This is a genomic window from Bacteroides sp. PHL 2737 (assembly GCF_004115325.2).
Classification (GTDB): domain Bacteria; phylum Bacteroidota; class Bacteroidia; order Bacteroidales; family Bacteroidaceae; genus Bacteroides; species Bacteroides hominis.
Genome location: NZ_CP040630.1, coordinates 1,787,817 through 1,845,487, shown reverse-complemented (window position 1 = coordinate 1,845,487; position 57,671 = coordinate 1,787,817). Strand labels below are relative to the sequence as shown.

The window sequence follows — 57,671 nt, the reverse complement described above, 5'->3', positions numbered from 1 at the left end:
CTTAACCGCAGAAAGTCAGGCAATTCAGTATGGCGTGTGATAAACCCCTCAATGAATCCGGCCATAACAAAGACAGGAACCGTACCCACTATAATCTTTAGTCCTTTCTTGGCTCCGCGCATAAAAGACTCTTTGCGGGAGTAAGTCCCGGGAAACAGCCATCCGTTTCCCAATGCCAATCCCGCGGCACCGGCTACGATAATAGCCCAGATTTCCAAAGTTCCATGCAGCCAGACAGCAAGCATCGATTCTCCCAACAGGCCATGCTTAAAAAAGAAGGTCTGAAAGGCCCCGAGCATTACTCCGTTATTAAAAAGTAACCATCCTGTCCCAAAGCTGGTGAGCAACCCCATTGCAAAGACATTGAAAGAAACCATGATATTATTCAAAGTAATGCCCAAAAACATAGGAACTTCATCCGAACCGTTGTATACAGCCATCGGTTCACCACGCGCTATGTTATCGAGCGTCATATCCACATAACCATTCCCCAGAATCAGACGGACGAAGTTATCATCATTCGCTGCTGAAACAATACCCACCAATACACTGGCCAAAAAGATCAGAGCCGAAATCAACAGCTCTTTACGAGCATGGTACATCGTTTGTGGAACCTCTTGTGTCCAGAAAGTAAAAATGCGGGTCCATTTCTCCTTCTTATTGCGATAAAGCACATTATGGAGGGCCGAAGCCAGGTTATTCAGATAAATAGTAATGCGGGAAGACGGATAATGAGTTTGCGCAAATGCCAGATCGGCAGTAAGTTCCGTATAAGCATCGGCAAGACGGTCGGGAGTCAGTTTATCTGCCTGCTCCACCACCTTCTCTGTCTCTTTCCATTTTTCAATGTTCCGACGTATAAACGTTACCTCTTTCATTTAACTCGTTGAATTCCGGATAAGTTTTGTCCGAAACCGGAAGCAAAAGTAAGAGAATTATGATATATTTGCAACCGAAACCAAAAAATGTTTAACCAGAAATGGCAGAATCGACTATCATCACAGGACAATTCGTACGCATCAGTCAGGTACCCGCCAGCCTTGGCGAACGGATATTGGCTCGTATCATCGATTATTTTCTGCTGTTTATCTACATTCTTGCCACTTCTTATGTATTGGGGAAACTCAATATACACGCTTTTTCCGGAAGTACTTTTTTCTTGTTGTTCCTGTTTATCTATCTGCCCGTACTATGTTACTCGTTACTTTGCGAAGTTTTTAACCAAGGACAAAGTATCGGAAAAAAGGTCATGAATATCCGTGTGGTAAAAGCAGACGGTACGACACCCAGCCTGAGTGCATATCTGCTAAGGTGGTTGCTCTATGGGATAGACGTAACTATTACCGGAGGATTGGGGGTACTGGTCATACTATTAACCAAAAACAGCCAACGTTTGGGCGATCTTGCGGCAGGAACAATGGTAATTAAAGAGAAAAATTACCGCAAAATACAAGTAAGCCTTGATGAGTTCGATTATCTGACCAAAGGATATCACCCCAGTTTTCCATTAGCCGCCGATCTGTCCTTGGAGCAAATAAATGTGATCAGTAAAGCGTTAGAACTGCATCATAAGGACCGGGCAAGGCATATCTCACAACTGGCACCCAAAGTTCGTGCACTGCTTTCTGTAGACCAAACAGACGTAAATGATGAAAAGTTTCTTCAAACCGTTGTAAGAGACTACCAATACTATGCGTTAGAAGAAATTTAGTAGATCTTATTTCGTAAAAACAGAGTAAGCCGGACTTTTATTCATCCTATTTTCAGGCAGATATCCGGACTCCTATACACATCCGATACTTCCGAGGGCCAAAAACAAAATGTATTTTTAGCAGGAGGAGAAGAATCAAGACAAAGTAAACTATCACACATACATGCAACAAAAAAGCGTGCAGAAGTGTTTCTGCACGCTCTTTATCTTTTGGTTTACGAAGACTGGCTTATTCCACCTGTCCCAGAGAATTTCCGTATTCCATTTCTCCCTGCACCACAAACAAGATTTCTTCCGGGTCGTATTCACCCACTTCATCTTTCTTGGCTTCTTGCACGATATATTCCACTACCTGCTCCAGATCGATGTCTACATAACCGTCAGCATCGGGCTGAGCATCAAGGATTCCGCTTTCAGAGTAATACTCATCGATCAGATCGAGGAAATAATATAACTCGTCTTCTGAGAATTTATCCTTCAACTCCTGAGGCAAATAGTTCCGGATGAACTCGATGGTCTTTTCATCATCGGCATCACTTAACAAAAAATCGTCTTCCAGTCCCATAAACAAATATTTTTAATGAAAGTATATTATAATAATTTCTCAACTTTCTCTACGAATGCAGGTTTAGCTACGGCACCGACTTGTTTATCCACTAATGCTCCGTCTTTGAAGAAAAGAACCGTAGGAATGTTACGAATACCGAATTCTGCAGGAAGATCAGAGTTTTCATCTACATCACACTTACCCATAATCACTCTTCCTTCATATTCTTTAGCTAACTCGTCGATGATAGGACCTACCATCTTACAAGGCCCGCACCAGGGAGCCCAAAAGTCAATAACAACCGGTGTTCCTTTTGCAAGGATTTCCTTAAAGTTGTTGTCAGTAATCTCTAAAGCCATTTCTTTAATTATTAATTGTTAGTTATTAAGTATCCATCACTGTTATGGGGCAAAGATAATCAATTTATATGAAACGCAAGTTCGGGACGTTCCTTTAAATAGGAAATTAATTCTCTACCTACCGAAAGTTTAACGGGACGAGAAATCAAGTCTACATACATCTTTCCATCCGTATCTGTTACCTTAAAATAAAGTTCTGTATTTCCCGGAGACTCTTTCGTCAAAGTGGCAAGTTCCGTAACCAAGTTCGAATTAAGTTCGGCAAGCGGAATCAGAATTGTGATCTTCTCTACCAGTTGTTCCTTGACGTCGGGCAGCAATTCCATCGAAGTAATCTTAATATCAAGTTCATCGGGACGCCATTGTTTAGGCTGGCAACGAGCTTTGATAAACAGAAAAGTCCCTTCACCTAAATAGCCTTGAAAAGTAACCCAATCGTTTCCGAAGAAAGGTATCTCGGCAGAACCGGAGTAATCTTCTATTTTGGCTATGCCATAAGGATTACCATTCTTACTTATACCTCGACGCACGCTGGTAACAATACCTCCCATCGTTATTTCTCTTCCTGCCAAAGCAGCTTTATCATCAAGTTCGATCATACGGGTATTGCATACATGTTCCAACACAATGGCATATTCATCAAGCGGATGAGCCGACAAGTAGATACCGACCAATTCTCTTTCTTTATTTAACCTCTCCAAATCATTCCAACGTTCTGCCGGAAGAATTTCGGGAGTCGCTATGTCAATCACATTGTCTCCTCCGAATAATGAATTAACGGCAGCAGCTTTATCCGCCTGATAACGGTTACCATAACGCATCAATGTTTCAAGAAAAGTTTCGCCTTTGGCATTCACCGCAAAATACTGTTCACGTTTCAGCTCAGGAAAACTATCGAATCCGCCCGCAAGAGCCAGACACTCCATGTTCTTCTTATTACAAGCATTCAAATTGACACGCTGAACGAAGTCGAAAATACCTTTAAAAGGACCATTTTCCCTTCGTTCCTCCATGATGCTTTGCACAGCAGCTTCACCTACTCCCTTTACAGCCCCCAGCCCGAAGCGGATATTTCCATTCCGGTTTGCCGTAAACTTCAGGTTACTTTCGTTCACATCCGGACCAAGCGTCTGCACTCCCATTGCTTTGCACTCGTCCATCAGTTTGGTGATATCAGTAATATTCGACAAACTTCGGCTCATGACAGCTGCCATATATTCAGCCGGATAGTTAGCCTTCAGGTATGCTGTCTGGTATGCAACCCAGGAATAACAGGTAGCATGTGATTTATTGAACGCATACGAAGCAAACTTCTCCCAGTCCGCCCAGATTTTCTCAAGTACCTTCGGATCATGGCCGTTTTTCCTTCCACCTTCAACAAACTTAGGTTTCATGTGATCCAACTTATCACGCAGTTTCTTACCCATCGCTTTACGGAGGGCATCCGACTCCCCACGGGTAAAATCGGCTAAAAGGCGTGACAGAAGCATGACCTGTTCCTGATAAACCGTAATTCCATACGTATCCTTCAGGTATTTCTCCATGACAGGAATGTCATATTCAATAGGCTTACGTCCATGTTTACGGTCGATAAAGTCAGGAATATAGTCCATTGGGCCCGGACGATAAAGGGCATTCATCGCGATCAGATCCTCAAAAGTAGACGGCTGCAACTCACGTAAGTATTTCTGCATACCGGCAGATTCAAACTGGAATGTACCGATAGTCCGTCCATCACTATAAAGTTTATAAGTTGCAGGATCCTCAATTGAAATAGAATCAATATCCAGTTCCATGCCTTTACTCAGACGGATGTTTTCGACGGCTTCTTTGATAATAGACAAAGTCTTCAGCCCCAGAAAGTCCATCTTAATCAGTCCGGTATCTTCAATCACCGAACCTTCATATTGGGTAACCAGCATCTTCTCGCCGGTCTCCTTATCATCAGCCGTACTGACCGGCACCCAGTCCGTAATATCATCACGGCAAATAATGGTACCACAGGCATGTACACCGGTTCCCCGCACGTTTCCCTCAAGCATTTTGGCATATTTCATCGTATCCCTTACCAATGGATCAGGTGACGCTTCGGCAGCCTGCAATTCGGGCACATATTCTATGGCATTCTTTAAGTTCAGTTTTTTATCAGGAATTTTATCAGGAACCAGTTTGGCCAAACGATCCGATTCGGCAAGCGGAAGCTTTTGTACACGTGCAACATCTTTGATAGCCAGCTTTGTTGCCATAGTACCATATGTAATGATATGTGCTACCTTCTCCTGCCCATACTTCTCCGTCACCCAACGAAGCACTTCGCCACGACCATCGTCATCGAAGTCAATATCAATATCCGGCAATGAAATACGGTCGGGATTCAGAAAACGCTCAAACAGCAAATCGTATTTAATAGGGTCTATTTTGGTGATCTGCAAACAATAGGCCACGGCTGACCCAGCAGCCGAACCACGTCCCGGTCCAATGGATACCCCCATATTACGTCCGGCAGCAATGAAGTCCTGCACAATGAGGAAGTAGCCCGGAAAACCCATCGTCTTCATAATATGTAACTCAAAGACCAAGCGTTCCTTTACTTCCGGTGACAACGGATCGCCATAAAACTTCTTGGCTCCGTCGAAAGTCAACTTCTTCAGGTAATCGGCCTCCAGCTTGATACGATACAGTTTATCATATCCTCCCAAACGTTTTATTTTATCTTTAGCTGCTTCTTCACTCAACACCACGTTGCCATTTTCGTCTTGGGTGAATTCATCAAAAAGATCCTTTTCCGTATATTTTTGCCGATACCCTTCTTCTGTTCCGAAATCCTCCGGAATAGCAAAAGTAGGCATAATCGGTGCATGATCGATCGAATAATATTCTACCTTATCCAGAATTTCTAAAGTATTACTTAATGCTTCAGGCACGTCGGCAAAGAGCTCGTTCATCTCTGCTTTCGTTTTCATCCATTCCTGCTTAGTGTAATACATCCGGTTGGGATCATCAAGGTCTTTTCCCGTACTCAGACAGATTAGCCGGTCATGGGCTTCAGCATGCTCTTCGTTGACAAAATGAACGTCATTTGTACAAATCAACTTGACATTATACTTTTTGGCGTATTCTATCAAATGCTTATTTACATTCACCTGCAATGGATATGCTTCATGATTAGCTTTCGGCACCGTTGCTTTATGACGCTGCATTTCCAGATAATAATCGTCCCCAAACAGATTCTTATACCATTGAATAGCTTCCTCTGCCTCCGCCAACAATCCCTGAGTTATCTTTTTGGGAACTTCACCACCCAAACATGCCGAACAGATAATCAAGCCCTCATGATATTTCTCCAATTCATTCCTGTCTGTACGGGGGCGCATATAATAGCCTTTGGTCCATGCACGTGAAACCAATTTGATCAGGTTATGATACCCCTTCTCGTTTTTGGCGAGCACAATCAGGTGGTACCCGCTTTGATCGGGTTTTCCTTCCTTTTTATCCATAGTCCGGCGGGCCACGTACATTTCGCAACCGATAATGGGCTTGAACAACCGCCCCTCCGCCTCCACTATTTTAGCTTTACAATCAGCAATCTCAGCCTCTTTATCCGCACAGTCCACTTCACCGGCCTCAATGGCTGCAATCCGTTTCTTCAGGTCCTTGATTTCTCCTTTCGGACCCCCGTTTTTCTTATTCACATAGTTCGTAAACTCTTTGATGGCGAACATGTTTCCATGGTCCGTAACGGCAATACCTTTCATTCCATCCTTTATGGCCTTATCGACAAGCGCACTGACACTGGCTTGGCCATCCAGAAGAGAATATTGCGTATGGACGTGTAAATGAACGAAATCCTGCATAGTTATAGGTTGATAATTTGAAGCCATAAAATTACAATGTCTGTAGCTACTAACAAAGATAAACTCCAAAAAGTTATCAACATAAGTCATTTCTATCTGCAAATGCTTGCTGGATTTTTAAAATAAGTATACTTTTGCGGATAATTATCATTAAATAGCGCAAATGGGTCGACTTAAAAAATTAAAAAAGATAAGAATTCACCGTGAAGGAACACATATTTTATGGGGTAGCTTTTTTCTGCTACTAATTATAAATGCAGCCCTTTACTGGGGAATTGATTGTAAAATACCATTCTACCTGATGGCTCTGGTCAGTGTTGTAGTCTATCTGTTGATGGTTAACTTTTTCCGTTGCCCGATCCGCCTGTTCGGACAAGATACTGAAAGGATCGTAGTTGCACCGGCCGATGGGAAAATCGTAGTTATTGAAGAGGTAGACGAACATGAATACTTTCATGACCGCCGGATCATGGTATCCATTTTCATGAGCATTCTAAACGTACATGCCAATTGGTACCCGGTGGATGGAGTCGTCAAAAAAGTCTCTCACGAAAACGGCAAGTTCATGAAAGCATGGCTTCCGAAAGCCAGCACAGAGAACGAGCGTTCAATGGTTGTTATTGAAACTCCCGAGGGTGTAGAGGTCATGGCACGGCAAATAGCCGGTGCAATGGCACGCCGCATCGTAACATATGCCGAACCGGGTGAGGAATGTTATATTGACGAACATCTGGGCTTTATTAAATTTGGTTCCCGTGTAGATGTATATCTGCCATTGGGCACTGAGATTTGTGTTAGTATGGGACAATTGACAACCGGTAACCAAACCGTTATCGCCAAATTAAAATAAAAAACGAACAATGCCAAATGCTATTATCCGCCATATACCCAACACAGTGACCTGCCTGAATCTCTTTTCAGGATGCATTGCTTGTGTTATGGCCTTTGAAGCCAAATACGAATTGGCTGTCACTTTTATCATCTTGAGTGCTGTCTTCGATTTTTTCGATGGTATGTTGGCACGTTTGCTTCATGCCTACTCTCCTATTGGTAAAGAATTGGACTCTTTGGCCGATGATGTCAGCTTCGGCGTAGCTCCGGCTATACTTGTTTTTTCATTCATGAAAGAACCCGGACTTGTGTATCCCGACTTTCTGGCAGGCGTAAAAGAGTATATTCCTTATCTGGCTTTTCTTATTTCGATATTCTCAGCTCTCCGTTTGGCCAACTTTAATGTAGACGAACGCCAAACGAGTTCCTTTATCGGTCTTCCTGTCCCTGCCAACGCTTTATATTGGGGTGCACTTATTGTAGGAGGCAAAGAATTCTTACTTGCTCACTGCAATGTTATATACCTTATTATAATGGTAATGCTTTTTTCATGGTTGCTGGTAGCTGAGATCCCCATGTTCTCCCTGAAATTTAAAAATCTTTCTTGGAAAGACAATAAGATTAGTTTCATATTCCTGATAGTCTGCATTCCACTGTTGCTGTTCTTGGGTATCAGCGGATTCTCAGCGGTTATTGTATGGTATATCATTCTTTCACTTTTAACAAGAAAAAATAAATAAACAATCCTTCTGGCACGTTTGTTGTACTACAAATTTTAAACAATGCATAAAACAAATAGCCTATGTTTCACATTTTAGGATTTTTATTCATTATCGTTATCGCCGTTATCATTATCGGACTGGCCCTTGTAGGAAGTGTGTTAAGAGCCATCTTCGGACTGGGGAAACGCTCATCTGCCTCCGGTTCCGGAAGCCAGAATTCGACACACAGTAATTCGGGGCAAAGATACTATCGTCCGACACAAGCTAACGATAAAGAGGAAATCATTACTGAAACCGGAGCTAACAAGCACAAAAAACTTTTTGATGACAATGAAGGAGAATATGTGGATTATGAAGAGATAAAAGATTGATAATATAAAAATTCACCTTCTTTTAGACGCAAAAAAAATTTTCATCAGATTGGCACATTCATCGGCGAGTATCCCTTTGACAACTACAGTTTTGGGATGAAGGGACTTTGGAGCATATCTCTGGTACCCCCTTTTTTCGTCTTCAGCACCAAAAACCAATTTACCAGTTTGTGCCCAAGCAATAGCACCGGCACACATCACACAAGGTTCTACAGTAACATACAACGTACATTCATTCAGATATTTTCCTCCAAGGACATTGGCTGCCGCAGTAATAGCCTGCATTTCGGCATGGGCTGTCACGTCATTCAATGTTTCAGTCAGATTGTGTGCACGGGCAATGATCCGTTCTTTGCAAACGACAACTGCTCCCACTGGGACTTCTCCACGTTCGCCTGCCTTAGCAGCCTCAACCAGAGCTTGTTTCATAAAATAAGAATCGTCCAACATAATCTTAACGCCGCATATCGTGTTCACCAAAAAGAGTCGGATAATCCTCCTCCATATTTTTATGTATAAACATGAGAATCGTTTCACGAAGCCAACGCGATTTATTCGTTATCTTATACTTATCCAGATAACGATCTACAATCTGCTGCTCATCTTCGCTTAGCAATATACTCATCCTGCGTTCCCGTTTAGGTTCGTCAAGAGTTGCCTTATTACACTTTTTATCTCTCTTTCTCATATTCTTTGCAAATTTACTTTTACTTCTGTAATTTCAAAGAAGAAAAAGAGTAAATTTGCAGAAAATAGTATGCTAAAATTATATGGCAGAACATAATCTGTTAGGAAAGGCCGGAGAAGATGCTGCTGTTCAATATCTGGAACAGCACGAATATACCATTCGTCATCGGAATTGGCGTAAGGGACATCTGGAACTGGACATTGTGGCAGCCCAAAACGGTGAACTGATAATTGTGGAAGTAAAGACACGTACCGACACGGACTTTGCATTACCTCAGGATGCTGTTACTCCACAGAAAATCAGGCGAACCGTAATCGCAGCCGATACATATATTAAGCTTTTCCAAATAGACGCATCTGTAAGATTTGATATTATTACTGTCGTAGGTAAAGCAGGAAATTTCAGAATTGAACATATAAAAGAGGCGTTTTACCCGCCATTATTTTAAATAGTATGAATATAGAATCAGCCAGAGAATACTGTCTTCAGAAAAAAGCAGTCACCGAATGCCTCCCATTCGATGAATACTCACTTGTACTGAAAGTGATGGATAAAATGTTCGCACTAATCGATTTGGAAGGAGCCAATATGATTGCTTTGAAATGTAATCCTGATTATGCCATCGAACTACGTGAACATTATTCAGCCATCGAAGGTGCTTATCATTTCAACAAAAAATATTGGAATCAGATTTTCTTTGACCGGGATGCCGACGATAAATTGATAAAACAGCTGATTGACCATTCTTACGAAGAAGTATTGAAGAAATTCACTAAAAAACTACGTGCCGAATATGATGCCCTTCCCTGAGTCTTTTCCTGTACCTTTGATTTATATCGAAGAGACAGACTCCACCAATCATTATTTAAACGATCTGTGCAATAAGCAAGATGTCAGTGAACTAACCACGGTAGTAGCTAACTACCAAACCTTGGGCAGAGGACAGCGAGGAAACAGTTGGGAATCGGAGAAAGGTAAGAATCTGATATTCAGCTTCGTACTTTATCCCACTTCTTTAGAAATCCGCAGACAATTTCTTCTATCTCAAATCATCTCTTTATCCATTAAGGAAGAACTCGACACATACGTTAAAGATATCTCTATTAAATGGCCGAACGATATCTACTGGAAAGAAAGAAAAATCTGCGGAATATTGATTGAAAATGATTTGATGGGAGTACATATCAGCCAAAGCATTGCAGGGATTGGTATCAATATTAACCAGGAAGAGTTTTTTAGCCCCGCCCCCAATCCTGTATCACTTAAACAAATCACCGGTCAAACTTACGAACTCTCCGGAATATTGGCAGGAGTTATGCAACGAATTATAGAATATTACAGCCTGCTTCAAAAAGGGGAGCACACTTATATAACCCACCGGTATCAGAAGGCGCTTTTCCGAAAAAAGGGTATGCATAAGTATTCCGATGCGAACGGAGAGTTTATAGCCAGAACCATAGAAGTTGAAGCCGACGGTCATCTTGTTTTGCAAGACGATACAGGCAAAATACGCCGATACGTATTTAAAGAGGTACAGCACATTTTATAATACTTCTTCTTTTTTTAGTTTAAAACATTACCTTTGCAATATTGTTTTAAATATAAAAACGTTTAATTTATGAAAATCAGATGCCTACTGTTAATATCCATATTAACACTACTGTTTGTCAGTTGTGAAGACTCCAATACCGAAAATAATTCAAAACTTGAGTTGTCGGAGTCATCTTTTCAAGATATTGACAGCGATGGAGTTACTCTAACCGTAAATATCACCAGCAGCGATTCGTGGGTAGCAGCAAGTTCTTCAACCTGGTGCAAGCTCGTACCCAATAAGGGAGCAAGTAATCAGCCACTCGGCATTGTTGTAGAGACTAACCTTGAAACGACTGAAAGAAGTGCAACGATTGCGGTAACTTCCAGTGGAATAAAAAAGGTCATAACCGTCACACAATTGGCAGCCGGACATTCAACCGATCCCGAAGCGTACCACTATGAACTTCCCATAATCTTCCACGTGCTATATAAGAATAGTTCCGACCCCAAACAGTACATTAGTCCAGACCGTTTAACTGACATATTAAAAACGGTCAACAAACTATATAAAGATAAGACCCAAAGTGTAGATATGAACCTAACCTTTACACTGGCATCTACAGATCCCAATGGGAAAACATTAACTTCTCCGGGAATAGAATATATACAATGGAAAGACGACTACCCCATTGACTGCGATAAATTCATGGAAGATGACACAACAAAAGGTGGAGTGGGATATGTAAATTATCTATGGGACCCCAACCGATACATTAACGTGATGATTTATAACTTTACAAATGACCCGCAGTCAAATACTACCACCTTAGGAATCTCTCATTTGGCATTCACAACTACAGGCAGCAACTCTCTGGAGGGGCTTAATGAAACAAAATATTCTTACTTGGAATTAAAGAATCTGAGTTTTCCGTATTGTGTCTCCATTAATAGTCTCTTCATTGACCAGCAATCTACTTCCACAGCCTACAACACTACTGACATTACAGTGACACTGGCGCATGAGTTGGGTCATTATTTAGGACTACACCACGTTTTTTCAGAAGATCCGGAAAGTAGTTGTAAAGATACAGACTATTGCAAGGATACACCCAGTTATGATAAGGATGCTTATGATATGACATATCAGTGGGCAATGGCAGGTAACATACCTGAGAAAGAGCTTTTTGCTTATCTTGTCAAACGCGAAAGTTGTGACGGTGCCCAGTTCATCTCCCATAACATTATGGATTACTCCGTCAGTTACTCCGACCAATTCACACAAGACCAATGCAACCGCATTCGTCATGTATTGACATATAGTCCGCTGATACCCGGACCTAAAAAAGAGCAAGCAAATACCCGAGCAGCTATCGGAGAAGTTCTTAAACTACCTATACGCACAATCAAATAATAGAAAAAGAGGTGAACAGATAGTTATCTGTTCACCTCTTTTTCTATCAACTGTATCTTATCAAGCGTCTTCCTTGCTTCTGTCGAAGGAAACCGGCTCACAACTTTCAGCAGATACTCTCTTGCTTTTCCGTATCCGTTACTCATCACCCGGCTTAAACCATCACGATAACGGGCATACTGCATACGTGTCGGAGCAGCTATCTTCTTATATTCATTCTCTATCCGTTGCTTCTCACGTTCCGCTTTCAAATATAAGTAGTTACCTATAAAAATATTGGCAGCAAGGTTATCAGCATCCAGCATCAACACTTTCTGATAAGTCTTCAAAGCCTCTGCTTCCTTACCCCGGCAAACTTCCATTTCGGCACAAGAGACAAGACAGTTTACATCGTTCGGTGATTTTTGCAGCAATTCTTTATAAAACAGATACGCCTTATCATAGCTGCGTGACTTCTTATAGAATGAAGCCAGCTCATTAGCAAACTTCGAGGCTACATCTGTATTCTTATCCACCCCGGTCCAGTAAAACATCTCGGCCTTTTCCACATTCGTATTCACGGCCTGACGGAACAGACTAATAGCTTGTTCCCACTGTTTATTATCAATGGCGGCTGATACTCTCTGCAGCATTTCTCCTGCCGATTGTGCTGAAAGCGCAAACGGAAGCGAAAACAACATGGAAAGAAATAAAGTCAGAGCTTTCATCTTATTCATACTTATTTAGTTAGGTTCCTACAAAGATAGAAATTATTCCGACTCACCGGTCGCTAAAAACCAATTAAATAACGTTATTGTTCTCTTCATTTTCAGATTCACCTTTTTTCGTGTAACTTTGCCCGTCCATGGATAAAATCTTTCATCTCAGCAGTGGTAACAGACGGATTCTGCAAATAGCCGTCCCTTCCATCATCTCCAATATAACCGTTCCGCTATTGGGGCTGATCGATGTTACTATTGTAGGTCATCTGGGGTCAGCAGCCTACATTGGTGCCATTGCCGTGGGAGGTATGCTGTTTAATATCATTTACTGGATATTCGGTTTTCTGCGGATGGGTACCAGTGGAATGACTTCTCAGGCATACGGCAAGCGCGATCTTGACGAAGTGACCCGACTCCTATTACGGTCGGTCGGTGTAGGACTGTTCATTGCTCTCTGCCTGATGCTTCTGCAATATCCCATACTAAAAGCGGCATTTACTTTTATCCAAACCTCCGATGAAGTGAAACGCCTTGCTACACTTTATTTCTATATCTGCATTTGGGGTGCTCCCGCCATGTTAGGGCTTTATGGCTTTGCCGGATGGTTTATCGGTATGCAAAACTCCCGTTTCCCGATGTACATCGCCATCACTCAAAATATAGTCAACATCGCAGCCAGCCTATGCTTTGTCTATCTGTTGGGTATGAAAGTAGAAGGCGTTGCGCTGGGTACTCTGATTGCCCAATATGCAGGTTTTTTCATGGCATTCCTGTTATGGCACCGATATTATGGGCAACTGCGAAAACGCATCCAATGGAAAGGCCTGCTGCAAAGACAGGCCATGTATCGTTTCTTCCAGGTAAATCGTGATATCTTTCTCCGTACTTTATGCCTGGTGGCGGTAACGATGTATTTTACCTCTGCCGGAGCAGCACAAGGAGAAGTTGTCCTGGCCGTAAACACACTACTTATGCAACTTTTTACTCTGTTCTCATATATCATGGATGGTTTTGCTTACGCAGGCGAAGCATTGGCAGGACGCTATATAGGTGCCGATAACCGGACGGAACTTCACCGCACTGTCCGCAGATTATTTGCCTGGGGTACCGGCCTTTCAATCGCTTTCACCCTACTTTATGGCATAGGAGGACAATCATTTCTCGGCTTACTCACCAACGAAGCGTCTGTTATCAATGAAGCAGAAACCTATTTCTATTGGGTATTGGCTATTCCTCTTGCCGGATTCTCGGCATTCCTTTGGGACGGCATCTTCATTGGTGCGACTGCAACACGCCAAATGCTCTATTCCATGTTTATAGCTTCGGCCAGTTTCTTCATTATCTATTACACATTTCATAACTCAATGGGTAACCATGCTCTATGGATGGCATTTATCGTCTATCTCTCTTCACGGGGATTCATACAAGCACTGCTCGCCAGAAAGATAATGCAACAAAAATAACTCTCAAAAGAATCTCGCTTTAAAACTATTCGTTTATCTTTGCAAAAAAAGAAATCATTAACAACCAACTCGTATGGCAAAATACAAAAGAATCCTGTTGAAGCTCAGCGGTGAGAGCCTGATGGGAGAAAAGCAATATGGCATCGATGAAAAACGATTGGCCGAATATGCCGCACAAATCAAAGAGATTCACGAACAAGGCGTACAAATAGGTATCGTCATCGGTGGTGGCAACATCTTCCGCGGACTGAGCGGAGCCAATAAAGGTTTCGATCGGGTGAAAGGCGACCAAATGGGAATGCTGGCCACTGTTATCAACAGCCTTGCACTCAGCTCGGCATTGGTTGCTGCCGGGGTGAAAGCACGCGTACTGACCGCAGTACGTATGGAACCCATCGGTGAGTTTTACAGCAAATGGAAAGCCATCGAATGTATGGAAAACGGCGAAATCGTGATCATGTCGGCAGGAACAGGAAATCCATTCTTCACTACCGATACCGGCTCTTCCCTCCGCGGCATTGAGACAGAAGCAGACGTAATGCTGAAAGGCACCCGTGTAGACGGTATCTACACTGCTGACCCGGAAAAAGACCCGACTGCTACAAAATTCGACACCATCACTTACGACGAAGTGTTGAAACGCGGATTGAAAGTGATGGATCTCACAGCTACATGTATGTGCAAGGAAAACAATCTGCCCATCGTGGTATTCGATATGGATACGGTAGGTAACCTGAAAAAAGTAATCACAGGAGAAGAGATTGGCACATTGGTACACAATTAGTCAATTCTCTAATCTGAAGAAATACAAATGGGTTAATAAGTGGACAGGATACGTTCACTTATTAACCCATTCTTCATTTATTCTCCAGTTTCCATTTCATCAGATAATTTCCCATCCTTCTCCAACAGTTCACGAGTCAGCAACTCTTCCGGGAAATAATAATGAAAAGGTATCCTATGACAGCGTTCTTCTTTTAGCCTCTTATTCAGCCTCCTTTCAGGAAGTGTATTTTCTTTTACCTTAAAACAGAAGCATATGATTCTTAAAATTTCATGTCTTCAACCCGTTTCTTTCATTAAAAGAGGCAGATCTCCGGACATGCATCCGGATATATTCCGCGCATACATACAGGATATACTCGGATATACGTCCGGAAAGACACTTGAATAAATCAAAGAGAACCTATTGTTTTATGAATACCAAGTGAAACATACTTTCCATTATTTTGCCTTAATAGCATATTAATGATATTCAATATAGAATATTAAATTAATGTACTAAAAACATGACCGATCATCAATATAAATCAAAGAGGTTCTTTACTAATTCCAATTTTGTACCGGATATCCGGTACAAAATCATTTTACAACAATTTTATAAAGCAATATGTTTGATTTTCACAACTACAAACTATATATTTGCGAGACAAGATTGAAAAAGACAGAGTTATTCGTTATCTGATCTAATAAAAAGTATTCATACTTTATGTAAAACCAGAAATAAAAATCTATATATTAATCTATAAATACACACAACATGGAATGGCCAAAAAGTAAAAATAACAAAATGGAAGAGCTATTGGAAAGAATGAGCCAATTTGAAGCTAATCTTGCTCAATTAATCTCAACCGGAATGCCCAATCACACTCCCTCTCCAGCTACCGATGAGGCGACATCCTCCCCCAATGAACAGGAACAACTTTCTCCCGAACAAGAAGAAGAAATGAAATTAAAAATCCAGGAGCTTCAACAAAAAGAAGAAGAGTTGAATCTACGTGCTGAAAAGTTGGATAAATTAGCAAAAGAACTTGAAGAACGGCAGCAGAACCTGGAGAATAGGAATCCAAACGATGAACGCTCCATAGAGCCTGCGACGCATCCCGATCACTCGTTCCCTTCTCAAATCGGAGATCAAATAAATGCATTAAAAAAACTATTGGAAGATTCTTCTTACAAAGATAAAATCATTAAGGATCTTCATGAAGAACTGCAAAGTCATAACCGGGATCTTCATGCGGAAATCGTAAAACCTCTTCTGAAAAACATGATAAAAATGCATGAACGACTCACGAAAACTTATAAGTTTTATGAAAATACGGAAGCTAAGAGTTCCCCTGAAACTTATACGAGATTATTGAGAGAAGTGGAAAATTGTAAACTGCATATTCAAGATATTCTGGAAGACGAATACGACTTAGAGTATTTTGAACCGACCATAGGCAGCGCATATTCACCTAAAGAGCAAACAGCCATCCGGACAGTGATCACTGATACTCCTGAACAGGCCGGCACTATTAAAGAATTTCATTACGGAGGCTTCCGAAATACTACCACAAACAAAATATTTCAACCCTCAACAGTCACTGTATATAAAAAATCAGAATAATCAACTCATCTAAAAAAAACTCTAAAAAGATAAATAACTATGGACAATACCAGAAGTGTATATGGTATCGATTTAGGTACCACCTACAGTTGCATTGCACAAGTAGATAAATTCGACCAAGCCATTGTTCTCCGCAATTTCGAAGGAGATGCCACTACTCCATCCGCTGTATATTTTGAGGATATGGACCATGTTGTCGTGGGAAAAGAAGCCAAAGGTATGTTGGCCACTGAACCTACCAAAACGGCAGTATTCATAAAACGCCATATAGGTGTAGATGACAGTTTCGATAAAAACACAAACGAATTTCCCTATCATTACGACCCAACAGAAATTTCGGCTTTCATCTTAAAAAAACTGGTTAAAGATGCCAACGATTTAGGAGATAATCCGGAACCGATCAAAGATGTCGTTATCACTTGTCCGGCCTATTTTGGAACCAAAGAGCGTATGCAAACCAAACAGGCCGGAGAAATAGCCGGCTTAAATGTACTTTCTATCATCAATGAGCCTACGGCTGCCGCGATCTCTTACGGTGTAAAGACAGATCAGAAAAAAACGGTTTTAGTATACGACCTCGGAGGCGGAACATTTGACGTTACCCTGATTAATGTGAACGGTGGTGCCATTAAAGTAATAGCCACAGGTGGAGACCATCATTTAGGAGGAGTAGACTGGGATACCGCATTAGCTGAATATATGCTGGCAGCTTTTAACGAACAAAATAACACTTCTTATTCGTTCGAAGACCGATTAGACCTAAAATATGAGTTGTTATTACTTGCAGAAGACAAGAAAAAAGTATTGACAGCCAAGCAGACAGCGAAAGCAACTTACCAATATGAAGGCAATTCCGCACGTATAGAAATTAGCCGTGAGTTATTCAATTCGCTGACAGAAAGGAAACTGGACGAAACGATTGATGCCACCAAGAAGGTCATTGCTATTGCCAAAGAAAAAGGTTACAATAATATTGATGAAATACTGTTGGTGGGAGGTAGCAGCCGCATGCCACAAATAAAGGAACGGGTAGATAAAGAATTCAATTGTGATGCCAAACTAACCGACCCGGATGAATGTGTAGCCAAAGGAGCGGCAATTTATGCTATGAATGCCGCCTATTCACAAGCAGTTCGCGACTATGAAGAAGGAGAAAGTGATGATAAACCGGCTCCTCTCCGTGGAGATCGTACCACAGTGGTCAATGTCACCAGTAAAACATATGGTACCGACGTAATCATTGAAGGACAAAGCATGGTGCAAAACCTCATTTTTGCAAATAGTTCGTTACCCACAAAACGAATTGAAACCTTTACTACTTCTATTCCTAACCAACGAGGTGTATCTGTGAAAGTATTTGAAAGTGATTTCACAAATATGGAAACAGAAAGTATCGTGGAAGAAAGATTCTGCACACTAATTGACGACCATACGCTTAAACTGAGCAAAGACTGGCCTCAAGGTACCCAGATTTCAGTTACATATCAGATTGACCAGGAAGGTATCTTGCACGGATTAGCTTATGTAGAAAATGATAAACTTGAATTCGATCTCAAAATCACCGGTGTAAAATGTGAAGAAGAACTCAGAAAATCAAAAGCAATCATCGACAAAGCATCAGTAGAGTAAAAAACAGAACAAAGCAGAACCCTATAAATGGATAAGACTTTATTAAAACTGGAAATCGGCAAGTGGAACGAAGCTTGTCGATTTCTTAAAAGCAAACAAACAGAACTCTCTACAGCAGAATGGACTGCTATAGAGACACTGGCCGACTATTGGCGAAAAAAATTTGATCCGGATGCTACCAGCGAATGCATGGACCTGATAAGCACTCTTGAACAATCGGATAAATTACACAGCAATAATAAAGAAATTATTGTATGGAGTAAAGAGTTTCGTACGATCGCCAGGAAATATTACACTAAAGACGAAACTACATTTTTAGTATTCCAAAATGCGTTAAAGGAATTATATCAGAGTTCTGCACCCCGCTCTTCGGCTCCTCTTCAGACACCTGCCAACAGTGAATCTCAAAATATCATATTAAAACAAAATGCCAAAAAATGGGCAAGTACTTATTCGCAGTTATACGAGAATCAGAATGAACTGGACCGAGATGAATGGAATGCTGTCCGTTTCTTAGCCAATTTCTGGAAAAACGGTACATTTAACGAAACGTCCCGAAAAGAATGTGAGCAGTATATCTCCATTCTAATCGCATCAGACAAATTGCATAGCAATAACAAAAACATCATTACCTGGAGCAAAGATTTTCGTGGAATAGCCAAAACATATTATACAAAAGATTCTAAAACTTTTGAGGACTTCAAAAAGTTCATGACGAAATATACCCGCGAAAACCCGATACAAGAAAGAGCCCCTCAGGAAAGAATACCACAAACTCCTCCCCGGCAAACCTCCCCTTCCATTGAAATAACCGGATTGGTAATTGCCAATACTGACGAAAAAGGTGATCCCATTCCTTCGAATCAGGCCGAGCTCGATACTCGTAGCTGCTATTTACAGCCTCGAATTGATTATCGAGTATTAAGAGGAGGGAGCAGTGTAGATATATGGTACAAATTATACGCTCCCGACAGGACACTCATGACAGCCAGCAACAGCAAGTCCGGTTATACGTGGTATGGCAATGTCCCTCTCACAGGTTCCCGATCTGCATATCCCTTGAATGGCTTCGGAAGTATGTCTGGAAATGTATTCTCCGCCGGCCAATGGATTATTGAGTTCTTTGAGAATGATCTGCAAATTGCAACGTACACATTCACAATCAAACAATACCGGGCCTCTACCCCGCCCCCGCAGTCACGGGTAACGCCGCCGCCTCCTCCAAGAACCCCATCTAACCGACGAACATCTACAGTTCCGCCTAAAAAGGGGCACGGAGGTTTGTGGTCGTTCCTGATTATCACCGCTATCATAGGCTTTTGCGGCTATCAATATTGGTATAAACCTATGGCCATTGATCGGGACGCAGAGCGTACCTATGTATACGTATCCAGCTTGCTGCAACGTTCCGATAAAAATGCAAATGTAGAATATAATCGTATCCAATCTCTGCCCTATGGTTCGGAGCTCATCACTTACCAAAAAGAAGGAGATGGATGGTCATACATTAAAGCCAATGAGAAAAAAGGATATGTATCTACCAATTACACCCTAAGTAAGGCTGATTTTGAATTGTTGAATAACTTATGGGGAAGCAAAGAAGCTATGGAAGGAGCACCGACAGCAAAATGTCGGCTGGCACTCGTAGACTTTATAAAGAAAAACAACTATAAAACAGGGACGGGACAATGGCAGTTGTTTGCACAGCCCATAGAAGTCAAACCTAACGCAGTACTTTACCCCCGCCTGGCTAACGGATATACGAAGTTTACAGAATTTGCGTTTATCTTATCCAACACCTCCACACACGAAGGCGTACTGGCTATTTATTCGTTTGCAGATGACGAAACTCCCGTTTTTATATATCAAGAGCAAACAACAGAAAATGCCCAAATAAAAGATATTAAATATTATCCATGGAAAACAGATAAATATAAAGTTATCTATGCTACCCCAAATGCTACGGTTAGTCGCTCGCCTCAACTCCCAACCAACCAGCAGCCGTCAAAAACAAAGAGCGAGAACGGACTAAAAATAACGAAGGCACTTTTTGGAAACACTGATAAAAGTTACAATGTTCTTACTCAATTTGGGACACAGCTCCCCACCACCACTCAGTACTTGTCTCCACGTATTTTCTATGAAAATCCTGCGGGGAAGAGTTCAGCGGTCATCAAATATAAAATTATCACTCCACAGGGGAACTTAATGACTGGAACAGGATCACCCTCCGGATATACTAATGAACAAAAAGTAACTCTAAACAGATCCGGATATATTAATTTAGCCGGTTGGGGAAATACAACCGGAGATGCGTACACTTCTGGAACTTACCGGATAGAATTCTGGTCCGAAGGACAATTATTGTATTCAACCGGAGTGCAAATTCAGGGCAATTCAGAAAAGGCTGTAACCGTTTCTTCAAAACCTGTTGAGTGTCCCATCAAGATCCGAACAATGTTATTTGCCAACTCAAACGATAAAGGGACCATTTTAGAAGATTATGGGAAGCCGCTTTACGGAAATAAATTACAATACCTGAAACCAAAGATTATTTATTCAAGTCTAAACGGGGCCAGAAACATTACATTGTATGCCAAAATCTATCGTCCCAATGGTGTACTCATTGCCAACAAGAACTCGCCGAACGGATACACTTACAAGCATGGTATATATACACCTGCTGTCGGAGCTGATAACAATGTTTCTTATTTAACAAGCTGGGGAAGTCCAGAGTGTGACGTGTATTCTCCAGGTACTTATCAGTACGAGATATGGTACGAGGGAAGTAAAATCTTCTCCTGCCAAGTAATTGTACACTAAGCATAATACAATGAAAAAGAAAATTATACGGTATCTAATAATATCGCATCTAACATTTATCCTTTCTATAGGCGGTATGGCAGTAGCTTTCTACTACTACCATACTGCCCAAATGGCACAAATTAAGAATGCGAACATTCTTCTCATCTCAAAAGATGAAATGAAATTACGCTTAATAGACTATAAGGGCCAAGAATTATTCACTGCCGACATAGCTTGTGGGAAGAATTATGGCAATAAGGAAAAACAAGGAGATTTAAAAACTCCTGAAGGAACTTTTAAAATAATCGATATCCAAGATGCTTCTAAATGGAAACACGATTTTGGAGATGGGAAAGGTGAAATAGAGGGTGCATACGGTAATCATTTCATCCGGTTAGAAACACCCGGACATAAAGGAATTGGGATTCATGGCACCCACGACCCATTATCTATTGGGACCCGAGCGACCGAAGGATGCATTCGAATCAAAAATTCAGAATTAGAGCGATTAGTATCTTTAATCCGAGTGCCGACAACTGTTATCATCACGCCTGCTGTAAAAGACATAAAACCCAGTAAATAACAAACTGATGAAAACATTCAAACGATTCCTGTTCATTTGTATCGGACTATTCATTATAGTCCTCTCTACCCAAGCTTTGGAAAAGTATGAAGTGACCGCCAATACTTTTCTAAACATACGTAGTCATGGAAGCACAAATGCTCCTGTCATCGGAACAATAAATCATGGGGGAATCGTAAATGTAGAATCAATAGATGGCGAATGGGCAAAGATATCCTTCAATGGCGGATATGGATACGTAAGTACGGCCTACATACGACCTGTTACTCCAACACCTCCCGCAAAAGCTCCAACAAATACATTCAGCGACTGGTTTCGACAAACAAATTATGATTGCCGCCCTTTAGTTTATATCATATTAGGACTTTCTATTGTGCTATTCATCCTTAGAATGCGTCGTGGAGAAAGTACTCCGCTGGAAGACACCGAACATACGATAAACCTCAGTTTATTCATTGCCGTCTGTTTGTTAGAACTATTTTATGTGTTTTCAATGGGCGCAAATAGTATTTGGTTTTGCACTCCCGATAAAATAGGATGGCTATGGACCATCATTAATTTCTTTATATTCGGTGCAGTTGTATTTAATCAATGGATGTGTTTTTTCAATACCTTGAATGATGTGCAATACAATTCCTACGCAACTTTCAATTGGACATGGGGAATATATACTTGGGGCATCTGTATCATAGGCGCTATCATTTGTGGCTTTTTCTTTGCAGGCTTTTTGCCTATGATAGGAATTGGATTTCTTGTCGGACAATCTGTGCAAACAGGTATTATTTTCAATAAAGTACTTCCCAAAGGTGGATGGAAACATGCGTGTATCTGTACATTAACTTATTTAATTGGTTCAACAGCCACTGTCTTAATTGTAGCTCATTTCCTCATCCTTTTACTAATTGTATTAATCGCTCTCTTTCTGCTTTCACTTTTAGGAAAATCATCTTCTTCATCCGGCGGTAAAAGATGCTCCAATTGTAGTCACCTCAGTGGTTCCAGTTGTAACTTAAGCGGACGTTATATCAGCAGCCCGTCTACCACCTATTGCGATAATTACCAATAATACTATTTAGAAAGAGAAACGTCAGGCAATGCATTTCTCTCTATAGATAGTTGCAGATAACCAAAAAATAATCTACTTTTGTTTTCAAAATTAATCAAAGTGCCAATTTTATAAAGACTTAATAAGATGGTAGACGTAAAAACGATTATCGAAGAATCACAAGAGAAGATGGATATGGCAGTGATGTATCTGGAAGAAGCACTGGCACACATCCGCGCCGGAAAAGCAAGCACACGCCTGCTGGATGGTATCCGTGTAGACTCTTACGGAAGCATGGTGCCCATCAGCAACGTAGCTGCCGTAACCACTCCCGATGCACGCAGCATCACGATTAAACCTTGGGATAAAAGCATGTTCCGGGTTATTGAAAAAGCCATTATCGACTCCGATCTCGGTATCATGCCGGAGAATAACGGTGAAATTATCCGCATCGGCATCCCCCCTCTTACCGAGGAACGCCGTAAACAACTTGCCAAACAGTGTAAAGCTGAAGGCGAGACAGCTAAAGTAAGTATCCGCAACGCGCGCCGCGACGGTATAGATGCACTGAAAAAAGCTGTAAAAGACGGTTTGGCTGAAGATGAACAAAAGAATGCAGAAGCTAAACTGCAGAAGGTTCATGATAAGTACATCGCCAAGATTGAAGAAATGCTGGCTGAAAAGGACAAAGAAATTATGACCGTATAATTCTAAATTACAAGTTACGAGCTACGAGTGCAGTGCACAAGCACAGCCTCTCCAATCATTTCTTATAGCTCGTAACTTGTAATTTGCAGTTTATAAAACATGAAGGGATTAGTAATAAAGAATACAGGTAGCTGGTATCAGGTGAAAACCGATGACGGGCAGCTGGTTGAATGCAAGATCAAAGGTAATTTTCGGCTGAAAGGCATACGGAGTACAAATCCCGTTGCCGTAGGTGACCGTGTACAAATCATACTCAACCAGGAAGGAACGGCCTTTATCAATGAGATAGAAGACCGGAAAAATTACATCATCCGCCGTTCATCGAACCTCTCCAAACAATCGCATATTCTTGCAGCCAACCTCGACCAATGTATGCTGGTGGTGACTATTAACTATCCCGAAACTTCAACCACCTTCATCGACCGTTTTTTGGCGTCGGCAGAAGCCTACCGTGTACCGGTGAAGATTCTTTTCAACAAAGTGGATGCTTATGATGAAGACGAACTGCATTATCTGGACAGCCTCATCACCCTCTATACCCAAATAGGTTACCCTTGTTTTAAAATATCCGCACTGACCGGTGAAGGAGTCGATGCCATACGCGAGGAACTGAAAGGCCGGGTAACCCTCTTCTCCGGACATTCGGGAGTGGGCAAATCAACCCTCATCAATGCCCTTGTCCCAGGGCTGGAAGTCAAGACCGCAGAGATATCAGCTTATCACAACAAAGGAATGCACACCACCACTTTCTCCGAAATGTTCCCCGTCCCCGGCAACGGATATATCATCGATACACCCGGTATCAAAGGTTTCGGCACTTTTGATATGGAAGAGGAAGAGATAGGCCATTACTTCCCCGAAATATTCAAGACTTCGGCAGACTGCAAATATGGAAACTGCACACACCGTCAAGAACCCGGTTGTGCTGTTCGGAAAGCGGTAGAAGAGCACTACATCAGCGAATCACGCTATACTTCCTATCTGAGTATGCTTGAGGATAAGGAGGAAGGAAAATACCGCGCAGCATACTGAATCTCTGCTATTTTTCAGAGAATATTCTTTATTCTATTTTAATGCTTCACTTAGCAGAGTAACTGCTTCTCCTACAAAAAATACGTTTCGATCTTCCATCTTCCACCTTTTTCCACTTACTCCATTAATAATCAATGCAATGACATGGTGGAAGATCGCATTTTCAGCCTGTTTATCTTCCACCCGCATCTTCCATCTTCCACCCGTTAACTTGAGCGCCATCCAATCGTTAAGACACTGATAAGCAACACTAAGGAACGTATTTATTAACTGAATACATTGTTTAAAGCATTGTGCTTTCCTTTACTGTTTAGTCGAAAATGATCCGCTCTTCATCCCATCCCCGCTACCCAGGCCCATGAGCCCGTATACTCGGGCTTATAAGCCCGCATACCAAGGCCCATGAGCCCGCATACCAGGGCCGGAATAAGCAAACGGAGATTCATCATAACATACTTGTATACAATAGTTTAATATCAAAAACAAATACCGTTGGTTAGTTCGTAATCCGCGAAGAAGAAGAAAAGAACCGTCGCACTTTATCAGGAGGATGATTCGATGGCTGTTACAATAAGTCCTGACCCTTTTACTAAAAAGATAATGAGGCTTTCATATGTATACAGATTACCCCGGATATGGTTCGCTCCATCGGAGAGAGTTTATCGTTTATCTCCGAAAGTATAACAGGCCCGTCAGTGACCGACACCTTCATCAAACGCGAAAATACAGCATTGATTTATAATAGAAGGGATACAGCAAGAGAAAGCGTAACTACTCAGGTATCAACAGAGTGCATACTATTCGTCTCACTATTCAATAACAGCAAGAATGGCATTGCATACCACCTTTTTTAATTAGTTAATTAAAAATAAAAAAAATCTTTTTGGAGGATGTTCATATAAAAAAAGTCATATATTAACAAAATAATAATTTTATTATTACTGAAAACCAAGAAACCTTACTAATTATGAAAATACTTTTTTCCCTAGACGTCTCCAACCAGCGACAAGTTGACTTTTGTAATAGAATACTAAAGATTCTGGATAATAAAGATGATAGCAATGATATTACCCTTATATGTAAATCTCAAAATCATCTCAGTGATTATCTATATATCCCCCCGTCAAGTCATATAAAAACAGAAGAAGCAGAGATTATTCTTACTTATGGCAAAACAGGTTTGAGCCACATTAGTCAATTTGCAAGAAAATCAAATATCCCAATCATACACTTCATAAATACAGAGTATTTAAAAGACGAATATTTAAGTGAAGACCAACAAGTAGAAAAAATAATACTTTGTGATTGCTTCAATCAGCTCTTGGAGAGTTTCTTTCAAAAAGACAAAATGTTTGTCTTACCATATTTTTCTATACCAGTCGTTACTAAAAATGTAGAAATAAGAAATAAAAATAGCCCCAAACTATTAATAGCTATCGCACACCCTAACCTTAAAAATTCACCGGTCTATTATATCAGTAACTTATTAAATATTTTATCAGACTATAGAATCACAATACTTTATAATGGAGATCCTCTTATCCCTATATTCAATTCTAATATTACACTTATCAATGTAAAAGAATCGAATATCGAAAAAGTAATTCTATCAAATGATATAATCATCGGGGATGGTATTTCTATTTACACAGGAATAATGTTAGGTAAACCATGTATCGTGATTGGAGAGCAAGGATATGGAGGACTTATCACACCCCAAAACCTCAGCCAACAATTCGCTAATAAGTTTCAGGGACGGATAGGGGGAAGCTTAAACGAATACATCCCTTTGAATTTGATCATGAACGATATTCAATATGTACAAAATACAGAAAAGAGCAAAAACATAGACTGCATTATTATTAAAAACAAAGAATTGTTGGACAATGAGTATCGCCAAACCCAGCAATCGCTTAACGACTTAATTTTAGAAGTAGCAGCCAACCACAAACAATTATATACGTTCCCTATGGAAATTCACCTTAGGTTATCGGATGCTTTTCACCTTATTAAATTTTCTGATACCAAATTTGTATTAGCTTATACAGCCAACAACAAAGTCCATTCAAGTTTTGGTAAAGAAGAAGCTGAAATTATAGCCCTTTTTAAAAGAAGTTGCTTAATAAAAGATGCTATAAATATGAGTCCATACAAAAAGGAACCTAAAATATTTGTGGAGTTTATCCAAATGCTGTTTAATGAAAAAATACTGATAGCATGAACGTAAATAAACCCACAACAGAAAAGAAACTCATCGATTTAAATAATGATATTATTCATAACTTCGATGTAAGTATCGTTATGTCTTTCTATAAAAGATATACAGAGTTCAAAAAAGTATTACCACATAATGCACCCTATTTACAACGAAACGGTATTGAGGTAATCATTGTCCTGGACGACCCCGATGAAAAGTCAGAACTTCTAATGCTGCTTCAAAATTATCCATTCATAAATTGGAAGCTAATTATTAATGAACGAAAACATGCTCCTCGCAACCATGCTTCCGTACTAAATGTAGGACTCAAGCATGCTACCAAAAAGTATATCCTACAAATAGATCCTGAAGTAGAATTCCTCACTGATATTATATGGCAAATGAGAGATGCCATAGAGAAATATCCCATGCACTATATCCTCGCAATGATGGCATATGTACCCTATGAGCAGGAACTTACAGAAAATAATATAAAAGAGTTGGATTTTATCCCGTGGGGTAATTTGATGGTAGAACGTAACCATCTATACAAATTACATGGTTATGATGAAACATTCATCACATGGGGTGGAGAAGATAATAATATGCGTGCACGGTTGGATATGTCTGGTATCAAAAAATTCATCCTCCCAGAGGCAAAGACTATTCATCGGGAAAAAAATTATGATCCCAACGAACGCTCTAAACGTATCAATAAACATAGCATTTCAGATTGGAGAAAAATGAATTATCCTTCGGAAGCAATTGCTAACAAAGATATTTGGGGAAGTGAATTTAACAAAGTCATTTACGACTGGCAAGACAATCAATATGCAAAAGACTTGTGCTATACATATCTACAGCAATTTATCGGTTTCGAAATCAGACACCCCGCCGCATTTCGGAAAAGGCATAAAAAGATAGTCCTCTGCCAAGCGTACAACGAAGAAAAACTGATAGAAGGTTTTCTAACAAATATGGCAAGCTATTTTGACGGTATCATTTTGCTGGATGATGAAAGTACGGATCGAACTTGGGATTTAGCAATCCATGACAAAATTTTATTAAAAGTGAAAAAGAAAAGAAGTGGGTTCAACGATTTAGAGAATAGAAATATATTACTCGATTTAAGTGCCTTCTTCCAATCCGAATGGTTTTGTTTTATGGATATTGACGAAAGATTTGATGAGAGATTTACCAATTTCTCAGAATTTGAGAATAATAAAGAGATACATGTGGTAAGTTTTAGGGCTGTGTATTTATGGAACGATGAACAAAGTTATAAAGGTGATATTCCGAGTTCTAACAAAGGTATCCTCACAGTTTACCGAATGTTCAGACCTATAGGGCATACTCACATAAACACCCATAAAAAATTGCACTTCATAGCGACTCCGTATTTCACGAACACATGGCAAAGCAATATATTATTTAAAGACTATGGATCCATGAAAGAAAATGATCGAATTAGAAAATATGAAAGGTATATACAAGAAGACCAACAAAAGGACATGTCGTCAGGGTATGATTACTTATTGAATAGCGAAAATCTATATCAATTGGATAAAATTGAAGAATATTAAAAATACGGTTTCCCGTCATAAGGAAATAAATAATAAAATAAGAATAACTAAACATGTAAATACTGCTAATAAAAACAGAACATTGCAATGCAGATTAAGACAAAAATTATGTTTATATCTGCCATGGTTTCCCTGACATACCATGCCGCCCAACAGGTCGAAAAGCAAAAAATACTGCTTCACGAAAAAGTCAAGAAACAATTAACGTCTTACTAATATTTTAACAATATGAAAAAACTGAATATAAATAAATTGAGTGAATATCCTGTAGTGAATATAGAAGAGCAGACTTCTCTTAAAGGAGGAGTTAGCCAAGATGAGTTTTTTAGAATGTTAGAGAATAACACTTGGCAAGGCGGTTATGTTGATGGTTATGGTTATGCAGCCCCGGCTGTAACAATCTATGGAACTTCTTGGAACGAAACCGGGAGATGGGATATAGACGGATGCCCGGCCTGCGGTAACGGATCAAGACAAGGATGGAACACAAATCAAACTGCCGCTGAGGACAATCTAGTAACAAGATTAACTCACTTCTTTTTCCATAAGCACGCTTATTACGGAGACAAGTAATCATTAATATAGCAACAGCTTGCAGTTATTCTATGACCTTAAAGTTAAGATTATCTGCAAGCAAAATTTTTAAATCCCATGAAAAAAGTACATCTCTTTTTATCTTTGATGGTTGTTATTCTTACGTATCCCTTAATTAGTCTTTTAATAGTATTAATTATTGGAAACTTAGTGCAGAATCCAACCCTTTGGTCACATCCCATCACTCTATTATCCCTCGTTATATTTATTTTATTATTCAGAAAGAGCATTCAGTTTCGCCAATCTTTTAACATCAAAATTTCCATAAAAACAATTATTTCAATTTTTATCTTAAGTATATCCATGTATATAGTTATAGGATTTATAGATTTCATTTCCAAAGATATATCATTAATAAAAAAAGAATTTTTCACGTTTCCAAGATTGATATACGGTTTAGTTTTAATTCCTGTTTTGGAGGAGATAAGTTGCAGAATTATTATTATCAATAAATTCAAAGATAAATTAAATCAATGGATTATAATTATAATGACCGCATTGTATTTTGGTATGCTACATGCAGGCAGTATATATACGGTTATTGGTTTATCATGCTTTGGATTTGTATTAGCATATTTATATATCAAATCAGGAAATGGGCTTCTTCTTATACTATGTCATTTCTTTTACAATACTATTAATTTCTGTTCATATAGTATTTTTTGGTCTGTTACATCAAAAGCCTCAAATTATATATACAATCCTATACATTACATTATAGTTGCTATTTCAATCATGTATATTATTTATTTTTTTCTTAAAAAGAAATACGTTTAAAGAAAGAACAAATACACATAAGCCAAGAACAAATTTAACTGTATATTAACTACTTTCTATTTAATAGGAGACAATATAAATTACAAAGATCATTATATAAATTATTATATCCATACTTATATTTAGGTATAAGAAAATTATATAACCCAGTTCCAAACTTTACCGAGAAAATAATCAGAAGGAATATTTATAAAAAAGGAAAAACCATCTGCAAATCTCGAAAAAGAAAATCCAAAGAACAACTATGAGAATAAACTTTCCATCTTACATTCAACATGACCAAATGGATTGTGGACCAGCCTGTCTGAAGATTATAGCCCAAAATTATGGCAAAAGATTTTCATTGAAATATTTGAGGGATCGCTGTTATGCAACTCGCGAAGGCGTATCATTGTTCGACATTGGCCGGGCAGCAGAAGAGATTGGTTTCCGAACACTGGCTATCAAAGTTACATTCGAAGATTTAATAGAGAAGATGCCATTGCCATTAATTGTACACTGGAAACAAAGTCATTTCGTAGTAGTCCATAAAATCACGAATAGAAAAGTTTATATATCAGATCCTGCACAAGGACTTACCCATTACAACCATAAAGAATTTAGGGAAGCGTGGGAGATGTGCAACGGACTTGGAACCATCATGATATTAGAAACGACTCCCGAATTTCACAACATGAACGAAATGGAAACCCGAGCCTCTTTCAGCCATTTTATGAAATATCTGAAACCTCATCACCGATATTTAGGACAAGTTATAGTAGGTATGGTTGCAGGGATATTGATCGGGCTACTTTCCCCTTTCATATCCCAATCCATTGTAGATTTCGGCATTGGGTCCGGTAATATCCAATTTGTGAACACCATGCTGATAGCAGGTATGATTTTGGCATTTAGTTCAATGGCATCTGACTTTATCCAAAGCCGCCTTATGCTGTATGTGTCAGAGCGGATTAACATGGGAATGGTCAGTGATTTCCTCCGCAAAACCATGAGTTTACCCATTACTTTTTTTGAGCGTAAAATGGTTAGCGACTTACTAACCCGAATAGATGACCACGGACGTATACAGTCATTTATCATGTCCACTTTTCTGGGAATCTTCATCAATATCCTACTCTTTGTCATCTACAGCCTGCTTATGCTCTATTACGAAAGTAATATGTTTCTTGTATTTATGATCGGTAACACAGTTTATACCGGATGGATATTTCTTTTTCTAAAGCAACGAAAGAAACTAGATAATCAACTATTCGGATGCAGGGCCACTAATCAGAACGATCTATTGGAATTATTAGAAAATGTGAACGAAATAAAGATAAATAATATCGCGAACAAACGAAGATGGAAATGGGAACTCAGCCGCTTTAAAATTTATGGTTTGCGGGTAAAAAACATGAATCTCGACCAGATAGAAGCGACCGGAGCCTCTTTTATCATCCATTTACAAGGGCTTTTTATTACTTATATTGCGGCTCTAAATGTAATAGAAGGGACAATGACGCTAGGTATGATGATGGCAGCTCAGTACATATTAGGGCAACTGAATGCCCCCATAAAAAGTATGATTGGTTATGTACATTCCCTACAATTTGCCCGTATCAGCCTCAAACGTGTAAACGAGGTCATTTGGGAAGAAGAACCAGAAATATCTGAATCAAAAGTTTCTATTCCTATAGAAAAAGGCATTAAGGTGAAAGATTTAGATTTTTACTATAACCCTAATTTAAACAAAGTATTAGACAATATAAATTTAGAGATACCGGAGGGAAAGATTACAGCTATCGTAGGGGAAAGCGGAAGCGGTAAAACCACTTTACTAAAATTGTTACTCAGGTTTTATAAACCAACAAATGGTGAAATTGAAGTCGGAGGAGTGCCATTAGATAATATCGATTTATATCGTTGGCGTAATAGTTGCGGTGCCGTATTACAAGATGGTAAACTTTTTAATGACACTATCTTATATAATATCACATTGGAAGATGAAGAAATGAACGTAAATCAAAAACAACTAGTGAAAGCGATTCAACTGGCAAACGCAGAAAATTTCATTAATGCTCGCCCTTTAAAGCTATACACTCCACTTGGAACTAATGGTTCAGGATTAAGTCAAGGGCAAAAGCAACGTATACTAATAGCCAGGGCGATATACAAAAACCCAGACTTCATATTCCTGGATGAAGCGACAAACTCTCTTGACACGAATAATGAAAAACAGATTTCCAAAAATTTGGAAACCATCTTAGAAGGAAAAACCGCCATTGTAATAGCGCACCGATTAAGTACTGTAAAAAATGCCCATAATATAGTGGTCATGGAAAAGGGAAAAATTGTGGAACAAGGGACTCATCAAGAACTTATAAATTTAAAAGGAATATATTACGACCTAATCTCTAGTCAATTAGAGATTGGATAAAATGATACATCATGTCAAAAATTCAGTTACGCCAAGTCTATAGAGACCAGTTGTACAACTATCGTCCTACGTGGATATTAAGATGGGGAATAACCATTTTCTTCGTTTTTCTTTTACTGGTTATTTCCGTTTCCGGATTTATAAGATATCCAGATATTGTACCTGCTACAGTTGAAATTACAACCATAAATCCGCCAGCAAATCTAATTTCCAAAGTAAATGGAAAAATAGAGATCATATTCACAGAAGAAGGAGAAAGTATAACAAAAGGACAAGTCCTTGCCATATTAGAGTCACCAGCACAATGGAAAGATATGAAGATTTTAGATCATTACATTACAGTCCTAGAAAACACAATTGGAAAAGACAGTCTTTCAGTAATTCCCGAACCCGATTTTTTGCGCAATGATCTTGAATTAGGAGAAGTACAGGGACGCTATGCTGATCTTAAGCTCAATTATACTGAGCTATACAATTTTCTACATTCCGGACTATTTGAAGAAGAAATATTGTCATTACAAGAAAAAAAGCAGGCACAAAAGCAATTATTATTACAAGAGAATAGAAAGAGAGAACTTTTAAAAGCACAAATCAGATTTGCAGACAAAGAATATCAACGAGATTCCATTCTGTTTGTAAAGGAAGTCATTTCTGAAAGTGAAATAGAACAAAGACACCAAAACAGGCTCCAGTTCCAATCTTCACTTGTAGATATGGAAGTCAACATATTGAACATTAAATCCTCATTAAAACAACTACGCTCTGATCTAAAAAAAATAGAATTAAAGCATAACACCGACAGGCAGGAGCTAACAAATAAACTTCTACAAAGCACGCACTTATTAAAAGCGCAAACGGAAACTTGGAAACAAAATTATTTAATTACTACCCCTATAGATGGTAAAGTAAGTTTTACTACATATTGGAGTAAGAATCAAAACGTCAAATCAGGTGAGCTTATTTTTTCTGTTGTTCCCATTGATTCTATGACAACAAAAGCCAGACTACAATTTCCCATACAAAATTCGGGAAAGATAAAAGAAGGACAACAAGTCAACATCAAGTTACAAAATTATCCATACCAAGAGTTCGGAATGTTGGTGGGTCATCTATCCAAAATATCAGAAGTTCCTAATGAACTATTATATAGCGCAGACGTAGTTTTAGATAAAGGACTTATTACGTCTTACGGGAAAAGACTTCCTAAAGTGCAACAACTGAAAGGAGATGCTGAAATCCTAACAGACGATTTGAGTTTATTAATGCGTTTTTTCAATCCATTACGGGCCATTTTTGATCACAGATTAAGAAAACATAATCAATAAGACACCTTAACACAAAAAATAAATCTATATTTTAATTTCCCGATTAAACCTTTTCCCACCCTCTTAGTCTAACCTTAGAACGGACATATACTAATACTAAGACATGGATAAAAAGGTTAAATGGGGCATCATCACATTGATTGGTGCCGGACTGATAGGCTGGGGTATCTACTCTCAGCTTCCTAAAGCAAATGAAGAGTTGGCGGCAGCCGACAAAGTGATGGCTGGCAAGCAGATCAACAAAAGAGTTCTGAATGTAAATGCCAAGATCATAAAGCCACAATTGCTGACAGATCAGATTCAAATTAGCGGCAGCTTGATGCCTGATGAAGAAGTGGATCTTTCTTTCGAGACTTCAGGAAAGATCGTTGAAATCAACTTTGACGAAGGCAGTGCCGTAAAAAAAGGACAGCTATTGGCGAAAGTAAACGACCGTCAGTTGCAGGCTCAGTTGCAACGCCTCGTAGCTCAGTTAAAACTTGCCGAAGATCGTGTATTCCGTCAGAACGCTCTGCTTGAACGGGACGCTGTCAGTAAAGAAGCCTACGAACAAGTAAAAACGGAACTGGCTACCCTCAATGCGGACATCGACCTGGTGAAAGCTAACATTGCCATGACCGAACTTCGCGCTCCTTTTGACGGAGTAATCGGGCTCCGGCAAGTCAGTGTCGGTTCATATGCCTCACCAACCACTATCGTAGCCAAACTGACGAAAATTATTCCTTTGAAAATAGAATTTTCCGTACCAGAACGTTATGCAAGCCAGGTAAAGAAAGGCACCAACCTCAACTTCGAACTGGGAAGTAAATTAAGTTCTTTCCCGGCAAAAGTATACGCAACCGAGTCAAGAATCGACCAGTCTACCCGTACGCTGACCGTTCGTGCCCTATATGCCAACAGTAACGGCGCACTGCTCCCGGGACGCTACGCCAGCATTCAGCTGAAAAAAGAAGAAATCCCGAATGCCATTGCCATCCCATCCGAAGCGATTGTACCGGAAATGGGTAAGGATAAAGTATTCCTCTATAAATCGGGCAAGGCTGAACCGGTAGAAATAACCGCAGGCATTCGTACCGAAGCTGAAGTGCAGGTGATAAAAGGTCTGCAGATGGGTGATACCATCATCACTTCGGGAACCCTTCAACTCCGTACAGGATTACCTGTCACACTGGATAATATCAATTAACTCCCGACCGCCTTATGAATATATCCGAATTAAGCATACGACGGCCGGTACTCTCAACGGTATTGACCATCATCATTTTACTCTTTGGACTGATCGGGTACAACTACCTGGGTGTCCGGGAGTATCCGTCTGTAGATAATCCTATAATCTCAGTATCCTGCTCCTATCCGGGTGCTAATGCCGATGTAATTGAGAATCAGATTACCGAACCCCTGGAACAGAACATCAATGGTATTCCGGGTATCCGTTCGCTGTCCAGCGTCAGCCAGCAGGGACAAAGCCGTATCACGGTAGAGTTCGAGCTGTCCGTCGATCTGGAAACAGCAGCCAATGACGTACGCGACAAAGTATCCCGTGCCCAGCGCTACCTGCCGCGCGACTGTGACCCTCCTACTGTTTCGAAGGCGGATGCCGATGCTACTCCTATCCTGATGGTAGCTCTGCAAAGTGACAAACGCTCCTTGCTGGAACTCAGTGAAATTGCCGACCTGACCGTAAAAGAGCAATTACAAACCATCTCCGACGTAAGTAGCGTTTCCATTTGGGGAGAAAAGCGCTACTCCATGCGCTTATGGCTCGATCCTATCAAGATGTCGGGTTATGGGATCACCCCTATCGACGTAAAGAATGCAGTAGACAAAGAAAATGTCGAACTTCCTTCGGGCAGTATCGAAGGAAATACGACAGAGCTCACCATCCGTACCTTGGGATTGATGCACACCGCAGAAGAATTCAATAACCTGATCATCAAAGAAGAGAACGACCGTATTATCCGTTTCAGTGACATAGGCCGCGCCGAACTGGGGCCGGCCGATATCAAAAGTTATATGAAGATGAACGGAGTACCGATGGTAGGTATCGTCGTAATCCCACAACCCGGTGCCAATCATATCAAGATAGCCGACGCAGTGTACGAACGCATGGAGAAGATGCAGAAAGACCTTCCCGAAGACGTGAAGTATTCTTACGGATTCGATAACACCAAGTTTATCCGTGCATCCATCTATGAGGTAAAAGAGACGGTTTATGTAGCCTTCATCCTGGTTATCATCATTATTTTCCTTTTCCTGCGCGACTGGCGGGTGACGCTGGTTCCCTGTATCGTAATCCCGGTATCACTGATCGGTGCCTTCTTCGTCATGTATCTGGCGGACTTCTCCATCAATGTACTCTCCATGCTGGCGGTCGTGTTGGCGGTAGGTCTGGTGGTAGACGACGCTATTGTGATGACCGAAAACATCTATGTACGCATAGAGAAAGGTATGCCTCCGAAAGAAGCCGGCATCGAAGGAGCAAAAGAGATTTTCTTTGCCGTCATCTCCACCACCATTACGCTGGTGGCCGTGTTCTTCCCCATCGTCTTTATGGAGGGTATGACAGGACGTCTGTTCCGTGAATTCAGTATTGTAGTTTCCGGATCGGTGATTATCTCTTCATTCGCAGCCCTGACCTTTACTCCGATGCTTGCCACCAAACTGTTGGTAAAACGGGAAAAACAAAACTGGTTCTATATGAAAACAGAACCCTTCTTCGAAGGAATGAACCGTCTGTACAGTCGTTCACTGGCTGCTTTCCTCAACAAGCGCTGGATTTCCTTACCTTTTGTAGCCATCACAATCGGTATCATCGCTTTCTTATGGAACCACATTCCTGCAGAAATGGCTCCGCTGGAAGACCGCTCACAAATAAGTATCAACACCCGTGGTGCTGAAGGTGTGACATACGAGTACATTCGTGACTATACGGAAGACATAAACGATCTGGTAGACTCGATCGTACCGGATGCAGAGTCGGTAACAGCCCGTGTATCGAGTGGTAGCGGTAATGTACGCATCACGCTGAAAGATATGAAGGATCGTGACTATACACAGATGGACATTGCCGAAAAGCTATCGGCGGCAGTACAGAAAAAGACGATGGCGCGCTCGTTCGTCCAGCAATCGTCTTCTTTTGGCGGACGGCGTGGCGGCATGCCCGTACAATATGTGTTGCAGGCTACCAATATCGAGAAACTACAGGAAGTACTGCCTAAGTTCATGGCCAAGGTATACGAAAATCCGGTATTCCAGATGGCGGACGTAGACCTGAAATTCAGCAAACCGGAGGCACGTATCAATATCAACCGCGATAAAGCCAGTATAATGGGGGTAAGTACCCGCAACATTGCCCAAACCCTGCAATACGGATTGAGCGGACAGCGTATGGGATACTTCTATATGAACGGTAAGCAATATGAAATCTTAGGAGAAATCAACCGTCAACAACGCAATACGCCTGCCAACCTGAAAGCAATCTACATCCGCAGTGACAAAGGAGACATGGTACAGCTTGACAATCTGATCGAGTTGACCGACGGCATCGCACCTCCCAAGCTGTATCGTTACAACCGTTTCGTGTCGGCTACTGTTTCCGCCGGACTGGCGGAGGGCAAGACCATCGGACAGGGACTGGACGAGATGGACAAGATAGCCAAAGAGACTTTGGACGACACGTTCCGTACGGCACTGACCGGTGATTCGAAGGAGTACCGTGAAAGTTCTTCAAGCCTGATGTTTGCCTTTATCCTGGCCATTGTGCTGATTTACCTGATCCTGGCGGCACAGTTCGAAAGTTTCAAGGATCCGCTGATCATCATGTTGACTGTACCTCTGGCCATCGCCGGTGCACTGGTATTCATGTACTTCGGCGGTATCACGATGAACATCTTCAGTCAGATCGGTATTATTATGCTGATCGGCCTGGTAGCCAAGAACGGTATCCTGATCGTGGAGTTTGCCAATCAGAAACAGGAAACAGGTGAAGACAAACTGACAGCTATCAAGGATGCGGCATTGCAACGTCTGCGTCCCATCCTGATGACAAGTGCTTCTACCATCTTAGGATTGATCCCGCTGGCGTTCGCCTCAGGTGAAGGTTGTAACCAGCGCATTGCAATGGGTACGGCTGTTGTGGGAGGTATGTTGGTATCTACCTTGCTGACTATGTACATCGTACCCGCTATTTACAGTTATATTTCGACGAACCGAAGTAATAAATTAAAGAGAGAATGAAACAGATTGCCCTATTTATCATAGCATTGTGCTGCACCCCTTTGGGTCTGCAAGCACAACAGCCACAAATTTATACTCTAAAATCCTGTCTGGAGTACGGCCTCCAGAATAATTATTCCCTGCAAATAGTCCGTAACGAAGAGCAAGTAAGCAAAAATAACGCTACGCCGGGTAATGCCGGCTACCTGCCTACCCTCGACCTAACGGCCGGTTATACAGGAACTGTGGACAATACCAACACCAAGGTCCGGGCTACCGGGGAGTCGGTAAAAGAAAACGGTGTCTTCGACCAGACCGTAAACGTGGGGCTGAACCTGAACTGGACTATCTTCGACGGCTTCAACATCACTGCCAATTATCAAAAGCTGAAAGAGTTGGAACGACAGGGAGAAACCAATACCCGTATTGCCATCGAAGACCTGATAGCTAACCTTGCAGCCGAATACTACAATTACGTTCAACAGAAAATCCGCCTTCAGAACTTCCGCTACGCCGTATCCTTGTCAAAAGAACGCCTGCGAATCGTGGAAGAACGTTATCACATCGGTAACTTCTCCCGCCTGGACTATCAACAGGCCAAAGTAGACTTCAATGCTGACAGTGCCAAGTATATGAAGCAACAGGAATTGCTGCATACGTCGCGCATCCAGCTGAACGAACTGATGGCCAATGAAGATGTGGACCAGCCGATTGTGATAGAAGACAGTATCATTAAAGTTAACGCAGGACTCCGGTTCGAAGAATTATGGAACGCCACTCTACTGACCAACGCTTCATTGCTGAAAGCCGAACAGAACAATACACTCGCCATGCTGGACTATAAAAAGGTAAACTCTCGTAACTACCCATACCTCAAAATGAATACCGGATATGGCTATACCTTTAATAAATACGACATTGCCTCCAATAGCCAAAGAGGCAATCTGGGTGCCAACTTCGGGGTAACAATCGGATTCAATATCTTCGACGGAAACCGCCGTCGCGAAAAGAACAACGCACGTATCGCCATCAAAAACGCCCGTCTGCAACGGGAGCAGCTGGAACAAGGACTGAAAGCGGACCTTAGCAATCTGTGGCAAGCCTACCAGAATAATCTGCAAATGCTGAAACTGGAACGGCAAAACCTGGTGGCTGCCAAAGAGAATCACGAGATAGCCATGGAACGATATATGTTAGGAAACCTTTCGGGTATCGAAATGCGTGAAGCACAGAAGAGTCTGCTGGATGCGGAAGAGCGAATTCTGTCTGCCGAATATGACACTAAGTTATGCGAAATCTCCCTGCTACAGATCAGTGGGAAAATAACAAAATATCTGGACTAAACGTACACTTAGCCCTTCTCCTTACAACATTCGGGGGTGCGTCAAAACTTACCACAGAGGGAAAGACTTTTGACACACCCCCACCTTTTAAACCGACGGAACCGTTTGTTTTAATACAAAAGAAGCCTTGTATCGCCCGTTCAGATTGCTTATCTTTGCAGCCAATCCAATCACAAGAGTACGGCGGGCAAACCAAGCGATATTTCCCACGACTCTTTGTGTACCACGTACAACTAAGTAAAAAAAGAAACAGAAAGATGGGATTATTCATAAAGAAACCCTTTGAAGCCCTGTTGGCAGAGGCCAATGCGTCAGGAAGTAAATCATTGAAACGAGTATTAGGTCCCTGGAGTCTGGTAGCACTGGGTGTCGGTGTCATTATCGGAGCAGGACTCTTCTCAATCACCGGAACCGTAGCAGCAGGCTATACAGGACCGGCCATTACACTTTCATTTGCCATTGCCGCACTGGGATGCTGTTTTGCAGGACTCTGCTATGCGGAATTTGCTTCCATGATTCCGGTTGCCGGAAGTGCCTATACCTACTCATATGCCACCATGGGCGAACTGATTGCCTGGATCATCGGTTGGGACCTTGTCCTTGAATATACAGTAGCGGCTACCACTGTCAGTATCAGTTGGAGCAGATACCTCGTGGTCTTCCTTGAAGGGCTCAACATACATCTTCCGCAAGCACTAACCGCCTGCCCGTGGGATGGAGGAATCGTCAATATCCCTGCATTCCTGATTGTGGTACTGATGAGTATCTTCCTGATTCGCGGTACGGAAGGCAGCTCCATCTTTAACGGTATCGTAGTATTCCTCAAAGTATCGGTGATCGCTTTTTTTGTCGTATTGGGCTGGAAATATATCAATGCGGATAATTATACTCCATACATTCCCGCCAATACAGGCACACTTGGAGAGTATGGGATTTCGGGTGTCTTACGCGGGGCAGCCATTGTCTTTTTTGCTTTTTTAGGATTCGATGCCGTCAGTACGGCCGCCCAGGAAACAAAGAACCCGAAACGAAATATGCCGATCGGTATCCTGGTATCACTCCTTGTTTGTACTGTGCTCTATATGTTGTTTGCCCACGTAATGACGGGAGTTGCCCACTACACCGAGTTTAGCGGACAGCAGGGCATTGCACCGGTAGCTATTGCCATCGAACACATGGGGCATACCGATGCGGCAGGCCTCATCCATCCGGACTATCCCTGGTTGAACCGTGCTATCGTTCTTGCCATCCTGTTCGGTTACTGTTCTGTAATTATGGTCACTTTATTGGGACAAAGCCGCGTCTTCCTGAGTATGAGCCATGACGGACTGCTCCCTCCATTCTTCTCGCACATCAATGAAAAGTTTCGCACACCGGCACGCAGCAATCTCCTGTTTATGCTGATAGTAGGTTTATTGGCTGCATTCGTCCCGGCACGCCTTGCAGGAGAGATGACCAGCATCGGCACACTGATGGCTTTCACACTGGTATGTGCCGCCGTATTGGTAGTACGAAAGACCATGCCGGATATCCCCCGTTCTTTTAAAACTCCGTTTGTGCCACTCGTCCCGATTTTAGGAATACTCACCTGCCTGTGCATGATGCTTTTCCTTCCCGCCGATACTTGGATACGTCTGGTATTGTGGATGCTCATCGGGTTGGATATTTACGTTGGCTATGGTATGAAGCACAGCAAACTGGAACAAGGCGTGAAAAATCGCCGGGGACAATCGGCACTGAACATGATCGGTATCGCACTGTCTGTGCTTTGTGTCATCACCGGGCTATGGCACCAGCAGACGGTGGGTTGGGACGAAAGTAAAGTATTGCTGATAATCTCGTTTGTTTTCGCATTTACGCATTGTGCATATTATATGATGCGTATCTGGAAAGGGACAGCAAAGCAAAAATAGTCTAAAAACGAGTTCACCACAGATTACACAGATTATTTATTACGTAGATAATCTGTGTAATCTGTGGTGAACTTTGCGATATACTATTCCACCGCTTGCATCACCCGCTTCGCTGTTTCAATGCAATCTCCTTCAGCCTCCGCCGAATAGGGATTAGTGGCTTTGGCCCAAGGTTCTTCCACTGCATAGAAATCAATTTTCTCCGGGGTTTTACCTTCCAGTTTCTGAGAGAGAGAATCGAAATAAAGCTTCCAACGCATATAATAGAAATCCTTCAGTAATCCGTTCCACTCTTTGTGAGCATAGTCTCGGAGGCCACCGTAATCGGCTGCATTCCGATTGCCCCAGGTCGTAATCTGCACACGGGCATTCCACTCATACAAAGCCTTCTCTGCGGATGTACCACCCAACGCCCGCGCCTCTTCAATCCACTTTCCTACGCGAAACTCCAGGCGGGTACCCAACAACTGATCCTGCAACAGAATCAGGTTCAGGAATTTCTGAGAAGCCATTCCGAAGAGTTCTTTATCACCACTCCGGTAAGCAGCGGTAACCGCCTTCTGCATCAGCCTGCCCTTCTCTGCGAGTGCCTGCCGAACGATATCCACCAGATCGTACTCAAAATTATTGTTTCCTTTATAACGATCGGCCACAGATACCATCAGGCGTGCAGCCTCAATCACATCTTGCGGACGGTAGTAATCTTTCATTTCCGACCAGCTGGACACCTGGTACACATCTTCCGCCGGACGTGCACAGAATACGGATTCGTGTGTACCTTGCTGCGTCAGGTTCTTCGGTGAGTTATAAATGGAGTTCGCCAGTTTGGTCCAGGCAGCCTGTACCACCGGATCATCTGCACCGTAACGTGCTTTCACATACTCCTTCAACCATTCCTCTTTCGTAAACCGCTCTGCACGCCAAGGCAGTTCCATCACCAGTTCGTACATCACAGGATTATTCTCTATCCCCTCAGGGGTCATCCCCACACCTTTAAGTGTAGAACCTGCGTGCGGATCGGCTTTAGCGAGATAAAAATTATCGATCACATTATCCATCTTTCCGTGCAGTCCGACATTACCACCGTAGTTCAGCAACATACAGTATACCCAGTCATGCTGTCCATATCCGTTTTTGCGATACCATTCGGAAGTGGAATCTCCCCACTGCGGACGGCATTCACTGGTCAGGTCGAGTATCAGCAAGTCACCGGCCCCCAGATTCTCAATCATCTTCGGACGTGGATTTGCCTGCCATGCCTGCGCCACCCAAACCGCTTTCGGATTGGCCTTCTTCATGGCTTTCATCACAGCCTTACCTGCCGCATCGAGATCCACGCCTGCCGTATTGCCTCCTTCATGGAAGGGGTCCATGGAGTAAAAGTCAGCTTTCCCGTATAGTTTCTCAAGCTCTTTATAGTAGAGAGAAGAGATTTCCTCAAAACGCGGGTCGCTTGGTTGCAGAAATGCCGGACGGCGATAGCCACACCATGTTCCCGGATCGGATACGTTCAATCCGAGTTTCTCTTTCGCATTATGGGGCACCATGCCGCAATAACCCGGAAGGACCGGTTCGATGCCGTATTCACGCATACGCTTCAGGATTTTCTTCTGTAAAGCAATCTGCTGTGTATACCAGCTATCCGGATTAGGTCCGCCCCAGCCTTCAAGGTTATTCATCAGCCACCAGGCAAAAAAGCCCGGACCGGATATGAACTCATTTATTTCGGTTTTGGTATATCCCAACTTATCAAGCACGTTATACCACACAGCCTCTGCCCCGGTCACAGCCAAAGGGATATTGATGCCGTGCAAAGCCATCCAGTCTATTTCTTTCTCCCATCGGTCCCAATCCCAGAAAGCCATGGAATAAGAAAAAGTACAATAGTTCAAATCATAACGGTAAGGCAGGGTCGTTTCTCTCCGTTCTTTTTTTGTCACCGGAGGAAGCACAGCCGGCAGTTTTGCCTGCATTCCGTTCCAGGAAAGGTGGATACCGGCATAATACTTCAGATACCAATTCAACCCGGTAGCGATGCTCACGTAATTGTTTCCACGGATAACGACTTTATCACCCTTCTGATCGAGTTCAAAAAAGTCGGTACCGGACTTCACTTGCTCGATAATAAACTTCTTCGAAGCTCCTTTGTCTATGCGCTCCAACAAGCCGGTCACCGGAGAAGCCATTGTCAAAGAAGTAACACAAAGTAAGATTGTTAATAGTATTGATTTACGATTCATAAATAATATGCTTTAATTACTGTTTTATCCCATAATCCATTTCGCCTTCTTGCCCAGCACACGATAGACAGCCCATACGATCAGCCACGAAACACCAAATGCCATGACAGACGCCACCGGTATCTGAATGCCCAGAGGCACTCCCAACGTACGTACCAACAGTACGGAAGGGCCGGTAAAGAAGTAGTGTATCATATAGATACCGAAACCACACAAAGTGAGATTGGCAAGCGCTTTCTTGATTCCCTCCGAACGGAAATTTACTTTTTTGCAAAGCATAAACACCGGGATGGTCATCATCACTACATTCAGCGAACAGTAAGTGAAGAAGAGCTCAAGCATCTCGTCACTGTATTCCGGCAAAGCCGTGATGTAACGGAAGCCAAAGAAGGTAACGGCATATCCTATCACAAACATTGGCAGACCGATTGCCAGAATCTTACCCAACGTCCAGTCAAGGTTACGCAGATAGTGTCCTAATAACAGATAGCCATTGAAACCGGCAAAGTAATAAAACATGCCGAACGCATTCCATGAACAGGTTCCCCAAAGATATTGCGCTACAAACTGATTGTAGTACGGCAATAACAGAGTGACAGCCCATGCACCGAGGAACCACAACTTCGCCTTATCCGATGCTTTCTCCACCCAGGCAGAGAAGACGGGAAGATAAAAATACAAGCCGATCAACAGGTAAATATACCACATGTGTACATCTACAATGGAGAAATTAAAAGGAATCTGAGCAATGTAATCCAAAGAGATGGACAGCGACTGGCGCATCACTTCCTCCCCCGAGTAAGGGAAAAAGTCGAGAATAATTTCGGGCTTGATGCCCAACAGACCGGTAATCCAGGGGAAAAGGTTGTAGATGACCGACCAGATGAGGAATGGCCATAAAACACGGGGGATACGTTTCTTATAAAAGACAGAGACTTCGCCGCGCACCGGCAGAAGCAGGGCTCCGGTAATCATCACGAACAGCGGTACGCAAGGACGAAGCAATGCTCCGTAGATGGCACCCCAAAGTTTGATTTCGTCAATATTAGGGGCAGTGCCCGGATAAAAGTTGAAAGGGTCCGTGCAGTGGCAACAGACAACGGTAAACATGGCAACGAAACGGACAACGTCCAGCCAGACAATGTGTTGAGGATTTTTCTGTAGTTCCATCGGGGAATTGTTTTTACTGATAATGATTAAGGTGTTTATAATAAGAAAGGCATCTGTATAACACAGCATACAGACGCCTCTCACTCGAGTTAACATGATAAATAACCAATATTAATGACCACTCACCATATTCTTATTTGTTGCTGCAAGAGCCGCAACGGGGTTTAATTTGCTTGAAGAAGTCGTTGCCCTTGTCATCTACAAGAATAAATGCGGGGAAGTCTTCTACTTCGATCTTCCAGATAGCCTCCATACCCAATTCCGGATATTCCACACATTCGATGCTCTTGATATTGTTCTGGGCGAGGATAGCAGCCGGGCCACCGATTGAACCGAGGTAGAAGCCGCCATGTTTCTGGCAAGCATCAGTCACCTGCTGGCTACGGTTACCTTTTGCCAACATCACCATACTGCCTCCATGTTCCTGGAACAGGTTCACATAAGAGTCCATACGTCCGGCAGTAGTCGGTCCCATAGAACCGCAAGCCATACCGGCAGGAGTTTTGGCCGGACCGGCGTAGTAAATCGGATGATCTTTGATGTACTGAGGCAGATCTTCACCACGATCCAGACGTTCTTTCAGTTTGGCATGAGCGATGTCGCGACCTACGATAATCGTACCGTTCAGTGACAGGCGTGTAGCCACCGGATATTTAGTCAGCTCCTTCAGGATATCTGCCATCGGCTGGTTCAGGTTGATCTTTACAACATCACCTTCGCCTGCGTTACGCAATTCTGCCGGAATCAGGCTACCCGGATTAGAATCGAGTTTCTCGATCCAGATACCGTCTTTATTGATCTTACATTTGATGTTACGGTCGGCAGAACAAGACACTCCCAAGCCCACCGGACAAGACGCACCGTGACGGGGCAGACGGATGATGCGTACATCGTGTGCCAGATACTTACCGCCGAACTGCGCACCCAAACCTATCTTTTGAGCTTCTGCAAGTACTTCTTTTTCCAGTTCTACATCGCGGAATGCACGACCATATTCGTTACCGGTAGTAGGCAACTCGTCATAATAGTGAGTAGAAGCCAGCTTCACGGTCAACAGGTTCTTCTCTGCCGAAGTACCTCCGATTACGAATGCAATATGATAAGGAGGACAAGCCGCCGTACCCAGTGTCTTCATCTTTTCAACCAGGAACGGAACCAGAGTACCCGGATTCAAGATCGCTTTTGTCTCCTGATACAGATATGTTTTGTTGGCAGAACCACCACCTTTGGTCACACACAGGAATTTGTACTCCATGCCTTCCGTAGCCTCGATATCGATCTGGGCAGGCAAGTTACACTTCGTGTTCACTTCGTCATACATATTGAGCGGAGCGTTCTGTGAGTAACGCAGGTTTTCTTCCGTATAGGTTTTGTAAACACCCAGTGAAAGAGCTTCTTCATCGCAATAGCCGGTCCAGACCTGCTGTCCTTTTTCACCATGAATGATGGCCGTACCGGTATCCTGACAGAAAGGAAGCACGCCTTTGGCAGCCACTTCAGCGTTGCGCAGGAAAGTCAATGCCACGTACTTGTCGTTATCACTTGCTTCCGGATCGCTCAGAATCTTTGCTACCTGCTCGTTGTGTGAGCGGCGAAGCATGAAAGATACGTCACGGAAAGCGGTATTGGCCATAGCTGTCAGACCTTCTTTCTGTACCTTCAGCACAGGTGTTCCTTCGAACTCGCTTACTGACACATAGTCTTTGGTAAGCAGATAATACTCGGTTTTATCTTCCCCATGTTCGAACATAGGTTGATACTTAAACGGAGGTGTTGCCATATCTCTTTATTTTATTACGTAATGTTAGTTAGTGAGGCAAAGGTAAGAATAGTTTTCCAAAGTATGAATAAAGTGGTGAATTTTGTCAAGAGCGGATTTACTTATTATTAACGTTCGGAGAGCGTTTCTACGAAGAAGAAGAGACCTCTCCGGAAGAAAGGCTCATTTCTGTGGAATGCAACCGTCTGTCCGGGCAAATGCAACCGTCTGTTTGGGCCGAAGCAAGGCTCTTCACATCACGGAGCAACGGTCTCGAGGGCATGGAGAGCCGGGGAAAGAGCAGAAAAGCCCCCGGCTCCGGGACACCGGGAGATAAGGGTACAAAAAAAGAGGAAGCTTTGCGGGCTTCCTCTTCTACTGCATTCTAATTTGAATATAAGTAATGGATCTGTTGCAAAGATACAACATCGGACAGGCAAAGTCAAGCATTCCGGGAATTATTTTAATCATTTTCGCGATACAGAGAATAGGCAGCCTGCAATATCTTGTTCTTCAAAAGCGGTGAATAATCCGGATGGGCGTCCAGGAAACGCACCACTTCTTCATAAGCCGGGCGGCTGAGATGATTGCCCAACAAGGCCGAGGCCCAGTTTTTCGGAAAGAAAATATCTCCGGTGCGTTGTACTTCCTCCAGCACCTCGAGTCCCGGACGGATGTATTTCACCGATTGCTCCTCGCGCAACGGATGGTTCAGATAACGTATCACGGCAGCCGTCCAAGGCTCTATCCGCCGGTTTTCCGCTACAAGCAGGCTGTTGAACAAAGTATCGAGCCGTGCGGTATCGGATACGACCGCCCGTGAAATAAAATCGAACCGACGCAGACGGTCCGGATCATCAATCCGTGCCCGTTGTGTACGTAATATCTGTTCACTTTCGGCAGGCAGGCGGATGGCAAGTTCGTAAGCCAAAGTCGTGTAATCCTGTTGGTTCAACCGTTTGTCCGATTGCTCCTGCCACAAGGCATACAGTTCCTTCACCATAGGTTGTGAAGTCGCATTCTGCATAAAATAACGCAGCAACTGCACCCGGCACGAAGGCAACGGATGATTCCGGCTGATGGCGTAGACCCGCGCCTCAACCTCTGCTATCTGTGCCGGAGCTACCCGCCGCATGGCACCCGCCAAATAACCACTCACTGTAGACGCCACCAGAGCGTTCTTTTCTGCAGGAAGCCCTGCCAACAGGCTGTTTGTCCAGTCGTCCGCCGAAATATGTTTAGCCAGGTAATTCTCATAAAGTGTCATCAAGAGTGATTGGCGTGCCGTATCGTCTTTTACCTCCCACCAATGTGCCAACAGCCACTTCAAAGCAGATTCGTCGGGAACGAACAAGCCATAACCTCTGCCATCGGTATTGGGCAACACCAACGAAGGTACAAAAGGAAGCTGTATCCGAACCAAAGTATCCGTCATATTCACCCGCAACACCGAATCGCGCTCTCCGCAAAGAGTGACGGCAAAACGCTGCGGCCAAAGCAAACCACGGTTATAAGGATCACTCTGACGGACCTCCAATTCTTGTCCATCGATCCGGAAGTTCAGCGTAGGCATTCCTTTCCGGTTCACCCACACATCACTGAAAGTTGCCAAATCTTCGGGCGCCTTGCCGTCTAAAATGCGAATCAGATCGTCCCAAGTGGCATTAGCGTACGAATAGGTTTTCAGATACTCCTGTATACCACTCCGGAAGTTGGCTTCACCCATCCTGTCAACCAGTTTCTCCATCATCACGGGAGCCTTGTTATAGATGATCTGCCCATAGATCAGCCCGGCATTACGCAGATTATCGAGTGGCTGCCGGATGGCATTCGTCCCCAGAGTACGGTCCTCGGTAAGAGAAGCGGCATTAAAAGTCTTGAGCTTATTCAGGGTATGATTGATCTCCGGAAACAAGGGCTCGACAATCCGGGCAGCAAAATAATTGGCAAAAACTTCCTTGGTCCATACATCGTCAAACCAATCCATCGTTACAAGATCGCCAAACCACATGTGAGAGGTCTCGTGCGCAATCAATTCCGCCCGGTTCAACTCCTCGTCCGGAGTGGGATGTTCGCTCAGGAAAATCCCGTTATCATTATATAAGGTAGCTCCTGTATGTTCCATTCCGCCAAACTGGAAACCGGGAAGAACGATGAAATCATATTTGGCAAACGGATATGCGATCCCTGTATACTCTTCAAGCCAGTGAAGTGATGCCATGACTTGTCTGAAAACAATATCCAACTGTGCTATTTTCTTAGGGTCGGTCTCACGATAATAGGCGGCGATGGTACGCCCGTCCTGAGTATACTCCTGTCGCTCCAATTTTCCGACCACAAACGAAAAGAGATAAGTACTGAGTGGTTCGGTCGGTGCAAAACAAACGGTTTTACGGTCACCGGCTACTGTTTCACTCCGGACGTATGTGTTGGAAACAGCTTTCCAGTCGGCCGGAACCTCAAGCTTTAAAGTAAACTCGGCTTTTAGGTTGGGCTGCTCAAAGCAAGGGAAGACGGTACGGGCACGGTCGGGAACGAGCAACGTATAGAGGTATTCATCGTTCCTGTTCAGCGACTGATTGCCGGCAATGAAACGAATCTGTATGTCATTCGCCCCTTTCGCTGTCAGCGAAGCAGGCAGAATAATGTGTTCGTTCTCAAAGCGCACATCACTTACCGGTTTTCCATTGGCAATGACTTCTTTAATTTTTCCACGTTCCTCACGAAAATCAATCAGGACTTCCTGAGCGGCAGCAAGGTCGAAGCGCAAGGTGATATCACCGTCAATAGGTGTCTCCTTCTGCCGTGGAATGCTGAAACTGAGTTCATACTTCAAATTCTTAATCTCGGCTTTACGATGATCGGCAAGCTCTTTAGAAACGCCGGCATCATAAAAACGAGGGTTCTTCTCTGCTGTCCGGCAACATCCGGTCAGCAGGAAGAACCCGATCATTCCAAATAAAATGTGTATTTTCATAGCAAATATATTGTAGCTCGTAATTCCGTCACGCCAGTTGCCCGATACGGTTAATCAGCTCCTCACCCAGAGCAGTCTTATCATCAATGTGTTGCAGCACGGCAGTGACAAACGGATTACTCTCAAAATCGCCACGTACCTGACCGAAATCCAGCTTCATTTCATCGCGTGAGCCGTCGGCACCAAAGCCCGTCATAGACGAAAGTGAGAATTCCTTGCGTGCGTCATCATACACCATGCGGTCCAGTCCGACCACTGCTTCACGCCAGGCACGGACGATAGCGATAACATCTTTTGCTGTAATGGTTTCGGGGTTCAGACCATAAAATTCCTGTATCTTATGGTAAGCCCACGTCCATTCGTAAGTATAATAGTTATCGTGCATCTCGGCAAAACGGGCATTCATACTCTTCAAACGATCGATCTCACCACTTTCGATACCGGTAATCAGTTTTTCCACTTCACTTTTCGGAGCAATCAAACCGGCAATATCCACCCACTCGCCTACTCCGATTTCGGTATCCGGTTTCAGACGCCGGCGTATCTCTTCATTATCTCTGAAGTTAATCCCCTCAAGACGCTTAATGATGGAATTACCAAGAAACTTATGGATAGCTATTTCGTAATAGCGTATGCCGCTATTCAGCGAAGAGTTCTTGATTTTTGCACTTTGGTAAGAATAGATCTCCGATGTCTCGCCGGACACCCGCTTCAGCTCTTTCAGTATAGAGCGCCCCTTGAACATCTTCTGGATAGTATATGGACTCAGAAGGTTGTAGTTTATATAGTCCAGGCGGTTCGGGTCCGTACGTTTGTCACGCTTCGGCCACTTCTGGGCATCGCGGATAGTCCCGACACTGCGCAGATTGACTCCCGGCACCAGATAAGTCGTATTCTGCTGCTCGATCAGGTAAGAGAAAGGCAGGTTCGAGGTATCGGCATGATTCACATGACGCCCCATCACCAATGAAAAAGCCCCTACACGCGCCGGCCATAAAATGTATGAATCGGAAGTAGTCTTAGCTCCTCTTTCCAACGTCCCCTGATGAATCGGTCCCAGTTTATACATATGATTACTCTGGTTCGACCCCGAGCCGGCATTCATAAACGAAAACATACCGGCTATCAGCAAGGTAGACTTATGATGGGTTACGGTATACGGACCGGCAAAGATGGCACATGCTTCACCGTTCTCTCCCTGGCAGTTACTGAAAAACAGGGAATCGGAAGCGGAGTAGTTGTGTCCCAACTGACAGGCTTGCCCAACGAAGCAACGGGTCAGCATAGCTCCATCGTCCACATGAGAACCGGAGGAAATAATAAAGTCATCGCAAATGACACCATGCCCGATATGTACCGGAGCGGCTTCATTGCTGTTGATACTTCCGTTGTAAAGACGGCAGGTTCCGCAAATCCAGCAATAATCGCCAATACGCACATTCTTGATAGAACCGGTATTGAGAATCATCACATGGCTGCCGATGGTCCCCATCGCAGAAGCATGCTTGTTGGAGTAATAGTCAGTGATCGCCTTCATCCGGCTGATCAGTTCCGGACGGTGCCGGTAAAGAGCCAGAATATAAGCTTGATGAGCAGATAGTTTATCATTGATCAACACTTCGCGACCTCCCGTTTCGTTCAGCACGGCGGCCTCTACTCCATTACCGAACTGAGTCAGACCATCCACCAGAATAATATCTACATTCTCAATGAAAGTGTCGTTTCCTATCTCGTAGTTGGCAATGTAATTCTGGATATTCTCAATGCAACAGTTGTCGCCCACAATTACATTGTGCAAGGTGACATGCCTCAGCCCGGAATGTTTCCTGATTCCTCCCGGCAAGATAAAGTCCGAGTGGAAAACGCCCAGTTTCACCTCTCCCGAGAAACGGGTGTGATGCACAAATTCGGTTGTGAACTCTTCAGCGACCGCAACATGGTTCCAGTCATCAGCCAGACACGACTGGCTCTTCAACTGAAGAATTTCATCTTCAGTCAGTCTACGGTAAGTCTTTCCCATAATCCTCTTATTACAAACTACAAGTTACTCTTCGTCGTCGTAGGTCTGATAGAGAAAGTCGTTATAGGGATACTTCTGCACGTGCAATTCTTTCACTCGCTGATAAACCACACTCTTCAGTTCGTCTATATTGATTTTCTCACGGGCGGAGATGAACAGACAGTTATCTTCCATCTTAGCCATCCATGTTTTCATCAGTTCTTCGAGTGTCAAGTTCTCCTTTGTTTTGGGGGTAAGGTCGTCCGGCGCCTTTTCTACATAGGTATAGGCGTCTATCTTATTAAATATTAAAATCATTGGTTTTCCACCTCCACCGATGTCGGCCAGTGTTTTATTCACCACCTCTATCTGCTCTTCAAATCCTGGATGCGAAATGTCCACAACATGAACCAGCAGATCGGCCTCACGTACTTCGTCGAGGGTAGACTTAAAGGAATCCACCAGGTCAGTAGGTAACTTACGGATGAACCCGACCGTATCGGAAAGCAAGAAAGGCAAATTATCGATAATCACCTTGCGTACCGTCGTATCGAGTGTGGCAAACAGCTTGTTTTCAGCAAAGACTTCACTCTTCGCCAACAGATTCATCATGGTCGATTTGCCCACATTGGTGTAACCTACCAAAGCTACACGGATCATGCGTCCGCGGTTCTTACGTTGGGTAGACTTCTGCTTATCTATTTCGGCGAGACGCTCCTTAAGCAGTGACATACGGTTAAGGATGATACGGCGGTCCATCTCCAACTGAGTTTCACCCGGGCCACGAAGACCTACCGAACCTCCTTTACCACTTCCGGAACCACCACCCTGACGTTCAAGGTGAGTCCAGAGACGTTGCAGACGGGGCAACATGTATTTATATTGCGCCAATTCTACCTGAGTCTTGGCATTAGCCGTCTGGGCACGCATGGCAAATATATCAAGAATCAGTGAAGTACGGTCCAGTATCTTCACTTGCAGTTCAGCTTCGATGTTACGTATCTGCTTGGCCGAGAGTTCGTCATCAAAGATGACCATTCCCACTTCCCGGTCCTCTTCAGCCTCTGTTCTTATATATTCTTTAATTTCTTCCAGTTTTCCTTTTCCCACATAAGTCACCGAGTTAGCCGTCGGCAACTTCTGCGTAAACCTTTTCACCACTTCCGCCCCGGCTGTCTCAGCCAGGAATGCCAGCTCGTCCAGATATTCATTGGTCTTGCGTTCATCCTGTGTCTGAGTGATGAGACCTACCAGAACAGCAGTTTCGACTTTGGCTTCGGATATTACAAATTCTTTCATTCTACTTTATACCTTATTATAATATGGCGACAAATATAGCTATTTTCGTAACATACTAAAAGAAAAAATCGCCCAAGTGTTTCTACCTGAGCGATTCTTTATTATTTATTGACTATTTATTTATTAATATCTTTATTCAACAGCAACTCAACCTGAGGTATCGGCCAAGTATATTTTTCATCGGACGGACCCACATTAATTGTTTCATTCGCACCCACCTTAATGAAACGTTCCCCACGTCTCATAATATCAATACCACGGATACCCTCGCCTATAAACTCAAGGCGTTTCTCGTTGTAAATCGCTTCTTTCAGTGCATCACCCGTTAAGTTATCGATCTTCAACGGATCCGTAGCTGCATCTACCGAACGTCCTCTGACTTGTTTCAACAGGCTTTTGGCAGTAGCTTCACCTCCGGCCTTGTTGGCATAACATTCGGCAAGGTCGAGCAAAGTTTCGGCATAGCGGAAAATGGGCACCCACTGCAATTTAGTTTTTGCATCCGTAAACTTCAACAACAAGTCTTTCTCCCCTTTAAAGGCGATAATACGCTTGTCGGTAGCCAACGAATAATCAGGCTTTGACATAATTCCGCTTTTCGTATCAATCAACATGATCTTACCATCATAATAATATTCTGCCAACGACTGCTGTGTATTCGGGATGTTGGTATCAGCCATCGGCAAAGAGAAGATGCTCTCCTGACTGAAATACGGGGCCTTATAAATCAATGTTACGTCTTCCGGCAAACTATATCCGGTCACTAACTCTCCGGCTGCAATGGCTTTGTCCCATTCGTTCATTGCCATATAAACTCTCATCTTAAGCATGTTGGCAGCGGCCTGAGTAGCATGTGTAACTCCTGCATAGGTATTCACTTCGGTATCCAATGCCGAAATGTTTTCCAGATCAGACAGAATGTGGTCATAAATCTGCTTTACTGTAGAGCGAGGCATATTGTTATTTTCGGTTCCGGCCTCGGCAGTAAGACGCAACGGAACAGATTTTGCATCGGGATTTACAGAATATGGAGTCGGATACAAATTATTCAGATAATAGTATGCCAAAGCTCTGACAAACTTAGCTTCCTGCACATAGCGGTCATAATTCTCACCGGCAACTTCTTTGGCACCTTCAAGAGACTGAAGGAAAGTATTTACTTTATTGATGGCCAGATAAGCGTATGTCCAGGTGTCAGCATTCTCGGCATCCGTAATGCCCACATTCATATTATAGGTATTGAACAAAGTCACCAAGTTGTTGGAGATATTGATAACATCATCTCCCCTGTTGTCAAACACCATATAGGACTTACCTCCCATCAAAGACTTAGTCCCTGTGTTCTTGATTGCAGCATACAAGCCGTTCAGAGTAGCCTCTATTCGGGTAGGGCTTGTGAAAATATCGTTCTCGTTTACATATAATGGAGGCTCCTGATCGAGGAAGCTGCTGCTGCAACTACCTAAAAAGAGAGAAGCGCATAATGTCGAAAATATAATTATCTTTTTCATTGTAGTTTCTTTTATCTGTTAATATAAAACCATATTAGAATGTCAGGTTCACACCGATTGTATACGTGCGTGCCTGAGGCAAAGTATTCTTATCCGTACCACCGGCTAAAGTAGCACTTTCTACATTGGTAAGTGTTTCGGGATCCATGCCGCTGTATCCTGTAATCACAAACAGATTCTGAGCCTGAACATAGAGACGGAGCGCAGAGATTCCTACCGCTTTCGACCAGTTCTTTGTATTGAACGTATAACCCAGTGACACATTCTTCAGACGCAAATAATCTCCTCTTTCCACTAAGTCGCTGATAGGCAATGCCGAACCATTAGAATAATTATCACCGTATATCGGCATAGGATACTCTGCATGGGTACGTTCCGGAGTCCAATACTTATTATAAACGTCTTTAGAGTTATTCCAGTAACGCATATCACTCACACTGGCTTTGGTTCCGTTATAAATCTTATTACCTCCCGAGAATTGGAAGAACAAAGAAAGATCGAAACCTTTATATTTAAAGTTATTGGTCCACCCACCGTACCAGGTAGGAAGTGTATTTCCACAATCAACAGGTTCAAATTCACCGGCATATTCTGTTCCGTCTTCATAGAACCACCCCCCTTTTTCAAACATCAGTAAGGTTCTGTCACCTTCCGGAGTGATAAACACTCTACGACCCGATTTGGGATCTACTCCGGCAGTCGGGTACAGATACAGACGTCCGATAGACTTTCCGGGTACTGTGATATTCGTAATTTCTAAACCGCCATTATCTCCTTTAAGAATATTCTCCACGCCATCAGCCAGTGAAATAACCTTATTCTTGTTAGTAGTGATGTTAAAGCTCGTTTCCCAAGTAAAATCACTGTTTTTTATCACATCGGCAGAAACGGTCAATTCAATACCGCTGTTCCTCATCTTTCCGGCATTAGTGGTAATTATATTGCCCGGGATACCTTTAGAAGGTGATTGGGGCACATCCAGAATCAAGTCGGAAGACTTCGTATAATAGTAGTCAAAGTCTACATTGATCCTATTCAGCAATCGGGCATTGAAGCCAATGCTATATTTCTCCGAAGACTCCCATTTCAAGTTCGGATCAGCGATCTGAGCCAAACCATATGTACCATTTATACCATAATTATAACTTGAATAAAATGACTTTGAAGCATAATCGTAAATATCGGTGTTACCAACCACACCATAGCTTCCCTTTATTTTCAAGTCATCAACCACGTTGCGTAAAGGCTGGAAGAAAGCTTCTTCAGAGACACGCCATGCAGCAGAAACTCCTCCGAAGTTACCCCAACGATTCTTCTCACTCAAAGCAGAATAACCATCGCGACGGTAGTTAAGAGACACGATGTATTTAGAAGCGTAATCATAGTTGATACGTCCGAAATAAGAGACCATGGTATTGTTGGACAAGCTACCACCGGCAGTTGCCGAACCAAAAGGTCCCTGAAATACAATGAATTTATCATCCTGTAAATCTTTACGCTGTGCAGTCCAACGAGAGTTATTTCTCTCGGATGCCTCCGTACCGGCTAACAAATTAAAATTATTCTGTCCCAAAGAAAAGCTATAAGTTGCCGTATTTGTCCAGGTCCATCTGTTATTTTTGGTGTTATAAGCATTTGCCAGACCTTTACTGTTCACACCATCTCCATGCAATGGAGACCAGAAACGCTGTTCCTCGATACGGGCATAATCCACACCATATTGGGTTTTCAATGACAATCCCTTAACCGGAGTTGCCTCTGCATAAAATACACCAATGAAACGGGTTACATCAGAACTCAAACCATTGCCTAAAGATAAAATAGCCGCCGGATTAGAAAAAGTACTAAACACAGTATTTCCTCCATAACCCAGACCTTGAGCTAAATAATAAGGAGTACCATCTTCATTGTACATCGGTAAATTAGGGGCATTGATCAATGCCAGACGCGGGAACCCTCCAACGGCAAAGTTAGAGCCTCTACGGGCAGCATCTACATAAGAAGTTGTCCCGGTTGTTACGTTGGTGTTCATTCCTACTTTTAACCAGTCAGTAGCCTGTACGTTAATGTTAGCCTTCACCCCTAAACGGTCATACTTGTCGCCTTTTACAATCCCCTCCTGAGTTGTATAGTTACCAGACAAATAATACCGCACTTTATCCGATCCGCCACTTACGGCAACAGAATGACTTTGTGACAATCCGTTCTGGAATGCAGCATCTTTCCAATCTGTATCTACATAGTTGCCATTGGCATCTTTCATCATATTGAATGCTTTGTTACCATAAGGAGAAACATAACCGGCAGTCAGTGACAATTCATCCGTCCCATAACGGTTCTTTACAGCCAAATTCTTAAAGTCCACGTATTCCTGGGCATTCATCATTTCATAAAAATCTGTCGCATTTGAGAAACCCACAAAACCATCATAGCTCACTTTGACTTTACCACTTTGACCTTGTTTAGTAGTAATCAAAATAACCCCATTCGCAGCACGCGAACCATACAATGCAGCCGCAGCCGCATCTTTCAAAACATCCATAGACACAATATCAGCAGGATTAATATCGGCCAATGCATTGGCATTAGCCAAATAAGAAAGGTTACCCGATTCAATGGGCACACCATCGACTACATATAAAGGAGAAGTTCCGGAAGTGATTGAGTTCACACCACGCACTCTCACAATCGGAGCCTGTCCTACACCGGCCGACGGAGTAGTGATACTGACACCCGATGCACGCCCTTGAAGCATCTGATCAAAACTTACACTCGGTACATCTTTCAAAGCATCTGCCTTTACAGAAGACACAGATGCAGTCACAGTACGTGCACTTTGTGTTCCATAAGCTACTACTACCACTTCATCAAGTGCCTTAGAGTCAGTCTTTAATATCACTTTAATATTAGGTGCAATTGCTACCTCAGCAGTCTGCATACCGATATACGAAATCTGCAAAGTCTTTGCAGAACTGTAGTATATACTAAAATGCTTATAATGTGCGTATTACACAATGATATTGAACTTAGTAAAAAGAAAAAAAGATTTATTAAAACGCTTATTATCAAAATACTACAAATCTTCTATTTTATTGAGAAGCTCAAAATGAAACACTTCATATATCTTACAATAATCAGATAATACATTGATTATCAGCATGAATAAGATTCTGCATTCTATTTCCTATTCTACTACATTTTTCCTTTGTACTAATTGACTATTTGCTTTATATAGATATTTTATTCACCTATCAATAGTCGAAATTTAGAGTAGTGTCACATTCACAGATCGCATATAAGATAAATATTTTTTAATGTGTCTTTCATTTGTATCTTGAAATAAACGACATTTTTCTATTGAAAAACAGTTTGAGTTACTTTTGGCTAATATACAACAAATGTCATAATGAAACTCAATAGGAAGTTCCATTATTGTGAAATAAAAAAGGCCACTCCCTTTTAAAGAAAGCAGCCTTTTAATTACATGATTAATCCACTATTAATATCCGGGATTTTGTTGAGCTCTCAAGTTTGGATTTACATTTGTTTCATCAACAGGAATCGGAAGTATAGCTCTAAAGTAAGTTCGGTCAAAGCTTTGCGATTCTTTAATTAGTGAATAATGATACCCCTTATCTGCTTCATCTTTATAGCGAACGATTGTTTCATTATTGCGTAATGCATCGAAGTAACGTTGACCTTCACCAATCATTTCTTTTCTTCTTTCAAGAATGATTCTTTCTACTGTAGCATCTACTTCCGAAACAGCCTTAGCTTCCGGATTCGCTCTCAGAACAATTTCATTCAGGTATTTAGCAGCTTTATCCTGGTGTCCCCCAAGCTTAGCCGCCGCTTCTGCAGCGCTCAAATATACTTCCGAAAGACGAAGTAAAGGCAGATTATTTAAACGCATTTCACCTACGTCGTCCTTATCAGCCGGGAATTTATTAATGAAGATTTTTGCATCGCCA

The 57,671-nt window shown here is 42.4% G+C and carries 43 protein-coding genes (2 of these 43 cut by a window edge); 27 read left to right on the top strand and 16 right to left on the bottom strand.

Annotated elements, in window-relative coordinates:
* A protein-coding gene (locus DBK98_RS07635; RefSeq protein ID WP_032529899.1) for a stage II sporulation protein M crosses the window boundary here: on the bottom strand, positions 1-878 show its 5' portion. Its footprint begins 85 nt before the window's first position; only the first 878 of its 963 coding nucleotides appear in the window; it begins with the start codon at positions 876-878; its stop codon lies off the left edge, out of view.
* 101 nt (positions 879-979) lie between these two features.
* Between DBK98_RS07635 and DBK98_RS07630 the strand changes: the two genes are divergently transcribed.
* Entirely contained in the window at positions 980-1,711 is a 732-nt protein-coding gene (locus DBK98_RS07630) for an RDD family protein (protein ID WP_005775397.1), read from the top strand.
* Between the two features lie 229 nt (positions 1,712-1,940).
* Here the strand turns inward: DBK98_RS07630 and DBK98_RS07625 are convergent, their stop codons facing one another.
* Genes DBK98_RS07625 through dnaE form a run of 3 tightly spaced genes read right to left on the bottom strand, consistent with a single transcriptional unit; the run spans position 1,941 to position 6,471 of the window.
* Positions 1,941-2,276, bottom strand: coding sequence for a hypothetical protein (locus DBK98_RS07625; RefSeq protein WP_005810535.1), 336 nt, complete (start codon positions 2,274-2,276; stop codon positions 1,941-1,943).
* Positions 2,277-2,302: 26 nt separating this feature from the next.
* Positions 2,303-2,617 (bottom strand): thioredoxin, encoded by a 315-nt coding sequence (trxA, locus tag DBK98_RS07620; RefSeq protein WP_005775395.1) that lies wholly within the window; start codon positions 2,615-2,617, stop codon positions 2,303-2,305.
* A gap of 59 nt (positions 2,618-2,676) precedes the next feature.
* Complete coding sequence (dnaE, locus tag DBK98_RS07615) at positions 2,677-6,471, bottom strand: DNA polymerase III subunit alpha (protein WP_032530229.1); 3,795 nt, start codon at positions 6,469-6,471, stop codon at positions 2,677-2,679.
* Positions 6,472-6,634: 163 nt separating this feature from the next.
* Here dnaE and DBK98_RS07610 point away from each other — a divergent pair, with 163 nt between their 5' ends.
* The 3 genes from DBK98_RS07610 to DBK98_RS07600 all read left to right on the top strand — a co-directional run bounded on the left by DBK98_RS07610 (position 6,635) and on the right by DBK98_RS07600 (position 8,395).
* Complete coding sequence (locus DBK98_RS07610; RefSeq protein WP_005775393.1) at positions 6,635-7,321, top strand: phosphatidylserine decarboxylase family protein; 687 nt, start codon at positions 6,635-6,637, stop codon at positions 7,319-7,321.
* A 10-nt stretch (positions 7,322-7,331) separates the two neighbouring features.
* Positions 7,332-8,042: a CDP-diacylglycerol--serine O-phosphatidyltransferase gene (gene pssA / locus DBK98_RS07605; protein ID WP_032536925.1), complete on the top strand. Its 711-nt coding sequence runs from the start codon at positions 7,332-7,334 to the stop codon at positions 8,040-8,042.
* A gap of 62 nt (positions 8,043-8,104) precedes the next feature.
* Positions 8,105-8,395: a DUF4834 family protein gene (locus DBK98_RS07600; RefSeq protein WP_005823438.1), complete on the top strand. Its 291-nt coding sequence runs from the start codon at positions 8,105-8,107 to the stop codon at positions 8,393-8,395.
* A gap of 12 nt (positions 8,396-8,407) precedes the next feature.
* Here the strand turns inward: DBK98_RS07600 and DBK98_RS07595 are convergent, their stop codons facing one another.
* Both DBK98_RS07595 and DBK98_RS07590 read right to left on the bottom strand, forming a co-directional pair.
* Entirely contained in the window at positions 8,408-8,845 is a 438-nt protein-coding gene (locus DBK98_RS07595) for a nucleoside deaminase (RefSeq protein WP_032536924.1), read from the bottom strand.
* Between the two features lie 4 nt (positions 8,846-8,849).
* Positions 8,850-9,083 (bottom strand): hypothetical protein, encoded by a 234-nt coding sequence (locus DBK98_RS07590; protein ID WP_005775389.1) that lies wholly within the window; start codon positions 9,081-9,083, stop codon positions 8,850-8,852.
* An 82-nt stretch (positions 9,084-9,165) separates the two neighbouring features.
* Between DBK98_RS07590 and DBK98_RS07585 the strand changes: the two genes are divergently transcribed.
* The 4 genes from DBK98_RS07585 (at position 9,166) to DBK98_RS07570 (ending at position 12,027) form a co-directional block, all read left to right on the top strand.
* On the top strand, positions 9,166-9,531 hold the full coding sequence (locus DBK98_RS07585; protein WP_032536923.1) for a YraN family protein: 366 nt from the start codon (positions 9,166-9,168) through the stop codon (positions 9,529-9,531).
* 5 nt (positions 9,532-9,536) lie between these two features.
* Complete coding sequence (locus DBK98_RS07580; protein ID WP_005775387.1) at positions 9,537-9,893, top strand: MmcQ/YjbR family DNA-binding protein; 357 nt, start codon at positions 9,537-9,539, stop codon at positions 9,891-9,893.
* On the top strand, positions 9,877-10,632 hold the full coding sequence (locus DBK98_RS07575; RefSeq protein WP_032530230.1) for a biotin--[acetyl-CoA-carboxylase] ligase: 756 nt from the start codon (positions 9,877-9,879) through the stop codon (positions 10,630-10,632). Before DBK98_RS07580 ends, DBK98_RS07575 begins: the two co-directional genes overlap by 17 nt.
* Before the next feature lie 69 nt (positions 10,633-10,701).
* Positions 10,702-12,027, top strand: coding sequence for a zinc-dependent metalloproteinase lipoprotein (locus DBK98_RS07570; RefSeq protein WP_032536922.1), 1,326 nt, complete (start codon positions 10,702-10,704; stop codon positions 12,025-12,027).
* A 23-nt stretch (positions 12,028-12,050) separates the two neighbouring features.
* Here the strand turns inward: DBK98_RS07570 and DBK98_RS07565 are convergent, their stop codons facing one another.
* Positions 12,051-12,734 (bottom strand): lipopolysaccharide assembly protein LapB, encoded by a 684-nt coding sequence (locus tag DBK98_RS07565; protein WP_032536931.1) that lies wholly within the window; start codon positions 12,732-12,734, stop codon positions 12,051-12,053.
* Positions 12,735-12,871: 137 nt separating this feature from the next.
* On the opposite strand from DBK98_RS07565, the gene DBK98_RS07560 reads away from it, so the two are divergent.
* The 19 genes from DBK98_RS07560 (at position 12,872) to DBK98_RS07470 (ending at position 40,745) form a co-directional block, all read left to right on the top strand.
* On the top strand, positions 12,872-14,191 hold the full coding sequence (locus DBK98_RS07560; RefSeq protein WP_005775382.1) for an MATE family efflux transporter: 1,320 nt from the start codon (positions 12,872-12,874) through the stop codon (positions 14,189-14,191).
* Positions 14,192-14,264: 73 nt separating this feature from the next.
* Positions 14,265-14,975, top strand: a complete 711-nt coding sequence (gene pyrH / locus DBK98_RS07555; protein WP_032536921.1) for a UMP kinase — start codon at positions 14,265-14,267, stop codon at positions 14,973-14,975.
* 756 nt (positions 14,976-15,731) lie between these two features.
* Positions 15,732-16,580, top strand: coding sequence for a nucleotide exchange factor GrpE (locus DBK98_RS07550; RefSeq protein WP_005801465.1), 849 nt, complete (start codon positions 15,732-15,734; stop codon positions 16,578-16,580).
* Between the two features lie 39 nt (positions 16,581-16,619).
* The gene (locus DBK98_RS07545) at positions 16,620-18,209 is read left to right on the top strand and encodes an Hsp70 family protein (protein ID WP_005775379.1); all 1,590 of its coding nucleotides are present in this window, start codon (positions 16,620-16,622) and stop codon (positions 18,207-18,209) included.
* A gap of 27 nt (positions 18,210-18,236) precedes the next feature.
* Positions 18,237-21,032, top strand: coding sequence for an SH3 domain-containing protein (locus tag DBK98_RS07540; protein WP_005810550.1), 2,796 nt, complete (start codon positions 18,237-18,239; stop codon positions 21,030-21,032).
* Between the two features lie 10 nt (positions 21,033-21,042).
* On the top strand, positions 21,043-21,597 hold the full coding sequence (locus DBK98_RS07535) for a L,D-transpeptidase (RefSeq protein ID WP_005823302.1): 555 nt from the start codon (positions 21,043-21,045) through the stop codon (positions 21,595-21,597).
* 7 nt (positions 21,598-21,604) lie between these two features.
* On the top strand, positions 21,605-22,663 hold the full coding sequence (locus DBK98_RS07530) for an SH3 domain-containing protein (protein ID WP_005823301.1): 1,059 nt from the start codon (positions 21,605-21,607) through the stop codon (positions 22,661-22,663).
* 126 nt (positions 22,664-22,789) lie between these two features.
* The gene (gene frr, locus DBK98_RS07525; RefSeq protein WP_005775374.1) at positions 22,790-23,350 is read left to right on the top strand and encodes a ribosome recycling factor; all 561 of its coding nucleotides are present in this window, start codon (positions 22,790-22,792) and stop codon (positions 23,348-23,350) included.
* A gap of 99 nt (positions 23,351-23,449) precedes the next feature.
* The gene (gene rsgA / locus DBK98_RS07520; protein WP_005775373.1) at positions 23,450-24,382 is read left to right on the top strand and encodes a ribosome small subunit-dependent GTPase A; all 933 of its coding nucleotides are present in this window, start codon (positions 23,450-23,452) and stop codon (positions 24,380-24,382) included.
* Positions 24,383-25,349: 967 nt separating this feature from the next.
* Positions 25,350-26,603 carry a hypothetical protein gene (locus DBK98_RS07515; RefSeq protein ID WP_005810554.1) on the top strand — a complete coding sequence of 418 codons (1,254 nt, stop codon included), beginning with the start codon at positions 25,350-25,352 and terminating at the stop codon, positions 26,601-26,603.
* Positions 26,600-28,162 (top strand): glycosyltransferase family 2 protein, encoded by a 1,563-nt coding sequence (locus DBK98_RS07510; RefSeq protein WP_005810555.1) that lies wholly within the window; start codon positions 26,600-26,602, stop codon positions 28,160-28,162. Before DBK98_RS07515 ends, DBK98_RS07510 begins: the two co-directional genes overlap by 4 nt.
* 228 nt (positions 28,163-28,390) lie before the next feature.
* Positions 28,391-28,735, top strand: coding sequence for a hypothetical protein (locus tag DBK98_RS07505; protein ID WP_005810557.1), 345 nt, complete (start codon positions 28,391-28,393; stop codon positions 28,733-28,735).
* Between the two features lie 78 nt (positions 28,736-28,813).
* Positions 28,814-29,533 (top strand): CPBP family intramembrane glutamic endopeptidase, encoded by a 720-nt coding sequence (locus DBK98_RS07500; protein WP_005810558.1) that lies wholly within the window; start codon positions 28,814-28,816, stop codon positions 29,531-29,533.
* Positions 29,534-29,777: 244 nt separating this feature from the next.
* Entirely contained in the window at positions 29,778-31,949 is a 2,172-nt protein-coding gene (locus tag DBK98_RS07495) for a peptidase domain-containing ABC transporter (protein WP_005810559.1), read from the top strand.
* Between the two features lie 11 nt (positions 31,950-31,960).
* Positions 31,961-33,274 (top strand): HlyD family secretion protein, encoded by a 1,314-nt coding sequence (locus DBK98_RS07490; RefSeq protein ID WP_005810560.1) that lies wholly within the window; start codon positions 31,961-31,963, stop codon positions 33,272-33,274.
* Between the two features lie 103 nt (positions 33,275-33,377).
* Positions 33,378-34,460: an efflux RND transporter periplasmic adaptor subunit gene (locus tag DBK98_RS07485; RefSeq protein WP_032536920.1), complete on the top strand. Its 1,083-nt coding sequence runs from the start codon at positions 33,378-33,380 to the stop codon at positions 34,458-34,460.
* A gap of 14 nt (positions 34,461-34,474) precedes the next feature.
* Complete coding sequence (locus tag DBK98_RS07480) at positions 34,475-37,510, top strand: efflux RND transporter permease subunit (RefSeq protein ID WP_005775368.1); 3,036 nt, start codon at positions 34,475-34,477, stop codon at positions 37,508-37,510.
* Positions 37,507-38,832, top strand: a complete 1,326-nt coding sequence (locus tag DBK98_RS07475) for a TolC family protein (protein WP_022011044.1) — start codon at positions 37,507-37,509, stop codon at positions 38,830-38,832. The genes DBK98_RS07480 and DBK98_RS07475 overlap by 4 nt, the downstream gene beginning before the upstream one ends.
* A gap of 257 nt (positions 38,833-39,089) precedes the next feature.
* Entirely contained in the window at positions 39,090-40,745 is a 1,656-nt protein-coding gene (locus tag DBK98_RS07470; RefSeq protein ID WP_032536919.1) for an amino acid permease, read from the top strand.
* Positions 40,746-40,828: 83 nt separating this feature from the next.
* Here the strand turns inward: DBK98_RS07470 and DBK98_RS07465 are convergent, their stop codons facing one another.
* From DBK98_RS07465 to DBK98_RS07425, 9 genes are all read right to left on the bottom strand, one after another.
* Positions 40,829-42,985, bottom strand: coding sequence for an alpha-N-acetylglucosaminidase (locus DBK98_RS07465; protein ID WP_032536918.1), 2,157 nt, complete (start codon positions 42,983-42,985; stop codon positions 40,829-40,831).
* Between the two features lie 24 nt (positions 42,986-43,009).
* The gene (locus tag DBK98_RS07460) at positions 43,010-44,155 is read right to left on the bottom strand and encodes an acyltransferase (RefSeq protein ID WP_032536917.1); all 1,146 of its coding nucleotides are present in this window, start codon (positions 44,153-44,155) and stop codon (positions 43,010-43,012) included.
* Between the two features lie 133 nt (positions 44,156-44,288).
* Complete coding sequence (locus DBK98_RS07455; RefSeq protein ID WP_005775362.1) at positions 44,289-45,935, bottom strand: fumarate hydratase; 1,647 nt, start codon at positions 45,933-45,935, stop codon at positions 44,289-44,291.
* A gap of 442 nt (positions 45,936-46,377) precedes the next feature.
* Positions 46,378-48,891, bottom strand: coding sequence for a M1 family aminopeptidase (locus DBK98_RS07450; protein ID WP_032536916.1), 2,514 nt, complete (start codon positions 48,889-48,891; stop codon positions 46,378-46,380).
* A 28-nt stretch (positions 48,892-48,919) separates the two neighbouring features.
* Positions 48,920-50,911, bottom strand: a complete 1,992-nt coding sequence (locus tag DBK98_RS07445) for a DUF4954 family protein (protein ID WP_032536915.1) — start codon at positions 50,909-50,911, stop codon at positions 48,920-48,922.
* A 24-nt stretch (positions 50,912-50,935) separates the two neighbouring features.
* Positions 50,936-52,189, bottom strand: coding sequence for a GTPase HflX (hflX, locus tag DBK98_RS07440; RefSeq protein ID WP_005775357.1), 1,254 nt, complete (start codon positions 52,187-52,189; stop codon positions 50,936-50,938).
* Between the two features lie 116 nt (positions 52,190-52,305).
* A complete protein-coding gene (locus tag DBK98_RS07435) occupies positions 52,306-53,700 on the bottom strand; it encodes a RagB/SusD family nutrient uptake outer membrane protein (RefSeq protein ID WP_005823280.1) in 1,395 nt (464 codons plus the stop codon).
* Between the two features lie 34 nt (positions 53,701-53,734).
* A complete protein-coding gene (locus DBK98_RS07430) occupies positions 53,735-56,683 on the bottom strand; it encodes a TonB-dependent receptor (RefSeq protein WP_080714595.1) in 2,949 nt (982 codons plus the stop codon).
* Positions 56,684-57,199: 516 nt separating this feature from the next.
* Positions 57,200-57,671 carry the 3' end of a RagB/SusD family nutrient uptake outer membrane protein gene (locus tag DBK98_RS07425; RefSeq protein WP_032536617.1) on the bottom strand. Its footprint extends 1,028 nt past the window's final position, so the window shows 472 of its 1,500 coding nt (coding positions 1,029-1,500); its start codon lies beyond the right edge, outside the window; it ends in the stop codon at positions 57,200-57,202.

What these genes read in the sequence shown, in the direction of transcription:
- DBK98_RS07445 (WP_032536915.1), bottom strand. Translation starts at nt 50,911, where the DNA reads ATGGGAAAGACTTACCGTAGACTGACTGAAGATGAAATTCTTCAGTTG.
- DBK98_RS07535 (WP_005823302.1), top strand. Translation starts at nt 21,043, where the DNA reads ATGAAAAAGAAAATTATACGGTATCTAATAATATCGCATCTAACATTT.
- DBK98_RS07470 (WP_032536919.1), top strand. Translation starts at nt 39,090, where the DNA reads ATGGGATTATTCATAAAGAAACCCTTTGAAGCCCTGTTGGCAGAGGCC.
- trxA (WP_005775395.1), bottom strand. Translation starts at nt 2,617, where the DNA reads ATGGCTTTAGAGATTACTGACAACAACTTTAAGGAAATCCTTGCAAAA.
- DBK98_RS07500 (WP_005810558.1), top strand. Translation starts at nt 28,814, where the DNA reads ATGAAAAAAGTACATCTCTTTTTATCTTTGATGGTTGTTATTCTTACG.
- DBK98_RS07460 (WP_032536917.1), bottom strand. Translation starts at nt 44,155, where the DNA reads ATGGAACTACAGAAAAATCCTCAACACATTGTCTGGCTGGACGTTGTC.
- DBK98_RS07610 (WP_005775393.1), top strand. Translation starts at nt 6,635, where the DNA reads ATGGGTCGACTTAAAAAATTAAAAAAGATAAGAATTCACCGTGAAGGA.
- DBK98_RS07630 (WP_005775397.1), top strand. Translation starts at nt 980, where the DNA reads ATGGCAGAATCGACTATCATCACAGGACAATTCGTACGCATCAGTCAG.
- DBK98_RS07450 (WP_032536916.1), bottom strand. Translation starts at nt 48,891, where the DNA reads ATGAAAATACACATTTTATTTGGAATGATCGGGTTCTTCCTGCTGACC.
- DBK98_RS07565 (WP_032536931.1), bottom strand. Translation starts at nt 12,734, where the DNA reads ATGAAAGCTCTGACTTTATTTCTTTCCATGTTGTTTTCGCTTCCGTTT.
- DBK98_RS07510 (WP_005810555.1), top strand. Translation starts at nt 26,600, where the DNA reads ATGAACGTAAATAAACCCACAACAGAAAAGAAACTCATCGATTTAAAT.
- DBK98_RS07625 (WP_005810535.1), bottom strand. Translation starts at nt 2,276, where the DNA reads ATGGGACTGGAAGACGATTTTTTGTTAAGTGATGCCGATGATGAAAAG.
- DBK98_RS07485 (WP_032536920.1), top strand. Translation starts at nt 33,378, where the DNA reads ATGGATAAAAAGGTTAAATGGGGCATCATCACATTGATTGGTGCCGGA.
- pssA (WP_032536925.1), top strand. Translation starts at nt 7,332, where the DNA reads ATGCCAAATGCTATTATCCGCCATATACCCAACACAGTGACCTGCCTG.
- DBK98_RS07480 (WP_005775368.1), top strand. Translation starts at nt 34,475, where the DNA reads ATGAATATATCCGAATTAAGCATACGACGGCCGGTACTCTCAACGGTA.
- DBK98_RS07570 (WP_032536922.1), top strand. Translation starts at nt 10,702, where the DNA reads ATGAAAATCAGATGCCTACTGTTAATATCCATATTAACACTACTGTTT.
- DBK98_RS07490 (WP_005810560.1), top strand. Translation starts at nt 31,961, where the DNA reads ATGTCAAAAATTCAGTTACGCCAAGTCTATAGAGACCAGTTGTACAAC.
- DBK98_RS07455 (WP_005775362.1), bottom strand. Translation starts at nt 45,935, where the DNA reads ATGGCAACACCTCCGTTTAAGTATCAACCTATGTTCGAACATGGGGAA.
- DBK98_RS07590 (WP_005775389.1), bottom strand. Translation starts at nt 9,083, where the DNA reads ATGAGAAAGAGAGATAAAAAGTGTAATAAGGCAACTCTTGACGAACCT.
- DBK98_RS07465 (WP_032536918.1), bottom strand. Translation starts at nt 42,985, where the DNA reads ATGAATCGTAAATCAATACTATTAACAATCTTACTTTGTGTTACTTCT.
- DBK98_RS07550 (WP_005801465.1), top strand. Translation starts at nt 15,732, where the DNA reads ATGGAATGGCCAAAAAGTAAAAATAACAAAATGGAAGAGCTATTGGAA.
- pyrH (WP_032536921.1), top strand. Translation starts at nt 14,265, where the DNA reads ATGGCAAAATACAAAAGAATCCTGTTGAAGCTCAGCGGTGAGAGCCTG.
- frr (WP_005775374.1), top strand. Translation starts at nt 22,790, where the DNA reads ATGGTAGACGTAAAAACGATTATCGAAGAATCACAAGAGAAGATGGAT.
- rsgA (WP_005775373.1), top strand. Translation starts at nt 23,450, where the DNA reads ATGAAGGGATTAGTAATAAAGAATACAGGTAGCTGGTATCAGGTGAAA.
- DBK98_RS07600 (WP_005823438.1), top strand. Translation starts at nt 8,105, where the DNA reads ATGTTTCACATTTTAGGATTTTTATTCATTATCGTTATCGCCGTTATC.
- DBK98_RS07515 (WP_005810554.1), top strand. Translation starts at nt 25,350, where the DNA reads ATGAAAATACTTTTTTCCCTAGACGTCTCCAACCAGCGACAAGTTGAC.
- DBK98_RS07545 (WP_005775379.1), top strand. Translation starts at nt 16,620, where the DNA reads ATGGACAATACCAGAAGTGTATATGGTATCGATTTAGGTACCACCTAC.
- DBK98_RS07435 (WP_005823280.1), bottom strand. Translation starts at nt 53,700, where the DNA reads ATGAAAAAGATAATTATATTTTCGACATTATGCGCTTCTCTCTTTTTA.
- DBK98_RS07505 (WP_005810557.1), top strand. Translation starts at nt 28,391, where the DNA reads ATGAAAAAACTGAATATAAATAAATTGAGTGAATATCCTGTAGTGAAT.
- DBK98_RS07475 (WP_022011044.1), top strand. Translation starts at nt 37,507, where the DNA reads ATGAAACAGATTGCCCTATTTATCATAGCATTGTGCTGCACCCCTTTG.
- DBK98_RS07580 (WP_005775387.1), top strand. Translation starts at nt 9,537, where the DNA reads ATGAATATAGAATCAGCCAGAGAATACTGTCTTCAGAAAAAAGCAGTC.
- dnaE (WP_032530229.1), bottom strand. Translation starts at nt 6,471, where the DNA reads ATGCAGGATTTCGTTCATTTACACGTCCATACGCAATATTCTCTTCTG.
- DBK98_RS07560 (WP_005775382.1), top strand. Translation starts at nt 12,872, where the DNA reads ATGGATAAAATCTTTCATCTCAGCAGTGGTAACAGACGGATTCTGCAA.
- DBK98_RS07575 (WP_032530230.1), top strand. Translation starts at nt 9,877, where the DNA reads ATGATGCCCTTCCCTGAGTCTTTTCCTGTACCTTTGATTTATATCGAA.
- DBK98_RS07495 (WP_005810559.1), top strand. Translation starts at nt 29,778, where the DNA reads ATGAGAATAAACTTTCCATCTTACATTCAACATGACCAAATGGATTGT.
- DBK98_RS07540 (WP_005810550.1), top strand. Translation starts at nt 18,237, where the DNA reads ATGGATAAGACTTTATTAAAACTGGAAATCGGCAAGTGGAACGAAGCT.
- DBK98_RS07595 (WP_032536924.1), bottom strand. Translation starts at nt 8,845, where the DNA reads ATGTTGGACGATTCTTATTTTATGAAACAAGCTCTGGTTGAGGCTGCT.
- DBK98_RS07585 (WP_032536923.1), top strand. Translation starts at nt 9,166, where the DNA reads ATGGCAGAACATAATCTGTTAGGAAAGGCCGGAGAAGATGCTGCTGTT.
- hflX (WP_005775357.1), bottom strand. Translation starts at nt 52,189, where the DNA reads ATGAAAGAATTTGTAATATCCGAAGCCAAAGTCGAAACTGCTGTTCTG.
- DBK98_RS07530 (WP_005823301.1), top strand. Translation starts at nt 21,605, where the DNA reads ATGAAAACATTCAAACGATTCCTGTTCATTTGTATCGGACTATTCATT.